Below are 49475 nucleotides of genomic sequence, written 5' to 3'. Positions count from 1 at the left end.
CGACAGGCCCGGCCGCGGGCGCAGGCCGCGGGCCAGCGCCATCCAGCATCGCAGGCGGCGCAAGGTCACCCCCATGCGGGCCGGCGGCGGCAGCGACCGGCTCGGCCGCCGCGGTCGGAAGTTGGGGCAGAACCAACAGGGGCAGCGCCGCCCCATTGGCCACTGCGGGCATGTCGCCGCCCGACTCGGCGCCTTCGACCTCGGCCGCGTTCTTCGCTGCGGATCCCGGCGTACCCCCGGGGTCTGCCAGATCCGGCGCGATGCGGCCCGTGCCGGCCTCGGCATCGACGACAAAGCCCGTCAGACTGCCCTTGCCGCCGTCGGGATCGCACGCTTGGCCTTCAAGCTGCGCAAGCACAGCCTGAAAGGCGGTGGCCGCCTCGGCCGGCGCCGCGCCCGCATCGGCACTGCGGGCCGCCCCCCGGGCAGAGGGGGCAGGCAAGGGCGGGGACGGGGCGATCTGAATGCTTTGCATGACCTGCGACTTCTGCCGTGGACCCCTTCTTTCTGCCCGCATCCGGTTACCGCTTTCTTTACCCCTGCGGGGGATAGTGCGGAAAATCCAACCGATCTGGACAGGAGGTGCCGGATGGATCTTCCCGCAATCGCGGGCGCGGCGGCGCCCGAAGACAGGCCGAACTCCGCAGCCCTTCTGCGCAAGGCGCAAGAGCTGGAGGCGGCGTTCCTGGCCGAGATGCTGGGTCATGCCGGGCTGGAGGGCGGGGCCGCGGACAGCGGCTTTTCCGGCGGGGTGGGCGAGGCGCAGTTCGCCTCGTTCCTGCGCGGCGAACAGGCGAAGCTGATCGTCGCCAAGGGCGGAATCGGCCTTGCCGAAACCCTGTTCCGGGCGCTGCAAGGGCCGGGCAATGACTGATCTGGAAGCGATTCTCGACGACAGCCGGGCCGCGCTTCTGGCCGGCGACATGGCGCGCCTTGCGGACCTGGCCGACGCGCTGGCGACGGCAGAGCCGCCATCAGATCCGGCGGCGCTGCACCGCCTGCGCCGGAAAGCCGAACGCAATGCGCAATTGCTGGCGGCGGCGCTGAAGGGCATTCGCGCGGCGCGCCGGCGGCTGCAGGACCTGACCGGACAGGGGCGGTCCTCGACCTATGACGCGCAGGGCAGGCGGGGCGAGATCGGGGCCGCGCCCCCGCCACCCGCCCGCCGTCTTTAGGCCCCGATGCGCGGGTTCGGTCAAATCCGCTGCAGTTCCCCGCCGCCGGACCGGCGGAAATTCAGGAATTGTTAGCCCTGCGCGGCGATCCTGCGCGCAGCATTCCAAGGCAGGAATGGCGCCCTCGGATTTCCGGGATTGGGCAAGGGACAGAAGGCCGCAACAGCCGCGCGAGGCGGCGTTTGATCCCTGCGCAAAGCGATGGGGAAAGAAAGGAAGCTATATATGTCGTCTATCCTGACGAATACGAGCGCAATGGTCGCCCTTCAGACGATGAAGGGCATCAACATGAGCATGAACAAGGTCCAGGCCGAAATCTCCACCGGCAAATCGGTGGGCTCGGCCAAGGACAATGCGGCGGTCTGGGCCATCTCGAAAGTGATGCAATCCGACGTCAAGGGCTTTCAGGGCATCTCCGACAGCCTCGCGCTCGGCTCCTCGACCATCTCCGTGGCCCGCAAGGCCGCGGAAACCGTCACCGATCTTCTGACCGAGATGAAGGGCAAGATCGTCGCGGCCCAGGAAGACAATGTCGACCGGGTCAAGATCCAGTCCGACATCGCCAAATATGTCGACCAGATCAACACCGTGGTCGGATCGGCCCAGTTCAACGGGCTGAATCTTGTCAACGGCACGCAATCGACGGTCGATATCCTGGCCTCGCTTGACCGCAGTTCGACCGGGGTCTCGGCCTCGTCGATCACGATCAATGCGCAGGATCTGTCGACGGGGGGCTATGTCGCCAATGACGTGTTCTCGGCCTCGACCGGGGGCACGATCTCGACCGATGCCGATACGTTCGTCCTGACCCTGGATCAGGGCGGCGGCACCGACGACATCACCTTCGCCGACGGGGCCAATGCCTGGTTGGCGGGGGACCGGATCTCGATTCGCATCGGGAATCAGGAGGCCTCCTATACGCTGACGCAGAACGATGTCGACGCGGGCAATGCCTCGCTGGCATCGACGGTCCCCGACATGATCGCGGTGGGTCTGAAGAACGCAATCGACGCCCTGGGCATCGATGGGCTGACGGTGAACTATGACAGCGCCAATCCCGGCCAGCTGGCCTTCGTGAATGACGGGACCGTCGACCTTTCGGTCTCGGGCCAGTATCGCAATGCCGGCTCCGGGGGGCTTGGGGCGCTGGACACGATCGACGTTTCGACCGCCTCGGCCGCCGCATTGGCGCTGGGGTCGATCGAATCCATGCTGCAGATCTCGATCGACGCCGCGGCCGAGTTCGGCTCGGCCCAGACCCGGATCGACATTCAGTCGGATTTCGTCGCACAGCTGTCGGATGCCCTGACGTCGGGCATCGGCACGCTGGTCGATGCCGATATGGAAGAGGCATCGGCGCGCCTGCAGGCGCTGCAGGTGCAGCAGCAGCTGGGCATCCAGGCGCTGTCGATCGCCAATCAGCAACCGCAGAACCTGCTGTCGCTGTTCCGCTAAGACGAGAGCGGCCGGGGCCCGCCAGGCCCCGGCACCTTTCCCTGAACGCCCTCACCAGCGGAGCCCCGGATCATGACCCAGATCGCACAGACAGGACTTTCCCCAATGGCCTATGCCCAGGCCGCGGCCACCCCGATGCGCACCGCGCGCGCCGCCGAATACGACGTGATCGCGCGCATCACCCGGCGGCTGAACCAGGCCAATGCCGGGCGCAAGCAGGATTATCCCGGCTTCATCGCCGCGCTCAGCGACAATGAACGCCTGTGGTCGCTGCTGGCCGCCGACGTGGCCGGCCCCGAAAATGGCCTGCCGGCGCAATTGCGCGCGCGGCTGTTCTACCTTTACCGCTTCACCGCCGATCACAGCCGCAAGATCCGCGCCGGCAGCGCCGGGGCCGAGATCCTGGTCGAGATCAACACCGCCGTTCTGCGCGGCCTTCGGGGCGAGGGGGCGGCGGCATGAGCGGGCTGGTCCTGAAACTCGGCCCGCATGAGCGGGTGTTGATCAATGGCGCGGTGATCGAAAACGGCGACCGGCGGTCGAAACTGGCGATCATGACGCCGAATGCCAATATCCTGCGCCTGCGCGATGCCATCCATCCCGAAGAGGCGAATACGCCGGTGCGCCGGGTCTGCTATGTCGCGCAGCTGGTCCTGTCCGGCGATGCCGATTCGGGCGATACGCGGCAGCAGCTGCTGCGCGGGATCGAACAGCTGAGCCAGGTGTTGACCGATCCTGACAGCCGCAGCCTTCTGGCCCAGGCCAGTCAGGCGGTACTGGCCGAGCAGCATTACCAGGTGCTGAAATGCCTGCGCAGCCTGCTTCCGCGCGAGGAGCGGCTTCTGGCCGCCGGCCGGGCATGAGTTTCCAGCCGGTCCTGCCGCTGTCCGGCTATGCCGGCTGGAGCTTTCTGAAACGCACGCAGGGCAAGCAGCAGGCCGCGCAGCAGGCCTCGCCCGTCGCGCAGCGCGAGGCAGAATATTTCCGCAAGACCATCGGCAAGATCCAGACGGCGAAGGATCTGGTCGCGGATCGCAGGCTGCTGTCGGTGGCGCTGACCGCCTTCGGGCTGGAGCAGGACATCAATTACAAGGCCTTCCTGCAGAAGGTGCTGCAGGATGGCAGCCTGTCCGACGATGCGCTGGCCAACAAGCTGTCGGACAAGCGCTATCTTGCCTTCTCGAAGGCCTTCGGCTTCGGCGATTTCGAGACGCCCCGCAGCCAGATGTCGGATTTCGCCGACAAGATCCTGGGCCTGTACAACCGGCAAAGCTTTGAATCGGCGGTGGGAGAGCAGAACAACACCTTTCGCCTGGCGCTGAATGCCGAACATGCGCTGACAGATCTGGCCAAAGGCGGGGGCAGCGAGAATGCGAAATGGTTTTCGATCCTGGGCAATGAGCCGCTGCGCCGGGTGATGCAGGGCGCGCTGGGCCTGCCCGACAGTTTCGCGCTGATCGACATCGACAAGCAGCTGGCAACGCTGAAAAGCCGTGCCCGAACGGTGCTGGGGGTCGAATCGGTCGGCCAGTTCGCCGAGCCCGCGGTGATGGAAAAGCTGGTGCGGACCTATATCGTCCGTGCCGAAATGGGCGGAAACGCCCGGCCCAGCAGCGCCGCCTCGATCGCACTGCAGATCCTGGGTCGCTGACCGGCGCGGGCGATTCCCGCGCCCCGGCTTGATCGGGGGGCTGCCTTTGGCCGGTCGCGGTCTTGCACAGGCCTGACATAGGCCTGACACGGGGCGGGCACGGCGGCGGGCAAGGCGGCGCCGGTCAGCGGCCGAACCGGGCCTTGCGGTCGGGCGGGCTTCTGTGGTCGAAAGGGGCTGCCGCACCGCAGCGATCCGCTCTGCCGGGCCCGCGGCAACCGGATCCGCCGCCCCATCCCGCCAGAAGCCGAGGCCCCGATGATCGACCCCACCGAGATGCGCCGCGTGCTGGGCCATTACGCCTCGGGCGTGGTCATCGTGACGGCCGCGGGCGCGGCGGGGCCGGTTGGAATGACGATGCAAAGCTTCCATGCCCTGTCGCTGGACCCCGCCCTGGTGGCATTGTTCCCGGCGAAATCCTCGACCACCTGGCCGCAGCTGGCGCCGGCCGGCCGGCTATGCGTCAATGTTCTGGCGATGGGGCAGGCCGGCCTGGCCCAGGCCTTCGCGCGGCGGGGCGAGAATCGCTTTGCCGGGCTGGACTGGCAGCCCGATGCCGGGGGCGCGCCGATGCTGGCCGGCGCCCTGGCGCATATTTCCTGCCGGATCACCCAGACCTATGACGGCGGCGATCACCACATCGTTGTCGCCGCGGTCGAGGCGCTGTCCGCCGACCCGACGGCCGAGCCTTTGGTCTTTTATCGCGGCACATTTCGCGCCCTGGCCGCCCCGATCTGAACGGCCGATCCGCCCGCCCGTTCCGCGTGTGATCGTTGCCGGATGCTAAACTATCCTGCGAATTACGTCTAACTTTCGCCATTTTCCTCGATCTAAATGAAGAAAATTTAGCGCAGGTCTCTGCTCTGTCCGGCTGCCTTCTGGGCGTCGGTCGGGTGGACCGGAAAGGCAAGAATGGCACCGATGCGGATTCTGGCGGTCGACGACGATCCCGTTTTCCTGATGCTTCTGGAACACGTGCTTGGCGCGATCGGTTATGCTGATCTGGTCAGCGTCAATTCGGGCAGCGAGGCCCTGGCGCGGCTGCGCGACCCGCGGCAGAAATTCGATTGCCTGCTCTTGGATATCGAAATGCCCGGCATGACCGGGATCGAGCTGTGCCGGCGCGTCCGCGCCATGCAAAACTATCATACGACGCCGATCGTCATGATCACCGCGATGAAATCGCTGGAACATGTCGAACATGCCTTCCGCGCCGGCGCCAATGACTATGTCCACAAGCCGATCGACGAGCTGGAGATGAAGACCCGGCTGCGCATGGTCGGCGATCTGATCGACGAACGCCGCCGCCGCGCCTCGGTCGAGACGCGCCTGTCGTCTGATTTCGGTCTGCCGGTGGTCAATGTCACCTTCGACGAGCCGGTGACGATCACCGAAGCCGGCAGCGTGATCAGCGCCCTGGCGCTTGAGAATTACGCTCTGACGCTGGGCCGGCTGCGGCTGATGGGGCAGGGCGTTCTGGCCTTCAAGGTTGCCAATGCCGAAAGCATCTACTGCGCCACCGACGGGGTCGGCTATATCGACACGATGGCCAATGTCGCCTCGGCGATCGACGGGGCGCTGAAGGCGCATAACCATCTGATCGCCTTTGCCGGCCAGGGCGAATTCGTCGCCATGGTGGCGCAGCGCGCCGATTTCGACACCGATCTTGTGCAGGATGAAATCGAACTTGCGCTGGATCGCTATGCGCAGCTGTACAAGGCGCTGGGCATTCCGCTGCCGGTCGTGCGCGTGGGCGAGATCCAGCATGCCGGGCTGTTCACACGCACCGCGGTGCCGCAGCTTTTCGCCGATGCCCGCCAAAGCGCGCGCAAACTGGCCTTCACGCATTGATCCGGCTCCGCGATGTACGTGCTTAATCCCGACATGAAGATCTCTTCGCCCGACCCGCGCGCCGAGCCGCCGAAAGACCCGTTCTTCGCGATCCGCCAGCGTTTTCTGGCCCTGGCGGAAACCTATGTGCTTGAAATCGCCATGCTGCGCCGGGCGGCCGAATCCCCCGCGCAGCTGCGCGAGTCGCTGACGGGCATCGGCCTGATCGCCCATCGCGTCTCGGGCGTGGCTGCGACGCTGGGCTATGACAGCCTGGGCGAGGCCGCCGCCAGCCTGGATCGGCAACTGACGCAGGCGCAGAAATCCGGCGCGCTGGACCTGCGAACCTTCGATCAACCGATTTCCATATTTCACGCCAGCCTCAGCAATGTGCTAGACGTCAGGCAATCTTGACAGAACTCTAGCTGCAAGCTGCACTTTACTGGCTGATCGGAAAGCGCCGCACCCGCGGTGCCCGACCATATTCACGGGGTCCAGAATGACAGAATGCTTCGAGGTCCAGCGCATCGACGCGCTCGGGGGTGTGACCTTGTTCTTCTGGCTCGGCATCTTCTACCTGCTGTATCGGTCGGGGCGCGAGTATTTCTTCGGCCGGCATTTCTTCGTCATCGCCCTGGCGGCGATGCTGTACTGGCTGATCGCCGTCTTCCTGGAACTCAGCTCGACCACCGAGGAGTGCAAGATCTTCTGGGCCAAGGCGGCCTGGCCGGCCATCGTGCTGCTGCCCACCGCCTGGGCCTTCTTCCTGACCGATTACGCCCTGGGCATGTCGCGCCGCCTGCCCACCTGGCGTTGCATGGCCCTGGTTCTGGGCCCGCTGGCCGCGGCGATCGTGGTGGCGACCAATGACTGGCACCATCTGTTCTACGGAACCGAGACCCGGATCACGATCATCGACGGGATTCCGGCGGTGGAATTCCAGCATGGCCCGCTGTTCCTGGCCTTCTCGGTCTATCTGTATCTCTACCTGGCCTGGGCGCTGATGGTGACGCTTCGCGGCTCGGTCCTGGCCAATGTCCAGCACCGGTCCTTCTTCATCGGCCTCTTGATGGTCACGCTGGTGCCGGTGCTGTGCAACATCTTCTATATCGGCTTCGGCTTCACGGTGCATGGCTTCGACCCCACGCCCTTCGGCTTCTCGATCAGCCTGTTTCTGCTGTCGCAGATGATCGCGCGCAATGTGCTGATGGATGTGGCGGTGATCGCCAAGGATCTGCTGTTCCACAATGCGCCCGATCCCATCGTCTTCCTGGACCGCGACGGCAACCAGGTGGGCCGCAACCCCGAAGCCCGGCGCATCTTCGGGCGCGAGCCGGGCAAATCCGACGGGATGGAGGCCGAAAACCAAGAGCTTCAGGGTTTCATCAGCGAGATCATCGACACCGCGGGCCATCCGACGCCCCGGGCGCTGACCATCCGCAACCGCTATTTCGACCCCGATGTCTTCCCGGTGCGCCAGCCCTTCGGCAGCGAGCATGTGGTGATCGGCTGGGTCCTGCGCCTGCATGATTCCACCGAACGGCGCTTCCTGTCAGGCGCCCTGCAGGCCGAGCGGGATTTCCTGTCGCGGCTGATGGAAACCAACCTGTCCGGGATCATCGCGCTCGATACGCGCGGCGGCATCCTGTTCATCAATGCCGAGGCCGAGCGGATCCTGGGCCTGCAGGCCGTGGCGGTGCGCGAGATCAATCTGGCCGATCCCCGCTGGGGCTTTGAATGGCCCGAAGGCACGCCGGCCTCGGGTCTGGCGCTGGCCTTCGCGCGGATGCTTCTGGACCACAAGCCGATCCGCAAGCGCCGGGTGTCGCTGTTGCGGCGCAGCGATGGCGAACGCCGGGTGATCTCGGTCAACGCGACGCTGCTGCAATCGACCGAGGCCGAGGCCAAGGTGGTGGTCTCGCTGGCCGATATCACCGACGAATACCGCACCGAGATCAGCCTGCGCGATGCCGCCGCCAAATCGGAATCGGAAAACCGCAGCAAGTCGCAGTTCATCGCCAATATGAGCCATGAGATCCGCACCCCGCTGAACGGGGTTCTGGGCATGGCCGAAGTGCTGGACCGGCTGGTGCAGGATGCCGAACAGAAGAAGATGCTGTCGACGATCCGCCATTCGGGAGAATTGCTGCTGACGATCTTGAACGACGTGCTGGATATGTCGAAGATCGAGGCGGGCAAACTGGAACTTGAGGCGGCGCTGTTCCGCCCCGAACAGATCGCCTCGCGCGTGCATGAGCTTTACGCGGTTGCGGCCGATGAAAAGCGGCTCGATCTGGAAATCTACACCAGCGGCCGGCCCGACATGCCGCGCATCGGCGACCCGCACCGGCTGATGCAGATCCTGCAGAACCTGGTCAGCAACGCGATCAAATTCACCCATGAGGGCGAGATCTCGGTCGTCTTCTCTTGCCCGCCGGGCAAGCCCATGGTCATCGAGGTGCGCGATACCGGCATCGGGATGAACAACGAACAGGCGCAGCGCATCTTCAACGCCTTCGAGCAGGCCGATGGCAGCGTGACAAGGCGCTTCGGCGGCACCGGGCTGGGCATGGCGATCGTGGCGAAGCTGGTCGAGCTGATGCAGGGCCGGATCGAAGTGGAAAGCCAGCTGGGCGAAGGCACGACCGTGCGGGTCATCCTGCCGCTGGAAGAGGCCTGATCCTTAGCCCCGCTGCGCCAGGCCCCGGATCGCGGTCAGAAAGGCCTCGGCCCGGATCGGCTTGGGCAGGACCAGATCGGCCAGCGCCGAGGCGGTATTGCCCGGAATCTGCCCCGAGGCATCGGCGGCGGCGCTGAACAGCACCATGGCCGAGGCTGCGTTCAGAGACTGGCTGGCGCGCAGATGGCGGATCAGCCGGTCGCCCTTGATCTCGGGCATGTTCAGATCGAAGATCAGCACATCGAAGCGCTGGGTCTGGGCCAGTTCCAGCGCCGCCCGGCCATCGGCCGCTTCGGTCAGCATGGCTTCGGGCAGGGTCGCGATCAGATGCCCGACGATGGCCCTGTTGATCTCGTCATCATCGGCGACAAGAATCCTGATCGGTCTGGCGGACGCTTCCATTCGTTTGGGCACTATCGCGTATTGCCCGGGGCTTGCGTCGTCATCTGGCACGAATGATCCTTTCAGACAAAAACAAATTGGCATTCGGAAAGCAGCGGGTCAGGCGAAGGTCGGGAATGCCAAGATCACGCATAAAACACTTGCCCCGGATAACGCTGGGACGCGTGCAGTCTGTCTTGGACGGGCGCCTTCGATCAAGACCCTTCCACAGGCGATCAGGATAAAGCCGCGCGGTGTTGCAGCCGCGCTGAATGACCGGGCACTCTGGCGAATGGCGCCGCGCAATTGCGCCGGGCCGCACAGCGCGAAATCGTTTCGCCGCCAAGGCAAGGCGCGGAAATCGGCCAATAATTCCGGCGCTGGGCAATTGGAATTGCCGGGCCCTGGACAATCGGTTTCCGGCGGTCATGGCAGGTCTTAGGCGCGCGGCAGCTCGCGCATTCCGGTCCGCAAGGTCAGGATCGCATGCATCAGATCCTTGCGCCGGAACGGCTTGGCCAGATGGGTGTCGAAGCCCGCCACCAGATAATCCGCCACCTGATTGACCAGTGCATTGGCCGTAACCGCAATGGCCGGCGTCGGTGTCAGCGCCTTTTCCTGTTCCGTGGCGCGGATTTCGCGGATCGCGGTGACCCCATCCATCACCGGCATCGAGATATCCAGCAGCAGCAGATCGAACTGGTCCGAACGCCAGCGGTCCAGCGCCTCTTTGCCATCGTTCACGCTGACAAGCTCGGCCTTGGTGTCGGCCAGCATCTCTTCCAGCACCAGCCGGTTGGTGGGGCTGTCATCGGCGATCAGAATCCGCGTTCCGGCCAGGCTGGCGCTTTCCTCCTGCGGGCGGACATCCTGTTCGACACAGTCCAGCTCGACCTCATCCAGCGGCAGGGTCAGGCGCACCGTCTGGCTGGACGGGCCCGACACCGCCGAAACCGACCCACCCATCGCCGCGACCGCGCGTTCAACCGCCTCATCCGCCGCCAGCCGGCTGGTCGAAGACACGATTTCCACCGTCACGGGCTTGTCGGCCTTGGCGCTCAGCTTCAGCCGCAAGCTGCTGTCGCCGTTCTGGAACGGCGCCGGGCCGATGATCTGGCGCAGCACCTGTTCCAGCGCATCCGCATCGCCCATCCGGCCCTTTTCGCAGCCCAGGCTGTTGAACGCCTCGAACCGTGCGCCGACCGTTTCGGCCATCGGACCGTAATCGGCTTCGAGCTTGCGAAGCACCTCGATCGGGCGGAAGGGGCTGACGTTCACTTTGGATCCGTTTCATTCAGGAGAAGGGCGGCACACCGGAGACGAATTGGCCTTAGAGCCGAAATCGCGCACCATCAACTACACATCGGGGTCGGGGGCAAACACCCCCGGTTTCACCGCCCATTTTCCCGACAACGCGCAAGTCGCGTTTCGGCTCCGTGTCGGTCAATGAAACTTGATCCCGCATAGTAAAACAATATCAGGTCCTCGAGGGCCAACACAACTCAAAGCTGTGATGATTGACTAACAAATCAACCTCTAACCCGTTCCCGTGCAAGGCGTGACCTAGCGTAAACATTTGGGGCGCCCGCACGCTCTGCCGAAGCAGAAACATATACTCGGAAGACATGATCACGCGGCCCGGATGGCTTGCGGCGGCGGCGCTATTTCAAGCTTCTGAAAAACAAGAAATTTCACCTTCCCATCACCGCGGCGCCAAACTGCGCCCTGATTTCCGGCGCCGCGCGGGGCACCGGCGGCTTTCCGCCAGCGCCAGATCCCGCGGCGCGCGCGCAGGGCACAATCTGCCTCGCCCAACCGCTCAGGCCGTCTTCAGCGCTTCGTCCTGCACCAGCGCGGCCTGCTGGCCGATGGCCGCAATCGCCTCGTTCAGCAGATCGGCCGCCGACACGTCCTTGCCCAGCGGCTTGCTGATCGCCGGCCCGACCTTGACCAGCGGCGCCGGCAGATCGTCGCGCTGGTAGATCTGGTCGAAATCGGCCATGCGGCTGCGGATCTGGTCTTCCAGCAGCAGGATGTCGGGTTCTTCGGCGGCATTGGTCACCGCAACGAAAACCCCATCCCCCGCGTAGGAAATCATCGCATTGAACCGCTTCAGCACGGTTTCGATCGTCACGCCCACATCATAAAGCGCGTTCATGAAATCGATCCGCCGCCCCGCATCGAAAAGACTGCGGGCATTGTGGATCGAAATCGCCAGAACATCGGTGTTCAGCGCGTTCTTTCCGCTCAGCGAAGTCAGGTAATTTTCCATCGCCGAATAGGCGATGATCCGGTCAAAGCCCTGCAGAACGACCGGCGCCTCCAGGGCGAATTCGATCTCTTCGACCTCGCCGATTTCCTCTTCGCCCTCGAAGGGCAGGGGCGAGCGCTGTTCCAGCAGAACATTGCGTGCCTGCTCGTCGATCAGCCGTTCCACCATCGTCATGCGCGCGCGCAATTCCAGCGGATCCAGTGGCTTGGTCAAATAGTCCGAGGCGCCGGCGGCAAAGGCCTCTTCGATGAATTCGCGATCGGTCATCGCGGTGACCATGACGATCGGGGTGCGCTTGTAGCCGGCGACCGCACGGATCTTGCGGCACAGTTCCACCCCGTTCATCCCGGGCATGCGGATGTCCAGCAGAACGCAGTCGAAAACCGCCTTGCCCGATTCCAGCTCGCGCAGCGCCTCTTTGGCGGAATAGATCGGCGTCACGTCCGTCAGATTCAGATCCTGAAGGGCGACCTCCAGAATTTCCAGGAACAGGGGTTCGTCATCGACGGCTAGGATCTTCATTGTTCTACCTTTCGCCGATTGGGTCAGGGCCTTGATCTGGCTGTATTACTCGACTTTGACTCAACTGGTAGGTGATATGTGGGGAAAAATATTGGTCAGATTGGGGTATTACTGTGGCCGTCCTGTGGCGGGATCGGCGGCGGTTTTCCGGGCAGGCTTTCAGATCAAGCACTTACTCGGCCGGCTCTGCCATTTTCAGCGGCAGCGACACATGGACCGTCGTTCCGACATCCGGCTCGCTTTCCAGGGTGATTTCACCCCCCATCAGCTCGACCAACTCGCGCACGATCGACAGGCCCAGCCCGGTGCCGCCGAAGCGGCGGGTCACGCTGCTGTCGGCCTGTTCAAAGCTTTTGAACACCCGGTCGCGCTGATCGGCGGTCATCCCGACGCCGGTATCGCTGATCGAGAAGGTCACCGGCCGGCCCGGGCGGCAGGAAACCGTCAGCGAGACCCCGCCCTCGGACGAGAACTTGATCGCATTGCTCAACAGGTTGCTCAGCACCTGCTGGATCCGGTGCGGGTCGCCGATCCGCGGAATTTCCGCCCCTGACGAGGTGATGACCTCGAAATCTAGGCCCTTCTCGGCCGCCTGGATCGAATAGACCGCCTCAAGCTGCTGCAGGATGTCCAGAAGCCGCAGCGGCACATATTCGATGTCGATCTTGCCGGCTTCGATCTTCGACATGTCCAGGATCGAATTCAGCACCGACAGCAGCGTCTCGCCCGAGCGGCGGATCGTGGCGATCATCCGGCTTTGCTCGGGATCCTTGATCTGCAGGCTCAGCACCTCGGCCAGGCCCAGAACGCCGTTCAGCGGCGTGCGGATCTCGTGGCTCATATTGGCCAGGAAGATCGACTTCGACTTGCTCATCGCTTCGGCATGGGCCAGCGCGTCTTCCAGCTGGGCGGTCACTTCCAGCTGCTGGGTGATGTCGCGGAACGAGATCGCGGTGTGGATGCGGCCATTGCCGGCGTCGAAGGGCGTTGCATTGCAGGTCAGCACCTGGCGCCGGCCATCGGGCCAGCGCACGGCGACGCGCAGGTCGCGCAGCAGTGCATTCTCGCGCCGCGCCCTTTCGCAGGGCCCCTCGCCCGCCGCCAGCGGGTGGCCGTCGACATGTTCCATCCGCCAGCGCAGCTCGCCATCCTGCCGGCCCATATACAGGCCCGGCTTCAGCTTCAGGATATGCTCGGCCTCGGCATTGCAATATTGCAGGATATTGTCGCCGTCATAGATCGCGAAGGCGGCGACATTGCTTTCCAGCGCCGATTTCAACAGGATATCGCTTTGCCGGATATCCAGTTCCAGCTGCTTCTGTTCGCTGATGTCGATGTCGACGCCTTCAAACTGCCGCGGGTGGCCTTCGGCATCGCGGCCGACGATCCGGCCGCGCGACAGCACCCAGACCCAGCGGCCGTCGCGGTGCAGCATGCGGAATTCATGCTCGAACACATCGGGCGACAGGGCGGCCGATTGCGGCGTGTCGGTTTCCAGCATCCCGCGGTCGTCGGGATGGACCAGATCCATGAACTCGGCATGCGGAATCGAGATGTCGGTATTGGTCTGCACCCCGATGATCCGCGCCCAGTGCTGGCAGCCGGTCATCATCGCGCGGCCCAGATCCAGCGACCAGGTTCCGACCCGCGTCGCCTCCATGATGTTGCTCAGCCGCTGCTCGGCCAGTTCCCGCTGTTCCAGCGCCCGCCACAGCCGTTCGTTGGCCGTATCCAGCTCGGCCATCTGCCGGTGGCGCACGGTGATGTCGATCATCGCCGAGATCAGCCCGCCATCCGAGGTGCGCTTGTTGACGCGCCGGAACCAGCGCCCGTCCTTGATCTGCAACTCGTCGCTGTAGCTGGCCTGCCGGAACGGCGCCAGCGTCTCTTCCTCGTAGCGCTGCCATTTCTTCGGGTCCGACGGCCCGTCGAAATAGCCCCGTTCAACCCCGACCCGCACCAGCTCGGACAGCGTCACCCCCGGCACCAGCGCATCGGCCATCCGCGCGAAGGCGCGGCGATGCGCAGGGTTGCAGATCACCAGCCGGTCCTGGGCATCGAAGATCATGATGCTGTCGGGCAGGGCGTTCAGCGCGTTTTCCAGCCGAAGCTGCGCGGCGGCGGCCTCGGTGGCCAGCTTGCCCAGCGCGATCTTCTGCTCTTCCAGTTCCGTCACCACCGTCTCGACCGAGACAAAGCCCTGCAGCACGCCCTCGGTGCTGAACAGCGGCAGGATGTTGAAATCCACATAGAAGTGGCGGCCGTGACGGTCCTTGTTGACCATCTGGCCGCTGAACGGCCGGGCCGCGGCAATCGCCTCGGCAACGCCGGCCGATATCGCCGGATCGCTTTCGTCGCAGCGCACCAGATCGGTGATCACCTGGCCGTGGATCTCGTCCAGGGTCCAGCCGGTATGGCGCTCGAAGGCAGGATTGACCCAGGTCACCCGCAGATCGGGATCGACGATGATGACAAGGTTGCTCATCGCCCGCATCACGCTGTCCATCCGGCTCAGCTCTTCCCGCATCAGGTGTTCGCGGGTGATGTCGCGGGCCAGGAAGATCGCCGTCGGCGGCTGGTCGGGCTCGTCCGAGGGCCTGCGCGCGCCGCGCAGCTCCAGCAGATGCGGGCCATCGGCGCGGGCGCTTTGATAGGTCACGCCAGAGATCTTGCCGTGGCGCATCACCGTCTGCAGGGCGTGATGCATGATCCGGGCGGCGGGCGGCGACAGAACCTCGTCCAGCGACAGGCCGGTCACGTTCAGATCGGGCTGCGGCAGCATCCGGCGCGGGCCGGTCATGAAACTGGTATAGCGCGCCGCGCTGTCCACCTCGAACATCAGGTCGGGCAGGGCTTCCACCGTGCGGATCAGCCGGGCCGTGGGTTCGCCGCGCGGGCTGCGGTTGCCCGCGCGGGTCTGCAGATCGCCCAGCAAGGCCGCGCATTCGCGCAGGAAGCCGGGGTCACGACTGGGATCACGGTCGTCGCCCGGCCCGGGCGGCGGCGCGTGGCACAGAAGCCCGGTCAGCCGGTCGCCCAGCAGCATCGGCGCCAGCACCACGGGGCCGGCCTTCTTCTGCAGCAGGAACCGGCGCAATCCGGGCGCTGCGGTCAGCTGCCCCGGATCGGCAACCGCCAGCGCCTCGGGCACGGCCTGCTGCAAGGCCGGCGCCGATCCGATCCGGTCCTCGGGGTCTGCCTCGCAGAACTCGGCCAGGCTGTTGCCGTCTTCGGGCAGGAACAGCCAGGCCCGCCCGCCGCCCGACAGCGCGATCAGCCGGGCATAGCACTGGCGCAGATCGGGGCCCGTGCCGGTGGCCGGCGCTGCCGTCATGTCGCGCAGAAACCGAATGATCTCGATCGGCCGTTCCATCCGAGCATTCCCTGCCGGGCCGATCTGCCCGCGCGACGCATAAGGCCCGACGCCCGGTCCGGTTGGGTCTGCCGATTGGCAGAGATCAGGCGCCTGCGACGATGGCATGGCAAACTCGCGAATTGCGGCCGGGGCGTCGTCCGGCAAAAGGTTAACCAATCAGACGATGAATCCCTCGCGCGCCGAAGTCTAGGCCAAACGTTGTGAAATGGCCCTTGCCCGTACGTCTTAGGGTTGAAAAGCCAATCGGGCTGCGGAATTGCGACAGGTTCCCGCGGCCCGGCCCTGCCCGACCGGCCAGGATCGGCCAAGACCGGCGGCCCGGGGAATCGCCCCCCGGGCCACCGGGTCGGGCCGCATCTTCGCGGCCTCGGCTCAGCCCGCGGCGCCTGCCGCCTGCAGAAGCCGCGCCACATGCGCCGGGCCGGTCGGGCGGATTCCGTTCGGGTTCAGCGCCTTGATCGAGTAATAGCCGCGGGTGATATGGTCCATGTTCACCGTGCTGGCCACGCCGGGCAGGCGCAGCACCCGCTCCAGATAGGCCAGCAGGCGCGGGTAATCGGCGATCTGGCGGCGATTGGCCTTGAACAGCCCGTGATAGGCGGCGTCAAAGCGGATCAGCGTCACGAAGGCGCGGATATCGGTTTCGGTCAGCCGGTCGCCGAACAGGAAATCGCCCTGCAGCCGGTCCTCCAATTCGTCCAGCATCGCAAAGACGCCCTCGACCGCCTCGTCATAGGCGCCCTGGGTGCTGGCAAAGCCCGCCTTGTAGACGCCATTGTTCAGCTTGTCATAAAGCCGGGCGTTCAGCGCGTCGATCTCGGCGCCCAGATCCGCGGGGTAAAGCCGCAGATCCGAAGGGGCCAGCGCCTCGAAGGCGGTGTCGAACATCCGCAGGATATCGGCGCTTTCATTGTTCACCATCACGCCCTGCTTCATGTCCCACAGGACCGGAACCGTGGCGCGGCCGGTATAGTCCGGGTCGGCGCGGGTGTAGATCTCGTGCAGATGGCGGGCGCCGAACAGCGGGTCTTCCTCGGCGCCGGGATAGCCGCCGAAGGCCCAGCCTTCCGCGCCAAGCGTCGGGTTCAGCACCGTCACCGGGATCAGCGCCTCAAGCCCCTTCAGCTTGCGCCCGATCAGCGCGCGCGAGGCCCAGGGGCAGATCAGCGCCACATACAGCCGATAGCGCCCCGCTTCGGCGGCGAAGCCGGCCTGTCCGGTCGGCCCCGCGCTGCCATCGGGGGTGATCCAGTTGCGGAAGCTGGACACCTGGCGCAGGAAGCGGCCCTTCTCGTCGGATTTCTGCACCGGCTGCCAATCGGTCGTCCATTTTCCGTTCACCAGCATTGCAGATCTCCTTCAGGCAGAATGAAACACGAAAGACCGCATCGAGACCGAGGCCAGGTCGATCGTATCGGTCATGAAGCGCAGCGAATCGCGCGCATCGGCGGCGCCGGCAATGGTCAGCGCGGGCAGGTAGTGATCCACCGACGGATGCGCCAGGCGGAACAGCGCCCCCAGCGCCTCGCGGTCGGCCAGGGCGGCCATATCACGCTTTTCCAGCGTCTCGGCAAAGACCGTGTCGAATTCCAGCGCGAAATCGTGCGGTTTGCCGCCCATCCGCATGGCGCGCAGATTATGCACCACATTGCCCGATCCCAGGATCAACACGCCGCGGTCGCGCAGCGCAGACAGGCTGCGCCCCACCTCAAGCTGATAGGCAAGCTCGCGGCTCATGTCGATCGAGACCTGAAACACCGGCACATCCGCCTTGGGGTAAAGATGCGCCAGCACGCTCCAGGCGCCATGGTCCAGACCCCAGCTGTCATCCTCGGCGCCGTGATGGCTGGCCAGAAGGCTGACGACATCGCGCGCCAGATCGGGGGCGCCGGGGGCCGGGTAGGTCTTGGCGTAAAGTTCGGGCGGGAAGCCGTAGAAATCATGGATCGTGCGCGGCAGGGCCGAGACATCGACCAGCGTCGTCCCCTGCGTCATCCAATGCGCCGAAACCACCAGAATCGCCTTGGGTCGCGGCAGGGTCCGGCCCAGATCGGCCCAGGCGCGGCTGGCGGCCGTGTCCTCGATGGCATTCATCGGGCTGCCATGGCCCAGAAAGACCAGCGGCATCCGGTCCGACGGCGACAGCCGGTCATGCAATGCGGTCAGGCTTTGCGGGGTGATCATGATCTTGCTCCTTCCGGGCGAAGACAGGGGGCCGCCAGACCGGCGGCCCGCCGCAGAGATGGCCTTAGGCCCAGGCGCCAAGCGCTTTTTGCAGCGCCGGGATGCGCAGGGCCAGCGCGCCGCTGCCCAGGATCAGGATCACGCCCTGCACCAGTGCCCAAAACAGCGGGAATTCCCAGCCGCCGCCCGGGTTCGAGAAGGTCCAGCCATTGCCCGAATGCACCCAGGTCGCGCCCAGCAGCACCGCGATCATCCCCAGCGAGACCAGCCGGGTGGCAACGCCCAGAATCAGCGCCACCCCGCCGCCCAGCTCGGCCAGAATGGTCAGATAGGCAAAGACGCCGGGCAGGCCCAGGCTTTCGAAATAGCCCACCGTGCCGGGAATGGTGAAGACGAAGATCTTCATCAGCCCATGGGCCAGGAACAGGACGCCGCTGCCCAGACGCAGCAGAAGGGCGGCCGTGTCGGCCGAAGAGGTGGCGGATGCCGAAGCGGAAGTGGACATGGTGCAATCCTTTGCAATCAGGGGTCAGGAGTCGCGCAAGCCGGCCATCGCGTGGCGCCGTTGCGATCTGGGCCCAAGCTAGGCCTTGCCATCCTTCAACGAAATGAAGACTTTGTTGAATGACTATCCCTGATTTGTTCCGAAAGGCCGGACCATGGACATTCTTGACCAGCTGCGGTCCTTCGTGGCCACCGCGCAGACCGGCTCTTTCACCGCCGCGGCCGAGCAATTGGGCCTGTCGAACCGGCTGACCTCGAAATACGTGGCCGAACTGGAATCGCGCCTGGGCGTGCGGCTGTTCCAGCGCACCACCCGCAAGGTCGGGTTGACCCCGGCGGGCGAGGATCTGCTGGCCCGCGCGCCGGCGCTGCTGGACGATTTCGACGCGCTGCTTTCCGATCTGGCCGAAGGCTCCACCGGCTTTTCCGGGGTGATCCGCATCTCGGCCCCGGTGACCTTCGGCGAGATCTATGTGGCGGGCATGCTGGGCCGCTTTGGCGCGAAGAACCCGGCGCTGACGCTGGATCTGCGGCTCAGCGACCGCTACGCCGACCTGGCGGGCGAGGGGATCGACCTGGCCTTCCGCATGGGCCGCAGCGAAACGCTGTCGCTGAAGACCCGCAAGCTTGGGCTGTTCCGCAGCATCCTGGTCGCAAGCCCCGGCTATGTCGCGCGCTTCGGTGCGCCCGATACGCCCGCGGCGCTGGCCGGGCGGGACTGCATCGTCGACACCAACCGCCGCCAGCCGCGGCGCTGGGTGTTTCACCGCGACGGGGCCGAGACGCTGGCCGAGGTGCAGGGCCGTTTTCAGGTGAATTCGGCCAGCGCGGCGGTGGCCTTGGCCGAAGACGGGCTGGGCATCGCCTATGTGCCGCGTTTTGCGCTGGGCGACCGGCTGGACCGCGGCGCGCTTGTGCCGCTGCTGCCGGGCTATGACACTGACAGCAATCCGCTGAGCGCAGTCTATCTGGAAGGCCGCGCTTTGCCGCGCAAGGTGCGGGCGCTGATCGATTTCGCGGCCGAGGATATCCGCTCGGCCGCGATCCTGTAGCGGCTACAGGCTGTCGCGCCGCAGCGGCGTGGTGCTGCAATGCAGCCCGCCGCCATTCTTGTGGACCGCCGCATAGGGCAGGCTCACCCAGCTGACGCCCGCCGCCGCCAGCCGGTCCAGCGTGCGGTTGCTGGCGCCTTCCGGCATCAGCAGCTTGCCCGGCGCGATGGCCAGGCTGTTGACGATCCACGGGTCGTCGGCCGGGTCGATCTCGACAGTGCGGATGCCGCGCCGGCCCAGCTCTTCCAGGAAGGAATAGGGCAGGCCCATCGGGTTCAGCAGCGCCAGATCGCGGTCGACCATCAGGAAGCTGACATCCAGATGAATGTCATAGCCCGACAGTTCCACCACCAGCAGCTCCACCCCCTGCCGGGCCAGCACCTCGCCCACCTGGGCGGCGCCCTCGGCATTCACCCGCACGCCCACGCCGATCGCGCAGGTCTTTTCGTTCAGCCAGGCGAAACTGCCGCCTTCCATGATGCCGGTGCCGTTGATGGTGCGCAGGATCGGAATGCCAAGGCCGGCCAGCGTGCGCGTCACCGCCAGTTCCTCGCCCCGCCGGATCCGCGCGCCCATCCGGCAGACGATCGCGCCGCCCTTCACCATGATGAACGGATCGCGGGTATAGACCTGCTTCAGCCGGTTGCCGGCCTCGCCCTGCATGAAATGCACCGTCACGCCCTCGGCCTGCAGCGCCGCGACAAAGCCGTCATGCTGGGCCTGCATCAGCGGCAGATCCGGCAGCGTGTCCGACTGGAAGTACCAGCCCACTGCCGGATCGCCATAGGATCCGATCTCGTCCAGCCGCTTTGCCGGATCGACCACCGCCATTTCGGGGCCCGGCCGGTGCATCAGGATATCGCGGATCTGCCCCACGTCATTGTCGATGCCCCAGACCCGGCCCCAACTGGCCGTCAGCTCGGCCTCGTCTTCAAAGGCGGGCTCGGCGCCGGCGGCGAAGGTCTTGATCGTCTGGGTATAGATCCAGTGCGGATTGGTCATCGCGGTCTCCAGCAAAGGCCAGCGGGCGCATGAAGGCATCCTGCCCCGCGGCCGCCGTGCTGGGCCAAGACTTGCGCTTTGCCCCTAGCCCTGCAAGGGGCCTTCGCGCCCGGCCGTGCCGGCCGCCTGGTCCAGCAGCGCCGCCATCACCGGCTCTGACAGGTTCAGCGCCCGCGCCGCCTCGGCGGGCGAGGTGACGACGCGGGCCCTGATCGGGCTGGCAAAATCAAGGATCTGCTCCAGCATCCGCGCCATGCCATATTGCATTCCGGTCTCGACCAGAAACACCGCCTGGCAATCCTGCGGCAGCCGCTGAAAAACGGCTGCCAGGGTTTGCACAGCACCGAAGATGCTTGAAAAATCGGCAATCACCTCGGCGGCGCGGATGTCCCACAGCAGGCGATGGCTGGGATCGAAGCTGGAATTCTCCACATGGTCAATAAAGGCGCGCCGGCCGACCGAGGCCGTCAGCTGCCCGTCGAAACGGCACAGCGCAAGGCCAAGATCGGCATGCACCTTCCACGCGTACACTACAACTCCTCGCCAGTGACCGGATAGCCCGGTCACCTGCCCCGCCTATCCTATCAGGCGAGTTCGGTCTCTACGTCAATATTGCCTCTGGTTGCATTCGAATAGGGGCAGATGAAATGACCGCGCTCAACGATCTTTTCGGCCACAGCCCGCTCCAGCCCCGGCAGCTTCACCACCAGCTTCACCTTCAGCCCGAACCCGCCATCCGACCGCGGGCCGATGCCGACATGGGCATTGACCGTGGCGTCATCGGGCACGCTGCCCAGCTTCTCGCTTTGGGCGGCAAAGCGCATCGCGCCCAGATAGCAGGCGGCATAGCCCATGGCGAACAGCTCTTCCGGGTTGTGGCCCAGGCCCGACCCGCCCAGTTCCTTGGGGCTGGCCATGTTGACGGTCAGCTTGCCATCGGCCAGCTTCGCCAGCCCGTTGCGCCCGCCGCCGGTGGCAAGGCCTTCGGTCCAGTATTTGGCATCGACTGTCATCGGAGTTTCCTATCGTTTGCGATTTGATCGTGCACGATTTATATTTTGCCGGATCGAGTCTGTCAACTGATTCATCGCTTGCGTTTCTATCGCGCGCGATCTAACTATCTGCGATGACCCTCGCACCCACCGACATGCTGTGCTTCGCGCTGCATTCCGCGGCCCATGCCATGCATGCAGCCTATGCCCCGCTGTTGGATCCGCTGGGCCTGACCTATCCGCAATATCTGGTGCTTTCTGCACTTGCAGCGCAGGACGGGCAAAGCGTTGGCGAAATCGGCGCGCAGCTGCGGCTGGAATCGAACACGCTGACGCCGCTTCTGAAGCGGATGGAATCGCAGGGCTGGGTGCAGCGCAAACGGGCCGAAGACGATGAGCGCCAGGTCCGCATCCGCCTGACCGATCAGGGCCGCAGCCTGGCCGAACAGGCCGCCGGCGTGCCCCGCGCCTTTGCCGAACGCACCGGGCTGGACCTGCCCGAGATCGTCGATCTGCGCGATATCCTGGTCACGCTGCGCGACCGGCTGAAGCCGGCGAGGTCCTGAGGCCCTTCCCGCAACCCCTTGATCTTGCGTCTGAAAGCGGATGCCCCGCCAGGGGCACCCGCCAGAATTCGCGCGCCGTCAGGCAAGACGGCCGCGGGCGATGCGCAGGAATTGCGTCAGACGGCTGCCCCCTTCGGCGCTTTCGCTGCGGTGCCAGGTTTCGCGCTTGGCGCGCGACAGGCGCAGGAAATGCTTCACCCGGGCCCCCGTCGTCGGTTTGCGTTTGTCAGCCAGGTGCTTGGTCATCGCAGGTCCTCCTCTTGAAAGGACAGCCTAGCACAACCGCGCCCCTGGCCCCAGCCCCCAGTCCTGCACCTGCATATCGTCCTGCAGCTGCATATCGCCCTGCAGCGGCACAGCGCCCTAGCCTTGCGAAAGCCGCCCCACCGCCCATCGGGCCGCATCGGCGACCGTCGGGTCCTCATCGCCGCTCAGCCGCTGCGCCAGTGGCAACAGCCGCGCCGCCCCGGAATTTCCGATCGCATACAGCACATTGCGCACGAACCGCCCCCGACCGATCCGCTTGATCGGCGACCCGGCGAACCGTGCCCGGAAGGCGGCATCATCCAGCCCCGCCAGTTCGGCCAGCTCGGGCAGCCCGACCCGCGGCTGATAGCCGATCTCTTGCGCGGCCACCGCGAACTTGTTCCAGGGGCAGGCCGCCAGACAATCGTCGCAGCCATAGATCCGGTTGCCCATCAGCCCGCGCAGATCCTCATCCACCGGCCCGGCATGTTCGATCGTCAGGTATGAGATGCAGCGCCGCGCATCCAGCTGATAGGGCGCGGGAAAGGCGCCGGTCGGGCAGGCCTGCAGACAGGCGCGGCAACTGCCGCAATGGCTGGTCTCGGCCGCATCCGCCGGCAATTCCAGCGTGGTGAAGATCGCGCCCAGGAAGAACCAGTTGCCCAGATCGCGGCTCAGCAGATTGGTATGCTTGCCTTGCCAGCCCAGCCCCGCCGCCTGGGCCAACGGCTTTTCCATCACCGGCGCCGTATCGACGAACACCTTGATCTCGGCCGCCACCCCCTGCCTTGCGGCATGGTCCATCAGCCAGCGCCCCACCCGCTTCAGCCGCCGCTTCACCAGATCGTGGTAATCCTTACCCTGGGCATAGCAGCTGATCACCCCGCGCTCGGGCTGCGCCAGCCCCGCCGTCGGGTCGCTTTCCGGCGTATAGGTCTCGGCCAGCATCACCACGGCCCGCGCCTCGGGCCACAGGGCCGCGGCCGAGCCGCGCCAGCCCTCGCGCGCCTCCATCCACTGCATCTGCCCGTGCCGCCCCTCGGCCAGAAAGGCCCGCAACCGCCCCGCCGCTTCGGGCACCGCATCCGGCCGGCAGATCCCCATGGCGGAAAACCCTTCCGCAAGGGCCTGCGCCCGCAAGGCCCCCTTCATCTGTCGATAAATATCCCGGGGGTCCGGGGGCTGGCCCCCGGGGTCTCCGCCCCGCGCCGCGTCAGAAATCCAGGTCGGCATAATGCGGCGGGGGCGGGAAGCCCGGCACCTGATCGGCCAGCAAGGTGCGGAACGAGGGCCGCGACTTGATCTTGGCGTACCAGTCCTTCACCACCGCGAAACTGTGCCAGTCCACATCGCGGATGTAATCCAGACAGGACAGATGCGCCGCCGCGGTGAAATCGGCCAGCGTCATCACATCGCCCGCCAGCCAGCGCCGCTGATCCAGGATCTGGGTCATATAGGCCAGGTGATACTTGATCTGGCTGGCCCCGAATTTCACGTTGCGCGAATCCGGATAGCCCTGGCCGGTGACCTTCTTGTTCACCCGCTCGTACAACAGCTTCGAAGTCACCTCGTTGTGGAACTTGTCGTCGAACCAGGCGCAGAGGCGGCGCACCTCATAGCGCGCCTCGGGGTCGCGCGGCATCAGCTGCGGCTGCGGCACCGTCTCTTCCAGATATTCGCAGATCGCCTGGCTTTCGCTCAGCACCCGCCCTTCCATCCGCAAGACCGGCACCTTGCCGGCCGGGTTGCGGCGCAGGAAATCGGGCGAGGGGTCCCAATAGCGTTCCTCGACCAGTTCGACCTCGATCTTCTTCTCGGCCAGCGTCAGGCGGACCTTGCGGCAGAAGGGGGAAAGCGGAACGTGATACAGTCGGTTCATGGCGAAAGGGACCTTCGGGATTTCCCCTTCCTATCCGCTTGCCCAAGCGGCTTGCAATCCCCGGGCCCGCTCAGCGCTCGAAACAGGCGGATCGGCCGTCAGCGGCAATGGTTTCGGCCCCCGACAGGATCTGCCGCGTCCGCTTGCGCACGAAATCCGACGGTTTCGAGGCGCTGCGGTTCTTCGGATCGGGCAGCACCGCCGCCAGCCGCGCGGCCTGGGTGGGCGTCAGGTCCTTGGCATCGACGCCGAAGTAATGCCGCGCCGCCGCCTGCACGCCGAAGACGCCTTCGTCGAATTCGGCGACGTTCAGATAGACCTCAAGGATGCGCCGTTTCGACCAGATCAGCTCCACCGCCGGGGTCAGCGCCGCTTCCATCGCCTTGCGCGGCCAGCTGCGCCCCTGCCAGAGGAAGACATTTTTCACCACCTGCTGGCTGATGGTCGAGGCGCCGCGATTGCTGCCCGCCTCGATCGCCTGGCGGATCGCCGTCATGTCAAAGCCCCAATGGCTGCAGAAATTCGCATCCTCGGCCGCCACAGCGGCGCGGCCCATCACGGGCGCGATCTCGTCCCAGCTGACCCAGTCCTTCTCGATTCCGCCCAGCCGCCAGGATTCCTGCAGCTGATACAGGTTGATCGGCGGCGGCACGATGGCGAACAGCAGGATCAGCAGCGCGAAGACCCCGATCCCGCCCGCCAGACCCCGCAACAGCCAGCGCCGCAGCCGCTTCAGCGTCAGCCTTGGCCGGGGCGCGGGCGCCGCAGGTTTCGCCTTGCGGGCGCGGGGCTTTTTCTCGGCGGTCTCGGACATGCCCCCATAGGCCCGAAGCCCGGGCGCGGGTCAAGGGTATCGCACACGCAGCCGTGACCGCGCCACAGCGCCGGAACGCGGCCGGCCGCCCGTATCACCCGCATGACCCCGATGAGAGGAGCAGAAATCATGGCGAAACCGATGATCCTTCCCGCCGCGTTGCTGGCCGTCCTGGCGCTGGGCAGCCTGCCGCTGATGGCGCAAGACAGTACCACCGCCCCGCGCCCCGCCCCGGCCGCCGATGCGGGCTTCCGGCTGGATCTTGGCGCCGGGCGCAGCCTGCGCATCGATTGCGGCGCCACCGCGATCGACGCCTGCCTGGCCGCGGCCGGCCCGGTGATCGACAAGCTGGCTGCGACCCCGCCGGTGATGTCGCCGATGGGCGGCAAGGGCGACATGGGCAAGCATGGCAAGAAGGGCCATGGCAAGGGTCATGGCAAAGACCATCGCGGTCCCGAAGGGAAGGGCGGGCCTGGCGACATGGGCCAGGGTGCCAGTGCTGGCCCCGGTGCCGGTCCCGGCAAGGGGCCCGGCGCGGGTCCCGGCGACTGCCCGGAAGGCCAGGCCGAGTGTCCGGCCCCGGGCCAGGGCGCGGGCCAACCCTGAGGCTTGCAAAAGCAAAGGGCCCCCGCGGGGGCCCTTTTTCTATTCCGCCGGCAGTTTCACCGGCTCGTCCGACAGCGGATAGGCCAGATGCGGCAGCATTTCCTTCGGGCAGACCTGCAGGAAATTCGCCCGCTCCACCGCCCAGTCGGCCAGGATGCGCTGCGCCAGCTTCGATCCAGTCTCGGCCGCATGCCGCTCGATCAGCGCTTTCAGCTGCGCCTCCCAATGCGGATGCGATACGGCGCAGGTCACCAGGCTTTCCAGGTTCATGAAATCCTCGGCCGTGCCCGCCGGATCGTACAGATAGGCCATGCCCCCGGTCATCCCGGCGCCGAAATTCGCGCCGATCCGGCCCAGAATCACCGCCACCCCGCCGGTCATGTATTCGCAACCGTTCGAGCCGCAGCCCTCGACCACCACCTTGGCGCCCGAGTTCCGCACCGCGAACCGCTCGCCGGCCCGGCCGCTGGCGAACAGGAACCCGTCCGTCGCGCCATACAGCACGGTATTGCCGATGATCGTGTTCTCGGCCGCCGTCAGCGGCGAGGACATGGACGGCCGCACCGTGATCGTGCCGCCCGACAGGCCCTTGCCGACATAGTCATTGGCATCGCCCATCACCTCGATCTTCAGCCCGTTCACCGCGAAAGCGCCCAAAGACTGCCCGCAGGATCCGGTCAGCTTCACCGTCAGATGGTCGGGCTGCAGGCTGTTGCGCATGCCGAACTTCTTGACGATGTGGCTGGCCGCCCTTGTGCCGATGGTGCGGTGGGTGTTCCGCACGGCATAGGAAAGCTGCATCTTCTCGCCGTCTTCGAAGAAGCGGTGGCCGTCCTTGATGATCTCGGCATCCAGCGTGTCGGGCACCGCATTCCTGGGCTTCGACCGGTCATAGGTGATCCGGTGCGTGCCATCGACGCTGATCAACAGCGGGTTCAGGTCCAGATCGTCCAGATCGGCATGGCCGCGGCTGACCTGGGTCAAGAGATCGGCCCGCCCGATGATCTCATCAATCGACCGCGCCCCGATCTGCGCCAGAATCTCGCGCACTTCCTGGGCGTAGAAGGTGATCAGATTCACCACCTTGTCGGCGCTGCCAGTGAACTTGTCGCGCAGCTTCTGATCCTGGGTGCAGACGCCCACCGGGCAGGTGTTCGACTGGCATTGCCGCACCATGATGCAGCCCATGGCAATCAGCGCCGCGGTGCCGATGCCGTATTCCTCGGCCCCCATCATCGCCGCCATCACGATGTCGCGGCCCGTGCGCAAGCCCCCGTCGGTGCGCAGCGTCACCCGCTCGCGCAGGTTGTTCATCGCCAGAACCTGATGCGCCTCGGTCAGGCCCATCTCCCAGGGCAGACCCGCATATTTGATCGAGGTCGCCGGCGAGGCCCCGGTGCCGCCATTGTGGCCCGAAATCAGGATCACATCGGCCTTGGCCTTGGCCACGCCCGCCGCAATCGTGCCCACGCCCGAAGACGACACCAGCTTGACCGTCACCTTGGCGCGCGGGTTGATCTGCTTCAGGTCATAGATCAGCTGCGCCAGATCCTCGATCGAGTAGATGTCGTGATGCGGCGGGGGCGAGATCAGCGTCACGCCCTTGGTCGAATGCCGCAGCCGCGCGATCAGCTCGGTCACCTTCATGCCCGGCAGCTGGCCGCCCTCGCCGGGCTTGGCGCCTTGGGCCACCTTGATTTCCAGCTCTTCGCAGGCGTTCAGATATTCCGCCGTCACGCCGAACCGGCCCGAGGCGACCTGCTTGATCTTCGCCGAAGGATTGTCGCCATTCGGTTCCGGCAGGAAATGCGCCGGATCCTCGCCGCCCTCGCCCGAGTCGGACTTGGCGCCGATCCGGTTCATCGCGACGTTCAGCGTCTTGTGCGCCTCGGGCGACAGCGCGCCCAGGGACATGCCCGGGGTCACGAAGCGCTTACGAATGCTGGTGATCGATTCGACTTCCTCGATCGGCACCGGCTTGCCCAGCGGCTTGATGTCCAGAAGGTCGCGCAGATGGATCGGCGGGTTGGCCCGCATCGCCGCGCTAAACTGCTTCCAGATGTCAAAGCTGGCCCGGTTGCAGGCTTCCTGCAGCATATGCATGGTCTGGGCTTCCCAGGCATGCTTTTCGCCGCTGCGCCGCGCCTTGTAGAACCCGCCGATCGGCATCACGTCGCTGCCGCCGCGCCAGCCCTTGGCGTGGATCTCCTCGACCTTGTGTTCCACCCCATGCAGACCGATGCCCGAGATGCGCGACTGCATGCCGGGGAAGTATTCGGCCACCATGGCGCGGCTCAGCCCCACGGCTTCGAAGTTCAGCCCGCCGCGATAGGACGAGATCACCGAGATGCCCATCTTCGACATGATCTTCAGCAGGCCCGCGTCGATCGCATCGCGATAGCGGCGCATCGCATCGGTCAGGCTGCCTTCCAGCAAGCCGCGCTGAATGCGGTCGGCGATGCTGTCCTGCGCCAGATAGGGGTTCACCGTGGTCGCGCCGCAGCCGATCAGCACCGCGAAATAATGCGGGTCGATGCATTCGGCCGACCGCACGTTGATCGAGCAGAAGGTCCGCAGCCCCTTGCGCGTCAGCCAGCTGTGCACCGCGCTGGTGGCCAGGATCATCGGCATGCCCACCTTTTCCGGCCCCTGATGCTCATCCGTCAGCACCAATTGCCCCGCGCCACTGCGCACGGCATCCTCGGCTTCCGAGCGGATCCGCTCCAGCCCCAGCCGCAGGTCGTCCAGGGACGGGCCGACCGGGAAGGTGCAGTCGATATGCGCGACCTGGTCGCCGAAGCGGTCCACCAGCACCTTGAATTCCGCGTTCGCCATGAACGGGCTTTCCAAGAGCAGGATCTCGGTCTGGGTCGAGCTTTCGTCCAGCACGTTCTTCAGATTGCCGAAGCGCGTCTTCAGGCTCATCACCCGGCCTTCGCGCAGGCTGTCAATCGGCGGGTTGGTGACCTGGCTGAAGTTCTGGCGGAAGTAATGCGACAGCGGCCGATAGACCTTCGACAGAACCGCAGGCGGCGTGTCATCGCCCATCGAGGCGATCATTTCCTTGCCGTCCTCGGCCATCGGCGCCAGGACCTGCTCCAGTTCCTCGACCGTATAGCCCGCCGCGATCTGCCGCTTGCGCAGCTCGGCCCCGGCAAACAGCGGCGCTTCGGGCACGTCGCGCAGCAGCGCGTTCAGATCGACGATCTTGCCGACCCATTCGCCATAGGGCTGGCTGTTGGCCAGCCGGTCCTTGATCGCCGTGTCGTGGTACAGCTTGCCCTCTTTCATATCGACGGCAATCATCTGCCCCGGCCCCAAGGCGCCCTTTTCGCGCACCGTGGTTTCCTCGACCGGCACCATGCCGGCTTCCGACCCCGCGATCAGCAGCCCGTCGCCGGTGACGACATAGCGCATCGGCCGCAACCCGTTGCGGTCAAGCCCGCCGCAGACCCAGCGTCCGTCGGTCATGGCCAGCGCCGCCGGCCCGTCCCAGGGTTCCATCACCGAGTTGCAGTAGGAATACATGTCGGCCCAGGCCTTGGGCATGTTCACCGTCTGCTTCGACCAGGCTTCCGGCACCAGCATGGTCTTCGCCATCGGCGCCGAGCGGCCCGAGCGCACCATCACCTCGAACACCGCATCCAGCGCGCCGCTGTCGGACGTGCCCGAGGGGATGATCGGCTTGATGTCTTCCGCCGCCTCGCCAAAGGTGTTCGAGGCCATGCGGATCTCATGGCTCTTCATCCAGTTGACGTTGCCCTTCAGCGTGTTGATCTCGCCGTTATGGGCCAGCATGCGGAAGGGCTGCGCCAGCCACCATTGCGGGAAGGTGTTGGTGCTGTACCGCTGGTGATAGATCGCAAACGCGCTTTCGAACCGTTCGTCCTGCAGGTCGGGATAGAAAACCGCCACCTGCTCGGCCAGCATCATGCCCTTGTAGATGATCGACCGGCACGACAGGCTGCACAGATACAGGCCCTGGATCGCCGCGGCGACGGCGGCCTTCTCGATCCGGCGGCGGATGATGTACAGTTCGCGCTCGAACTGCTCCTGATCGATGTCCTTCTCGCAGCGGATCAGGATCTGCTCGATTTCCGGCCGCGTCGCATTGGCCTTCTCGCCCAGCACGCTGATATCCACCGGCACATGCCGCCAGCCATAGATGTAATGGCCCATCCGCAGCACTTCGGCTTCCACGATGGTCCGGCAGCGTTCCTGCGCGCCGAAATCGGTGCGCGGCAGGAAGACCTGGCCCACGGCGATCAGCTTGTGGCTGTCCGGCTCGTGCCCGGTGCGGCGCACCACATCGTAGAAGAACTTGACCGGGATCTGCACATGGATGCCCGCGCCGTCGCCGGTCTTGCCATCGGCATCCACCGCACCGCGGTGCCAGATCGCCTTCAAGGCCGAAATGCCGCTTTCCACCACCTTGCGCGACGGCTTGCCCGAGATCGACACCACCAGCCCCACGCCGCAGGACGAATGCTCGTCCTCTTCGCGGTACAGCGAATGCTCGTTCATAAAGGCGCGCTTGGCTTCTTCCTCGCGGACCCAGGCGTCATCAAAGCTGGTCATGGTCTGCCTCCATCAGGTCAGGGGAAGAGACTGCGGGCGCCATCGACAGGATCGCATCGCAGTCATAGATCGGTTGGGTGCTGCCAAAGCCCTTGTCGCCGGGAAAGGCGAAATCCATCGGGCTGCCGTCGATCGGCCGCCACTGGCCATCGCCCAGATCGGTTTCGCCCGGGCCGGCAAAGAAGTTGCGCCGCTCGCGGCTGATATATTCGTTGCCGCGCGCCCGGCGCAGCACCGTCCCGCCGTCGTCGGTCTCGGTATAGTCGAATTCGGTCTCTTCCAGCACCACCCCGTCGATGGTGAAGCTGCGCCCGGTCAGCCGGTCGAAGCCGGATACGTTCGAATGCGTCCCGTCATCGCGCGACAGGCTGAAAGCGTAGGTGTCGATGCCGGCCGACAGCAATTCGCTGAACGAGGCCGGGTCCTCGGCGCCCGGATCCAGCGACTGGCGCACGGTCGGGTTCACGTCGAAGCTTTCGATCCACTCCGCCTCGCGGTTGATGCGCGAGTAGAAATAGATGCCCTCCTGATCGAAATCCGCCCGCCATTGATCGCCCGGCGGATCGGCCTTGCAGACATAATGGTTGGAGACCCGGCAGCCCTTGGACTGCACGGTCATGGTGATCTCGCAGCCCTCGGGCGGGGTCCAGCTGCCGGCCAGCGCCGGGGCGGGCAGCAGGGCAAAGATCAAGGCAAGGCGTTTCATGCGCGGACCTCCGGCGGGAAAGATTCGTTCAGGCTCAGGGATTGGCAGCCATACTTCGGCTTGGTCGATCCAAAGCCTTTCCTGCCCTCCAGCGCCAGGGTTTTCAGCTTGATGCGGCGACCGGGTCCGCCCTGTCCGTCCGAAACCTCTGTCTCATTGATCAGCAGGTCCAGCTGCTCATTGAACAGTACCGTTCCCGACGTATGAAGCTTGCTACCCGACTGCGGATAATCCAGATCGGCCTCATAGCTGAGGCGCTTGAACCTCTTGCCGGCAAGCTCTCGGGTCTCACCGTCATAAATATATTCCACAACGATACTCGACGATTGGCTCGCGCCATCTCTGGTCAGCGTGGCGCGCTCGGTCACACGAGACTTTCCCGTCTTCACGGCCTCTGCAGGCGAGCCACCACTGCTTTTGGATCTGATGTGAAAGCCGCCGGGCATCACAATCTCTATGGCACCATGCTTGGCGTCGTCCGCATGTATCTCGACCGCGCCATTCCCGTGCGTGATTTCCTGCCAGAAGGCGATCGGGCCCGCACCATCGCAGCGGAAGTGGTTTGTCACTGCACAATGATCGTCCTGTGATGTGGCGACGAGTACGCAGGATTCAGGCCGTTGGCGCAAAGTCTCTGCCGCCAGCGGCGATGCTGCAACAGTCAGACAGGCAAGGATGACAAACTTCCGCATCGCCGATTACCTTTGATCAGGTCACAGATCCTGACGTTTAACTTTCCCTGCATGGTCCGTGCGTAGAGACGAAAGGAAGACGCGGGGAAGACGGGAAGAAGACGCTATTCCGCGGCCACCGTGGCAGGTTGCGCCAGGTAGGACAGGATCGCATCGGCGGCCTCGCGGCCGTCGCGGATCGCCCAGACCACCAGGCTTGCGCCGCGCACGATGTCGCCTGCCGCATAGACGCCCGGCAGGCTGGTCGCATGGCTGCGGAAATCGGCCTTGATCGTGCCCCAGCGGGTCACGGCCAGCTCTTTCACGCCCCAAAGCGTGGGCAGATCCTCGGGTTCGAACCCCAGCGCCTGCACCACCAGATCGGCCGGCTCGACGTAATCGGCGCCCTCGATCACTTCGGGGCTTTGCCGGCCGGTCGCATCGGGCGCGCCCAGGCGCATCTTCTGCACCATCACGCCGTCCACTTCCGTGCCGCCGGTGAAGCCTTTCGGCGCCGAGAGCCAGACGAATTCCACGCCCTCTTCCTCGGCATTCTGCACTTCGCGCTGGCTGCCCGGCATGTTGGCCTTGTCGCGGCGGTACAGGCATTTCACCGATTGCGCGCCCTGGCGGATCGCCGTGCGCACGCAATCCATCGCCGTATCGCCGCCGCCGATCACCACGACGCGCTTGCCCTTGGCATCCAGCATGCCCGAGTCAAACTCGGCAACCTCGTCGCCGAAGGATTTCTTGTTCGAGGCGGTCAGGTAATCCAGCGCCTTGACGATGCCGCTGGCGCCGACGCCCGGCGCCTCGATCTCGCGGATCTTGTAGACGCCGGTGGCGATCAACACCGCATCGTGTTTGCCGCGGATCGCGTCGAAGGACAGGTCCTTGCCGACATCGCAGTTCAGCACAAAGTTCACGCCGCCCAGCCGCAGCTGTTCATTGCGGCGCATCACCACGTCCTTCTCCAGCTTGAAGCCGGGGATGCCATAGGTCAGCAAGCCGCCCGCGCGGTCATAGCGGTCATAAACCGTCACCTGCACGCCGGCGCGGCGCAGCACATCGGCCGCCGCCAGCCCGCCCGGGCCCGCGCCGATGATGCCCACCGATTCCGCGCGTTCGACCGCGGGCTTGATCGGCTTGACCCAGCCTTCTTCCCAGGCGGTGTCGGTGATGTATTTCTCGACCGAGCCGATGGTGACCGTGCCATGGCCCGACTGTTCGATCACGCAATTGCCTTCGCACAGCCGGTCCTGCGGGCAGATCCGGCCGCAGATTTCCGGGAAGGTGTTGGTGGCCTGGCTCAGCTCATAGGCTTCCTGCAGGCGCCCCTCGGCGGTCAGGCGCAGCCAGTCGGGGATGTTGTTGTGCAGGGGGCAATGGGTCTGGCAGTAGGGCACGCCGCATTGGCTGCAGCGGCTGGCCTGTTCGGCGGCCTTCTCGGCGGCGAACTCGGCGTAGATTTCGTGGAAATCCTTCGCGCGCGAAGATGCGTCGCGTTTCACCGGCATCTGCCGGCCCAGCGTGACGAACTTCAGCATCTTCTGCGTGGCCATGGCTGCGCGTCCCTGTGCAAATCCCCGGGTGCGCTTTTCCTACAATCGCTCTGGCGCAAAGAAAAGTCAATTATGCTGACCTAATCCACGCTTTTTTGGTCGCGATGCTGCGCCAGCGAAAGATTTTTGCGTCAATTAGGTCAGCATGGTTTCCAAACCGCCTTAAAAGCCCGCCATCAGCGCCGCCAAAGCGACCGAGCCGATGATGATTCGCCACCAGCCAAAGACCGAATAGCCGTGCTTTCCGATGAAGTTCAGCAGCCAGCGCACCACCAGAATGGCGGTCAGGAAGGCCATGCCAAAGCCGATGGCGATCTGCCCCATCGCGCTGAAATCCAGCAGGTCGCGGGTCTTGTACAGGTCATAGGCCACGGCGGCCCCCATGGTCGGCAGCGACAGCAGGAAGGAAAACTCCGCCGCGGCCCGCTTCTCGACCCCCATTAGCAGCGCGCCCACGATCGTGGCGCCCGACCGCGACACGCCCGGCACCATCGCCAGACACTGGCAGAAGCCGATCGCCAGCGATTTGCCGAAGGGCAGGCCCAGCGCGTCGAAATTCACCGGCTTCGGCGCGATCCGGTCGATCACCAGCAGCACGAAACCGCCCAGAATCAGCATGATGGCGATCAGCTTCGGGGTCTCGAACAGCACGGTCTTGATGAAGTCATGCAGCAAAAGCCCCACGACCACCGCCGGCAGAAAGGCCAGCAGGATCGACACCACCGACCGCCGCGCCGCCGGATCGTGCCGCGCGGCCAGCGCCAGCCCGCCCAGCTTGACCGCATAGACCGAGAACAGCGCCAGGATCGCGCCCAGCTGGATCACCACCTCAAAGGTCTTGCCGGCCGATTCGAAGCCCAGGAAATGCCCCGCCAGCAGCAGGTGGCCCGTGGACGAAACCGGCAGAAACTCTGTCAGCCCCTCCAGCAGCCCCAGCAGGGCTGCGATCAGCATGTCGCCCACGTCAGGCCTTCTTCAGATTCTTGGCCGAGGCCTTGATCGCCGCATATTGGCCCGAGGGCCGGTAGCGCCACAGATATTCCGGCAGAACCGCTTCGGGCGCGACCGGGTGGATGCCCAGATCGGCAAAGCCCTTGGCGCCCGGCGACACCACATTGTCGCGGCCCAGGCTGGCCAGTTGATCGCGGGTCAGGATGCGGTTGGAAATCAGCCGCCCCGTCAGCAGCGAGCCCAGATCCAGCGCTCCGGCCAGGATGCGCATCGCAAAGACCGGCAGGCCCAGCACCAGGCGGCGGCGCTGGATCACCGCCAGCATGTCCGCCATCCAGTCGCGGAAGCTTTTGGCCTCGGGCCCGCCCAGTTCGTAAATCCCGGGCGCCGCCTCGCCCATCGCCGCCTTGGCCGCAGCCTGCGCCACGTCATCGACGAAAACCGGCTGGAACCTGGTCGCGCCATGCACGATCGGCAGCACCGGCCCCATCCGCGACATGCCGGCGAATCGGTTGAAGAACCCGTCCTCGGTGCCGAAAATCACCGAAGGCCGCAGAATCACCGCCGAGGGATAGGCGGCCAGAACCGCCGCCTCGCCCTCGGCCTTGGACTGGCCGTAAAGCGAAGGCGAATCGCTTGCCGCCCCCAGCGCCGAGATGTGAACCAGCGAGGCCACGCCCTCCTCGGCGGCGATCCGCGCGATCCGGCCCGCGCCGTCCACATGCACGGCCTGAAAATTGTTCCGGCCGCCGCGGTCGAAGGTGCCGACGCAGTTCACCACCGCATCGGCGCCCCGCATCACCGCGCGCACCGAATCGTCGTCGCGGATGTTGCAGAACACCGGCTCGACCTGGCCCGGCACGCCATAGGGTTTGACGAACAGGGCCTCGTTCGGCCGACGCACCGCCACGCGGACGCGCCAGCCCGCCCGCGCCATCCGCCGCGCGACATAGCGGCCGACAAAGCCTGCACCGCCGTAAATCGTGACCAGCTTGCTCATGTCTCGCCTCCCGTCCGGGCCCGAAAATCCTGCCGATGAATAGCCCCGCCCCCCGGGGCCCCGCAAGCCCTAAGGGTTTCGGCAGGGATGTGACAAATTTCTTTCGCTTATCGCTTGGCCGTGTTGACACTCCCTCTGCACGCGGATACATCGCCGCCAGTGCCCAGATGGCGGAATTGGTAGACGCACTGGTTTCAGGTACCAGCGCCGCAAGGCGTGGAGGTTCGAGTCCTCTTCTGGGCACCACTTTACCAAAAAGCCGCGCAATCCCCAAGGGTTGCGCGGCTTTTGTCTGTTCGGGCCCCGGGACGCGCGCGGAAGGACGGGCGCAGCAGGCCGGCCGGGCCCGCCTTCGCCCGGCCTATTCCAGCACGCCGCGCGCCACCCGGATCTCCTGCTCCGCCATCAGGCCGAAAGCCGCCTCCATGTGCTGGCGCATCACCGCCCGCGCCGTTTCGGGCGTGCCATGTTCCAGCGCATCCAGCAGCCTTGCATGGTGATCATGGCCCTGCTGCCACAGCGCCCGGCTGTGCGGTTCGTACAGGCGCCGGATCACCGTCAGATCGCTTAGGATCTTGGCGATGAAGCCCACGACGAAGGCCAGAAGCGGGTTCGGGCACAGCGCCGCCAGATCGCGGTGGAACTGCAGCGAGGCGACATGCTGGGCGCGTTCCTCTTCGGCATCGCGCGGCGGATGGTCGAATCGCGTGGTTTCCGCGCGAAACCGCGCCATGGCCTCGGCCGGAACGCGGCCGGCCATCATCGCCGCGACTTCGGGTTCCAGCTGGATGCGCAGCTGATACAGGTCGGCCACCGACAGATCGCGGAAATAGAAGAAATTCGCCAGCATCGCCATAGCGTGATCGGCGGTGATGTCATCGACGAAGGCCCCGCCGCCGGGCCCCGTCCGGGTGCGGATCAGCCCCTGCGCGGCCAGCATCCGCGTCGCCTCGCGCACCGTGCCCTTTGACATGCCCAGGGCGGCGATCAGCGCGGCCTCCGAGGGCAGACGGTCGCCCGGCCGCAGCCCCTGCGCCACGATATAGGCCTTCAGATGCTCGGCCACCTGTTCGGTGCGGGCGCCGTTACGCCTGGTCGCCAAGGCCGTCCGGGTGGTGACAGGCGGCAAGCTGGGTCTCTCCGGTTGCGCGCAGCGCGGGGGCCGACTGGCGGCAGATCTGGGTTACCTTTGGACAACGGGCCGCAAAAGCGCAACCCAGCGGCGGATGCAGCGGGTCGGGCAATTCCGCCGGCGCCGGATCGCGACGCAACAGCGGCCGGCCCGGCGCCGGGGCCGATTGCGCCAGCAGCCGCGTATAGGGATGGGTCGGGCGGGCAAAGATCGCCTCGGCCGGGCCCAGTTCCACCACGGCGCCGAAATACAGCACCGCCACCCGGTCGGATACCGCCTCGACCACCGCCAGATCGTGGCTGATGAACAGATAGGTCAGCCCGTATTCCGCCTTCAGATCGGCCAGCAGGTTCAGGACCTGCGCCTGGACCGAGACATCCAGCGCCGAGACGGGTTCGTCCAGCACGATGATCTTCGGCCGTGCCAGCAGCGCGCGCGCAATGCCGATCCGCTGGGCCTGGCCGCCGGAAAATTCATGCGGGTAGCGGTCCAGGAATTCGGGGCGCAGGTTCACCGCCTCGAACACCTCATCAATGCGGGCGCGGCGCGCGGCCTGATCCATGCCGAACAGCACCCGCAACGGGGTTTCCATGGTCTGGCGAATGGTCTTGCGCGGGTTCAGCGACGAGATCGGATCCTGGAACACATATTGGATCTGCTGGCTTGAGATGCGGCGGTCACGGGTGTCGAAGGGCTTCCCCTCGATCAGGATCGTGCCGGTCGAGGGTTTCAAAAGCCCGACCAGCATCCGCGCCAGCGTGGTCTTGCCGCAGCCGGATTCGCCGACGATGCCCAGCGTCTCGCCCGGTTGCACCGAAAGCGAGATCGGATGCAGCGCCTGAACCTGCGCGCGCGCGGCGCGGAACAGGCCCCGGCCGGCGGGAAAGGCCTTTGACAGGCCGTCGATCTGCAGGGCGGGGGTCATGCCGTGGCCTCGGGGTGCAGGCAGCGCAGGGCGCGCTTGCCCTGGTGGGTCAGGGCGATGTCGCCGGCGCTGCAATCTTGCTGCGCCCGGTGGCAGCGCGGGGCGAAGGCGCAGCCGGGTGGCAGGCGGTCCACGGCCGGGGGCAGGCCGGGGATCGACACCAGCCGCCGTTTGCCGGCGCCGGGCGCGGGCAGGCTGGCGATCAGGCGGCTGGTATAGGGATGCGCGGGCGCGGCCAGAACCTGGGCGGTCGGGCCTTCTTCCACGATCCGGCCCGCATACATCACCGCCACCCGGTCGCAGATCTGCCCCACGACGCCGAAATCATGGGTGATGAACAGGATCGACAGGCCGCGGTCGCGCCGGAGTTCATCCAGAAGCGCCAGAACCTGCGCCTGCACGGTCACGTCCAGCGCCGTCGTCGGCTCATCGGCGATGATCACCTCGGGGTCATTGACCAGCGCCATGGCAATCCCGATCCGCTGGCGCATCCCGCCCGACATTTCATGCGGATAGGCATCGAACCGGCTTTCGGGATTCGGGATCCGCACGGTGCGCAGCAGCGCGATGCACTGCGCCCGCGCCTCGGCCAGGGGCATCTTTCGATGCACCCGGATCGCCTCGACCATCTGTTCGCCCACACGATACAGCGGATGCAGTGTCGACAGCGGATCCTGGAAGATATAGGCGATGCGCCGTCCGCGCAGGTCGCGCAGATCGCGATAGGGAAGCGACAGAAGATCGGTGCCCGACAGCCGCACCGCGCCCTTGGTGATCACCCCGGGGGGCGAGGCGACCAGCCCGGTCACCGACAGCGCGGTCACCGATTTGCCGCTGCCCGATTCGCCGATCAGCCCCAGACATTCGCCGCGGCCCAGCGTCAGCGACACGTCACTGACCGCCTTGTAGACCCGCGCGCCCACCTCGAACCGCGTGGACAGCGCCTGAATCTCCAGCGCGGCCTCGGGGTGTTCAGCCACAGGCGCGGGGCCGTCGCGACGGATCAGCGTCACCGGCGCGGGCCGGGCCAGGGCGCCTGACCGCAGGCGCGGGTCCAGCGCATCGCGCAAGCCGTCGCCCAGCAGGTTGATCGACATCACGATCAGAAAGATCGTCAGGCCGGGCACCACCATCACATGCGGCGCGGTCAGAAAGGCCGCCCGCGCCTCGCCCAGCATGGATCCCAGATCGGCCTGCGGCGGCTGGCTGCCCAGACCCAGGAAGGACAGACCGGCGGTTTCCAGGACCATCCAGCCAATCGTGGTGGAAACGGCAACGGTGATCACCGGCAGGACATTGGGCAGAAGCTCGGTAAGGATGATGCGCGTATGGCCCTGGCCCGACAGGCGGGCCGCGTCGATGAATTCGCGCGCGGCCAGCCCAGCCGACAGGCCGCGGATGTTGCGGGCAAAGAAGGGCACGTTCACCGCGGCCACCGCGATCAGCGCGTTCAGCATACCGGGGCCCAGCGCGGCCACGATGGCCAGCGCCAGAAGGATGTAAGGAAAGGCCATGATCATGTCGATCAGCCGCATCAGCACATTGTCGGTGCGGCCGCCGAAATAGCCCGCCGTCACCCCGATCAACGTGCCGAACCCGGCCGCCACCAGCGCCGCGGCAAAGCCCACCGCCAGCGACAGGCGCGTGCCCCACAGCAGCCGCGACAGGATATCGCGGCCCAGATGGTCGGTGCCCAGCAGATGGCCTTCCGACAGCGGGCGCAGGAACTTGTTCGGCGTATCGGTGACATTGGGCGGCAGCAGCGGCAGCAGCGGCGTGATCAGGCACAGGATCACGATCACCGCCAGCACCACCGCGCCAAACCCCGCCAGCCGGTTGCGGAAGACCAGCGCCAGAAAGGGGCCCGCGCGCCTCATGCCTTGATCCTCGGGTCGATCAGCGACTGCGCCACATCCACCAGGATGTTGAACAGCACATAGCAGGCGGCCACGAAGGTCACGCCGCCCTGAACCAGCAGCAGGTCGCGCTTCAGGATCGCCTCGACCAGCATCCGGCCGACGCCCGGCCATTGGAACACGACCTCGACATAGACGGCGCCCGACAGCACGAAGCCGGCCTGAATCCCCAGAACCGGGATGATCGAGACCATGGCCGCGCGCAGCGCATGGCGCCAGATCACCCCGCGCTCGGCCACGCCCTTGGCCCGCGCCGTGCGGATGAAATCCTGCCGCAGAACCTCAAGCATCGCGCTGCGCGACAGGCGGGCGACGACGCCGGTTGCCACGGCCGCCAGCGCGGTTGCGGGCAGAACCAGATGGCGGGCCAGATCCCACAGCGTGCGCCCGCCGTAGATTTCATACATGCCCGACACCGGCAGCCAGCGCAGGTTCACCGCGAATGTCAGGATCAACAGCATGCCCAGGAAGAACGAGGGCACCGAGATGCCGATCAGCACGGCGAAGGTGATCGCCTTGTCCTGCCAGCCGAATTGCCGCGCGGCGGAAACCACGCCGGCCGCGATGCCGATCACCGCGCACAGCACCAGCGACACGCCCGCCAGAACCAGCGTGGCCGAAAACCTCTCGGTGATCTCGTCCAGCACCGGGCGGTTCAAGGAAAACGACCGGCCGAAATCGCCGGTCAGCAGATTGCCCAGCCAGATGAAGTAGCGCGCCACCATGGGCCGGTCTAGGCCAAGGTCGCGGTTCAGCTTCGCCACATTCTCGGGCGAGGCATAGGCGCCCAGAATCGCCGTCGCCGGATCGCCTGGGATCAGCGACATGATGAAGAAGACGATCACGGTGATGCCCAGAACCACGGGCACGGCCGAGATCAGCCGGTACAGGATATAGCGCCCCATCAGGCCCCCTTCTGCCGGACGGGCGGCGCCTGCGCCCCCCGTCCCATGTTGCGGCGATTGCTCAGGCCTTGGCCACATCCTTCAGCGTCAAAAGGAACGAGGGCTGCAGTGCCAGCCCCGATACCGCGGCGGTCGAGACGGCATTCTGCTTCCAGTTCGCCACGAACAGCCAGGGCGCATCGTCATGCACCAGAACCTGCATCTGCTTGTACAGATCGGCGCGCTCGTCCTGGCTGGTCGAAATCCGGGCGCGGTTCAGCAGATCGTCCACCTGCGGATTGGCGTAATAGCCCGAGTTGAAGCCGCCCTTCTCGGGCCAGGCCTCGCTGCGCAGCGCCAGATAGGGCAGGGTGTCGGGGTCATTGGTCATCCAGGCCATTTCCGCCATGTCGGCCTTGCCCGACAGGCCGGGGTTCACCTGATCCAGGAAGGTGTTCCATTCATAGGTCTGGATCGTGACGTCAAAGCCCACCGCCGCCAGATCGGCCTGAATGGCCGTGCCCATCGCCACCGGGTCCAGCATGCCCGATCCGCCTTCGGTGACGAAGAAGGTCACTTTCGGGTTGGGCTGCCCGGCTTCGGCCAGCAGCGCCTTGGCCTTTTCGGGATCGTAGGGATAGGGCGCCACATCGGGGTTCACCGCCCAGTTGAAGGCCGCGGGCGTCGGCCCGGCGGCGACGGTGGCCGTGCCTTCCAGCACGTCATTCACCAGGGCCTCCTTGTTCACCGCGTAATTCGCGGCCTGGCGCACACGCTTGTCGGCAAAGGCGCCATCCTTGCAGTTCAGGATCAGGAACCACAGATGCGCGCCGGCGGCCTCGACGATGCGGAAAGCGTCGGTCCTGAATTGCGACAGGGTCACCGGCGGCACTTCGACCATGATGTCGAGGCCCCCCGCCAGCATCTCGGCGGTGCGGGTGTTTGCATCGGTCAGCGGGCGGAACACGATCGCCTCGGCCGCCGCCGGCCCATCCCAGTAATCGGGGTTCTTCTCGATCGCGACCATCTCATTCGCGCGCCATTCGGCGAATTTGAACGGCCCCGTGCCCGAAGGCGCGCGGCCGAAATCGGCGCCATGCTGGGCCACGGCGGCGGGCGAGACGATATAGCCCGTCGGCGTGGCCAGATTGGCCAGGAAGGGCGCGTAGGGTTCGGACAGGGTGAAGACCGCCGTGGTCGCATCGGGCGCTTCGATCGCGGTGACCGACGAGAAGAAGAAGGCCAGCGGGAAGGGGCCGGTCTTCGCATAGGGGTGATCTTCCTTCAGCATCCGCTCGAAGGTGAATTTCACCGCCTCGGCATCGCAGGCGCTGCCATCGTGGAAGGTCAGCCCCGGCCGCAGATGGAACGTATAGGTCTTGCCATCGTCGGAGATTTCCCAGCGTTCGGCCAGCGCCGGCTCCACCTCCAGCGTGCCGTCGCGAAACCGCACCAGCCCGTCGAACAGATTGGCCGAGATGCGGAAATCATTGGCCGCGGTGGCGGCCTGCGGGTCCAGCGTCTTGGGTTCGGCCACCTGACCCAGGATCAGCACGCCCGGAGGCGTCTGGGCCAGCGCGGCGCTGCGCAGGCCAAGGCTGACAAGGGCAAGGCCGGCGGCACTGGCCGACAGAAGCGCGCGGCGCGACAGACGGGCGGAAAGCATGGGGATCTCCTGTTGGCATGGTGTTTTCGGTAAATTTATCATGATAAATTGAAAGCGATAGGGTTTTTGCGTAATCTGGGCCGGCAAAATGCGCCGCATCCCGGGGGTGTCGGCCCAAGCCTTGGGAAAGACATGACTTTTTCGCTACTGATCCGCGATGAGGAAACAGGCATTCTGGCCGGAGCGGCCGCCACCGGCTCGCTTTGCGTGGGCGGATGGGTGTTGCGCGGGCGCTGGGGGGCTGGTCTGTCGGCCAGCCAGGGTGCGGCGCCCAGCACCTTCTGGGGGGAATCGGTTCTGGACCTGATGGGAAGGGGCGAGGCGGCCGAGGCGGCGGTGCAGCAGGTGGTCGGCCCCGATCCCAACCGCGCCTGGCGGCAATTGTCGGCGCTGGACATGCGGGGCGGCACGGCCGGCCATAGCGGGGCCGAGAACCTGCCGCTTTGCGCCCATCTTGCCCGGCCGGGGCGGGTGGCGGCCGGCAATATCCTGGCCCGTCCGGCGGTGCTGCAGGCGCTGTTCGACGGCTATGACAGCCTGCCCGATGCCGCAGCCGACCCCGGCGCCCGGCTGATCGCGGCGCTGAAGGCGGCACAGGCCATGGGGGGCGATGTGCGGGGGCTGAAATCGGCGGCGATCCTGGTCCTGTCGGAAAGCCGCCCGCCGTTAAGCCTGCGCATCGACCTGTCCGAAGATCCGCTGGCCGATCTGCAGGCGCTGCACCGCGCCGCGACCTCGGGCAGCTATGCCGCCTGGACCCATGCCGTGCCCGTCGCTGCCGACCCCTGCCGTGCCGACCGGGCGATCCTGGCCGCCGATCCGGTCGTGGCCCCGCGCCAGCCTGACTGAGCCTGCAAATGAGACGGGGGCCTGCCAGCGCAGACCCCCGTTCCTTCAGGCGCGGCCAAAGACCTTAGGCGCGCACGAGCTTTTCGTAAGCGGTGGCGACGCGCTTGGTCAGCTCGCCCACTTCGAAATTATAGTCGCCGATCTGGCCGACCGGGGTCACCTCGGCCGCCGTGCCGGTCAGCCAGCACTGTTCGAAGCCTTCCAGCTCTTCCGGCATTATGTGCCGCTCATGCACCTTGATCTGCATGTCCTTCATCATCTGGATGACGGTCTGCCGGGTGATCCCGTTCAGGAAGCAATCGGCCAGCGGCGTATGCACTTCGCCATCCTTGACGAAGAAGATGTTCGCCCCGGTCGCCTCGGCCACATAGCCGCGATAGTCGAACATCATCGCATCCGAGCAGCCCTTGGCCATGGCCGCGTGCTTGGACATGGTGCAGATCATGTACAGGCCGGCGGCCTTGGCTTCGGACGGAATGGTTTCCGGCGAGGGCCGCTTCCATTTCGAGATGTCCAGCTTCGCGCCCTTGAACTTGGCGTCGCCGTAATAGGCGCCCCAGGTCCAGCAGGCGATGCCCAGACGCACCGGGTTGCCGTGGCTGGCGACCCCCATTTCCTCGCCCGCGCCGCGGAAGGCGATGGCGCGGATATAGGCGTCGGTCAGGCCATTGGCCTTCAGCGTGGCTTCCTTGGCCGCGTCGATTTCGTCGGCGGTCCAGGGAATGTCCATGTCCAGCAGCTTGCCCGAGCGGATCAGCCGTTCGGAATGCTCATGCCCCTTGAAGATCTTGCCGCTGTAGCAGCGCTCGCCCTCGAATACGGCCGAGGCATAATGCAGAGCGTGGGTCAGAAGGTGGACCTTCGCGTCCCGCCATTCCACCAGTTTGCCATCCATCCAGATGAACCCGTCACGATCGTCATATGCCGCCATCTCGGCCTCCTGATTTTCGAATCTTGCGCAGATTGGGTCCGGATCGGACACGAAGTTGCGTCAAGGCGCCGACTCGCTACGCTTTATGACTTGGAAAGTCAACAAGGCTGACGTAAATTCCTTTCGAAAAGGAGACAGGCATGGCCGAAGTGGCAGGAGGCGAAAGCCTTCTCTTTCTGACCGACGAACAGTTGCGCAAGGGCATCGAGGCGATGTTCTTCGCCTATCGCGGCTTTACCGCCGACCCGGACCGGATTCTGGAAGGCCTGGATTACGGACGCGCGCATCACCGCGCGGTGCATTTCATCCATCGCTCGCCCGGGACCACCGTGTCAAACCTGCTGGCGATCCTGGGGGTCACCAAACAGTCGCTGAACCGGGTGCTGCGCACGCTGATCGACGACGGGCATGTGAAAAGCGAAAAGGGCAAGGCCGATGCGCGCGAGCGGCACCTGTTCCTGACCGAGAAGGGCGAGGCGCTGGAACGCGCCCTGTCGGATGCGCAGCGGGCGCGGATGCGCGCGGCCTATCGCGCGGCGGGGCCGGCGGCGGTGGCCGGCTTCCGGCAGGTTCTGGAAGCGATGATGGACCCCGAGATGCGCAGCCAATACAACCGGCTCAGGGATGGCGGCTAGGAAGGGGGCGGAGATGTCGGGACAGGCAGGGGCAGAGCCCCACCTTCTGGTCGTCGATGATGATGAACGTATCCGGGGCCTGCTGCAGAAGTTCCTGATCCGAAACGGGTTTCTGGTCACGGTCGCCAAGGATGCGGCGCAGGCGCGGCGGCTGCTGGCCGGGCTGGACTTCGATCTGATCGTGCTGGATGTGATGATGCCGGGCGAGGATGGCATCAGCCTGACCCGCGATCTGCGCAAGGTCATGGCGGTGCCGATTCTGCTGCTGACCGCCAAGGGCGAGACCTCGAACCGGATCGAGGGGTTCGAGGCCGGGGCGGATGACTATCTGGTCAAGCCCTTCGAGCCGAAGGAACTGCTGCTGCGGATCAATGCGATCCTGCGCCGGGTGCCGCAGGCGCGTGCCGCCGAACCGGCGCCCAAGGTGCTGCATCTGGGCGCGGTGCGCTATGACATGGACCGTGGCGAATTGTGGCGCGGCGAGGCGCCGATCCGGCTGACCGCGACCGAGGCCGCGCTGATGCGGCTGTTCGCGGCGGCGCCAGGTGCTGCGATGAGCCGCGAACGGCTGGTTGCCGATCTGGGCCGCGAGGATGCGGCGCAGGAACGCGCGGTCGATGTGCAGATCACCCGCCTGCGGCGCAAGATCGAGGACGACCCCAAGGCGCCGCGCTATCTGCAGACCGTGCGGGGCGAAGGCTATATGCTCGCCCCGGATTGAGGGGCGGCAGGCGCCCGGGGCTCTGCCCCGGACCCCGGGATATTTGGACAGAGAGGAAGGCGGCACGTGCTGGTTTTTTCCCATGCCGATTGTCTGGGCCATGTGACGCCGCCGGGGCACCCCGAGCGGGTGGAGCGGCTGGCGGCGGTCGAGGCCGGGCTGGCCGGGATCGTGCTGGCGCGGTGCGACTGTCCGCTGGCGGACGAGGCCGAGGTGCTGCGCTGCCATCCCGCCGCCTATCTGGCGCGGGTGAAGGGCGCGGTGCCGGATCAGGGCTGGGCGCAGCTGGATGGCGACACCTTTCTTGCGCCGGGGTCTTTCGCGGCGGCCCTGCGTGCGGTGGGCGGGGTTTGCGCGGCGGTGGATGCGGTGGTCGCGGGCGAGGCCGGCGCGGCCTTCGTGGCCGCACGGCCACCGGGCCATCATGCCGAGACCGCGCGTGCGATGGGGTTCTGCCTGTTCGGCTCGGTCGCGGTGGGGGTGAAGCGGGCGCTGGATCACCACGGCCTGTCGCGCGTCGCCGTGGTCGATTTCGACGTGCATCATGGCAATGGCACCCAGGATCTGCTGTGGCAGGAAGAGCGCTGCCTGTTCGCCTCGTCGCATCAGATGCCGCTTTATCCGGGCACCGGCGGGGCGGAGGACCGCGGCGCCTTTGGCCAGATGCTGAACCTGCCGCTGCGCCCCGGCACAGGCGGCGCCCAGATGCGCGCCGCCTATGAGCGCGCGATCCTGCCGGCGCTGGCCGACTGGCGGCCCGAGCTGCTGATCGTCTCGGCCGGGTTCGATGCGCATCGCGACGATCCTTTGGCGCAGCTGGACTGGGAGGCGGAGGATTTCCGCTGGCTGGCCGCGCGGTTGTGGGAAGTGTCCGGCGGGCGGGTGGTCTCGGCCCTGGAAGGCGGTTATGATCTGGCGGCGCTGGCCGAAAGTGCCGGCGCCTATGTGGGCGAGATGGCGAGGCGTGAGGCATGAGCGAGAAATCCGTGGCGGAGATGAGCTTCGAAGAGGCGCTCGCCGCGCTGGAAACCGTGGTCGGGCAGCTGGAACGCGGCGATGTGCCGCTGGACCAGTCGATCGCGCTGTATGAGCGCGGCGCGGCGCTGAAGGCGCATTGCGCGGCACGGCTGAAGGATGCCGAAGAGAAGGTGGAGAAGATCCGCCTGGCCGAGGGCCGTGCCGTGGGCACGGATCCGGTGGAGGGGCTGTGAGCTTTCCCGAACGGCTGGCCGGCGACGCCCAGCGGATCGCCCTGCGGCTGGATGAGGCTTTGGCGGATTTCCCGGATCAGCCGGTCGTCCATGCCATGCGCTATGCGCTGCGCGGCGGCAAAAGGCTGCGCGGCTTTCTGGTGCTGGAATCGGCCCGGATGCTGGGCGTCTCGGCCGAGCGGGCGGTTTCGGCGGCGGCGGCGGTGGAAGCCCTGCATGCCTATTCGCTGGTGCATGACGATCTGCCCGCGATGGATGATGACGATCTGCGCCGTGGCCAGCCCACGCTGCATGTGAAATGGGACGAGGCCACGGCGATTCTGGCCGGCGACGCGCTGCAGACCCTGGCTTTCGAATTGCTGGCAGATCCGGCGCTGGGCGGGGCCGAGCAGCGGATCGCCTTGGTCGCCGGGCTGGCGCGGGCCAGTGGCGCCCAGGGCATGGTGCTGGGCCAGGCCCTGGACATTGCCGCCGAAACCGCCGGCCGCGCGCTGTCCTTGGACGAGATCACGGAATTGCAGGCCGGCAAGACCGGCGCCTTGATCCGCTTTTCCGCCGAGGCCGGCGCCATCCTGGCCGGGGCCGATCCGGCGCCCTTGCGCGCCTATGCCGAGGCGCTGGGCCTGGCCTTCCAGATCGCCGATGACATTCTGGATGTGACCGGCTCGGAACAGGCGGCCGGCAAGCGTCTGGGCAAGGATGCGGCGGCGGGCAAGGCCACCTTCGTCTCGCTTCTGGGGTTGGACGGCGCGCGCGTGCAGGCGGAGGCGCTGGTCGAACAGGCGGAAAGCCTGCTGGAACCCTACGGAGAAGCGGCAGCTTACTTGATCGCGGCGGCGCGTTTCTCTATCTCGCGCGACAGCTGAACTGGAGGCTCCATGGCCGACCGCCCCGCCACCCCGCTGCCCGCCACACCGCTGCTTGACCGGGTGCATTTCCCCGGCGACCTGAAGGCGCTGTCCGACCGCGAGCTGCGGCAGCTGGCCGATGAATTGCGGGCCGAGACGGTTTCGGCCGTTTCCGTCACGGGCGGCCATCTGGGCGCGGGGCTGGGTGTGGTCGAATTGACCGTGGCGCTGCATGCCGTGTTTGACGCGCCGCGCGACAAGATCATCTGGGATGTCGGCCACCAGTGCTATCCGCACAAGATCCTGACCGGGCGGCGCGACCGCATCCGCACCCTGCGGATGGAAGGGGGCCTGTCGGGTTTCACCAAGCGCAGCGAAAGCCCCTATGACCCGTTCGGGGCGGCGCATTCCTCGACCTCGATCTCGGCGGCGCTGGGCTTCAAGGTGGCGGCCGATCTGGGCGGCGATCCGGGCGATGCCGTGGCGGTGATCGGCGATGGCGCCATGAGCGCGGGCATGGCGTTTGAGGCGATGAACAATGCCGGCCATCTGGGCAAGCGGCTGTTCGTCATCCTGAACGACAATGAAATGTCGATCGCCCCGCCGGTTGGGGCGCTGTCGTCTTACCTGAGCAAGCTTTACGCCGAAGCGCCGATGCAGGACCTGAAACAGGTCGCCAAGGGCTTTGTCGGACTTCTGCCCGGGCCGTTGCAGGATGGCGCGCGGCGGGCGAAAGAGATGCTGAAGGGCATGGCCGTTGGCGGCACCCTGTTCGAGGCGCTGGGCTTTTCCTATGTCGGGCCGATCGACGGCCATGATCTGGACCAGTTGCTGCCGGTTCTGCGCACCGTGCATGCACGCGCCACCGGGCCGATGCTGATCCATGTGCTGACCAAGAAGGGCAAGGGCTATGCGCCCGCCGAACTGTCGGCCGACAAGGGCCATGCGCGGGCGAAGTTCGATCTGGTCACCGGCGAGCAGAAGAAGACGCCCTCGAACGCGCCCTCCTACACCAAGGTCTTCGCCGAAAGCCTGCTGCAAGAGGCCGAGCGCGACGAGAAGATCGTGGGCGTCACGGCGGCAATGCCGGACGGGACGGGGCTGGACCTGTTCGCAACCCGCTTCCCGCGCCGGATGTTCGATGTGGGCATTGCCGAACAGCATGCGGTGACCTTTGCCGCCGGCATGGCGGCGGGCGGGCTGAAGCCGTTCTGCGCGCTTTATTCCACCTTCCTGCAGCGCGGTTACGATCAGGTCGTGCATGACGTGGCGATCCAGCGCCTGCCGGTGCGCTTTGCCATTGACCGGGCCGGGCTGGTGGGCGCCGATGGCGCAACCCATGCCGGGGCGTTTGACACGGCCTTCCTGGCCAATCTGCCGGGCATCGTGGTGATGGCCGCGGCCGATGAGGCCGAATTGCGCCATATGGTGGCAACGGCCGCGGCCTGGGATGAGGGGCCGATCGCCTTCCGCTATCCGCGCGGCGAAGGGTGCGGGGTCGAGATGCCGGCGCGCGGCGTGCCGCTGGAAATCGGCCGTGGCCGGGTGATGCGCGAAGGCGCGCGGGTGGCGGTGCTGTCCTTCGGCACGCGCCTGGCCGAAGTGCTGAAGGCCGCGGAATCGCTGGCGGCGCGCGGTCTGGCGCCCACCGTGGCCGATGCGCGCTTTGCCAAGCCGCTGGACCGCGATCTGATCCTGCGGCTGGTGGCCGAACATGAGGCGCTGATCTGCATCGAGGAAGGCGCGGTGGGCGGCTTCGGCAGCCAGGTCGCGCAGCTTCTGGCCGAGGCGGGCATCTTCGACCGCGGGCTGAAATTCCGCAGCATGGTTCTGCCCGATATCTTCATCGATCAGGCCAGCCCCGAGGCGATGTATCGCGTGGCCGGGATGGAGGCGCCGCAGATCGAGGCCAAGGTGCTGGAGGTGCTGGGCATCGCCACGCTGGAACGGCGCGCCTGACCGAGGGGGGCGGGCGCAAATTCCTTTGAAGGAATTTGTCCGTTCTCTTCGAAGAGAACGGACCGGAGTTTTCGAAAACTCCGATGCGCTACAGCCCCAGCCGGTCCAGCATCGCCTCCAACGGCGCCCAGTCGTCGATCTGCAACCGCACCACCAGCGCCAGAACCTTGGGCCGGAAGGCCGCGGGCAGGCGGGCCGCGTCCTTCTCGGTTGTCACCAGCTGCGCCCCTGCCTGGGCCGCGTCATGCTCCAGCCGGCGCAGCAGGGCTTCGGAAAACGGCTGGTGATCGTCCAGCGCCACTTTGCGCACCAGAACGGCCCCCTCGCCGCGCAGGGTGGCGAAGAATTTCTCGGGATGGCCGATGCCGGCAAAGGCCACGACCCGCTCGCCCTGCCAGTCCATTCCCATCTGCAAGGGCCGCAAGGCGCCGGTCAGATGCGGCAGGGCGATCGCCTTGCCCCAGCGTGCGGCGAAGGCCGTCTGCGCCTCGGCCCCGCCGATCGACAGCAGCGCATCGGCGCGCGCCAGCCCCGTTGCCACCGGCTCGCGCAGCGGGCCCGCGGGCAGGCAGCGCCCATTGCCGAAGCCGCGCTCGGCATCGACGACGATCAAAGACAGATCCTTCTCGACGGCCGGATTCTGGAACCCGTCATCCAGCAGGATCACGCTGGCCCCCGCCGCTTCGGCCGCGCGCACCCCGGCCGCCCGGTCGCGGGCGATGAAAGTGGGCGCGAAGGCCGACAGCAACAGCGGTTCATCCCCCACATCGGCGGCGGAATGGCGGGCCGGGTCGACCTGCAGCGGGCCTTCCAGCCTGCCGCCATAGCCGCGCGAGACCAGCATCGGCCGCTGGCCCCGGGCCAGAAGCCGCTCGGTCAGCGCGATGGCGCTGGGCGTCTTGCCCGTGCCGCCCGCGTTCAGATTGCCGATGCAGATCACCGGCACCGCGGCGCGGTAGGGCGTGCCGCGCGCCAGCCGCCGCGCCGTGGCGCGGGCGTAAAGCGCGCCCAGCGGCGCCAGCAGACGCGCGGTCAGGCCGGGAGTTTCGGGCGGGGCGTCCCAGAAAGCGGGCGGGCGCATCAGCCGGCCCCGTCGGTCAGGGCGCGGATCCGCCCCCTTCGCCCCCGTTCCTGCCGCGCAGG

47 protein-coding genes, 1 tRNA gene and 1 pseudogene are annotated in these 49475 nt (G+C 66.2%); 21 read left to right on the top strand and 28 right to left on the bottom strand.

Features of this window, described 5'->3' with window-relative positions:
• Window positions 1–475 (bottom strand): annotated as a pseudogene (locus K1Y73_RS09135) (hypothetical protein); the annotation flags it as partial.
• A 114-nt stretch (window positions 476–589) separates the two neighbouring features.
• On the opposite strand from K1Y73_RS09135, the gene K1Y73_RS09130 reads away from it, so the two are divergent.
• The 10 genes from K1Y73_RS09130 (at window position 590) to K1Y73_RS09085 (ending at window position 8791) form a co-directional block, all read left to right on the top strand.
• The gene (locus tag K1Y73_RS09130) at window positions 590–874 is read left to right on the top strand and encodes a rod-binding protein (protein ID WP_225027980.1); all 285 of its coding nucleotides are present in this window, start codon (window positions 590–592) and stop codon (window positions 872–874) included.
• Window positions 867–1175: a hypothetical protein gene (locus tag K1Y73_RS09125; protein WP_225027979.1), complete on the top strand. Its 309-nt coding sequence runs from the start codon at window positions 867–869 to the stop codon at window positions 1173–1175. Before K1Y73_RS09130 ends, K1Y73_RS09125 begins: the two co-directional genes overlap by 8 nt.
• 201 nt (window positions 1176–1376) lie before the next feature.
• Window positions 1377–2630, top strand: coding sequence for a flagellin (locus tag K1Y73_RS09120; RefSeq protein ID WP_318248231.1), 1254 nt, complete (start codon window positions 1377–1379; stop codon window positions 2628–2630).
• A gap of 72 nt (window positions 2631–2702) precedes the next feature.
• Window positions 2703–3092: a flagellar biosynthesis regulator FlaF gene (gene flaF, locus K1Y73_RS09115; RefSeq protein WP_225027977.1), complete on the top strand. Its 390-nt coding sequence runs from the start codon at window positions 2703–2705 to the stop codon at window positions 3090–3092.
• Window positions 3089–3493 carry a flagellar biosynthesis repressor FlbT gene (flbT, locus tag K1Y73_RS09110; RefSeq protein WP_225027976.1) on the top strand — a complete coding sequence of 135 codons (405 nt, stop codon included), beginning with the start codon at window positions 3089–3091 and terminating at the stop codon, window positions 3491–3493. The genes flaF and flbT overlap by 4 nt, the downstream gene beginning before the upstream one ends.
• Window positions 3490–4281 carry a DUF1217 domain-containing protein gene (locus K1Y73_RS09105; RefSeq protein ID WP_225027975.1) on the top strand — a complete coding sequence of 264 codons (792 nt, stop codon included), beginning with the start codon at window positions 3490–3492 and terminating at the stop codon, window positions 4279–4281. The genes flbT and K1Y73_RS09105 overlap by 4 nt, the downstream gene beginning before the upstream one ends.
• A 258-nt stretch (window positions 4282–4539) precedes the next feature.
• Complete coding sequence (locus K1Y73_RS09100) at window positions 4540–5019, top strand: flavin reductase family protein (RefSeq protein ID WP_225027974.1); 480 nt, start codon at window positions 4540–4542, stop codon at window positions 5017–5019.
• Between the two features lie 183 nt (window positions 5020–5202).
• Entirely contained in the window at window positions 5203–6132 is a 930-nt protein-coding gene (locus tag K1Y73_RS09095) for a response regulator (RefSeq protein ID WP_225027973.1), read from the top strand.
• A 33-nt stretch (window positions 6133–6165) separates the two neighbouring features.
• A complete protein-coding gene (locus K1Y73_RS09090) occupies window positions 6166–6525 on the top strand; it encodes an Hpt domain-containing protein (RefSeq protein WP_225027972.1) in 360 nt (119 codons plus the stop codon).
• A gap of 85 nt (window positions 6526–6610) precedes the next feature.
• Window positions 6611–8791 (top strand): sensor histidine kinase, encoded by a 2181-nt coding sequence (locus tag K1Y73_RS09085; RefSeq protein WP_225027971.1) that lies wholly within the window; start codon window positions 6611–6613, stop codon window positions 8789–8791.
• A gap of 3 nt (window positions 8792–8794) precedes the next feature.
• Here the strand turns inward: K1Y73_RS09085 and K1Y73_RS09080 are convergent, their stop codons facing one another.
• From K1Y73_RS09080 to K1Y73_RS09050, 7 genes are all read right to left on the bottom strand, one after another.
• A complete protein-coding gene (locus K1Y73_RS09080) occupies window positions 8795–9193 on the bottom strand; it encodes a response regulator (protein WP_225027970.1) in 399 nt (132 codons plus the stop codon).
• A 417-nt stretch (window positions 9194–9610) separates the two neighbouring features.
• Entirely contained in the window at window positions 9611–10450 is an 840-nt protein-coding gene (locus K1Y73_RS22120) for a response regulator (RefSeq protein ID WP_225027969.1), read from the bottom strand.
• 541 nt (window positions 10451–10991) lie between these two features.
• A complete protein-coding gene (locus tag K1Y73_RS09070) occupies window positions 10992–11966 on the bottom strand; it encodes a response regulator (RefSeq protein WP_225027968.1) in 975 nt (324 codons plus the stop codon).
• Between the two features lie 172 nt (window positions 11967–12138).
• Complete coding sequence (locus K1Y73_RS09065; protein WP_225027967.1) at window positions 12139–15339, bottom strand: PAS domain-containing sensor histidine kinase; 3201 nt, start codon at window positions 15337–15339, stop codon at window positions 12139–12141.
• A 375-nt stretch (window positions 15340–15714) separates the two neighbouring features.
• Window positions 15715–16689 (bottom strand): glutathione S-transferase family protein, encoded by a 975-nt coding sequence (locus K1Y73_RS09060; protein WP_225027966.1) that lies wholly within the window; start codon window positions 16687–16689, stop codon window positions 15715–15717.
• A gap of 12 nt (window positions 16690–16701) precedes the next feature.
• The gene (ygiD, locus tag K1Y73_RS09055) at window positions 16702–17526 is read right to left on the bottom strand and encodes a 4,5-DOPA-extradiol-dioxygenase (RefSeq protein ID WP_225027965.1); all 825 of its coding nucleotides are present in this window, start codon (window positions 17524–17526) and stop codon (window positions 16702–16704) included.
• A 64-nt stretch (window positions 17527–17590) separates the two neighbouring features.
• A complete protein-coding gene (locus K1Y73_RS09050) occupies window positions 17591–18031 on the bottom strand; it encodes a DoxX family protein (RefSeq protein WP_225027964.1) in 441 nt (146 codons plus the stop codon).
• A 154-nt stretch (window positions 18032–18185) separates the two neighbouring features.
• Between K1Y73_RS09050 and K1Y73_RS09045 the strand changes: the two genes are divergently transcribed.
• Entirely contained in the window at window positions 18186–19082 is an 897-nt protein-coding gene (locus K1Y73_RS09045; protein WP_225027963.1) for a LysR family transcriptional regulator, read from the top strand.
• Between the two features lie 3 nt (window positions 19083–19085).
• Here the strand turns inward: K1Y73_RS09045 and K1Y73_RS09040 are convergent, their stop codons facing one another.
• From K1Y73_RS09040 to K1Y73_RS09030, 3 genes are all read right to left on the bottom strand, one after another.
• Entirely contained in the window at window positions 19086–20084 is a 999-nt protein-coding gene (locus K1Y73_RS09040) for a dimethylarginine dimethylaminohydrolase family protein (protein WP_225027962.1), read from the bottom strand.
• Between the two features lie 84 nt (window positions 20085–20168).
• The gene (locus K1Y73_RS09035) at window positions 20169–20615 is read right to left on the bottom strand and encodes a hypothetical protein (RefSeq protein WP_225027961.1); all 447 of its coding nucleotides are present in this window, start codon (window positions 20613–20615) and stop codon (window positions 20169–20171) included.
• 53 nt (window positions 20616–20668) lie between these two features.
• Window positions 20669–21097, bottom strand: coding sequence for an organic hydroperoxide resistance protein (locus tag K1Y73_RS09030; protein ID WP_225027960.1), 429 nt, complete (start codon window positions 21095–21097; stop codon window positions 20669–20671).
• Between the two features lie 113 nt (window positions 21098–21210).
• Here K1Y73_RS09030 and K1Y73_RS09025 point away from each other — a divergent pair, with 113 nt between their 5' ends.
• Window positions 21211–21642 (top strand): MarR family winged helix-turn-helix transcriptional regulator, encoded by a 432-nt coding sequence (locus tag K1Y73_RS09025; protein WP_225027959.1) that lies wholly within the window; start codon window positions 21211–21213, stop codon window positions 21640–21642.
• Between the two features lie 78 nt (window positions 21643–21720).
• On the opposite strand, the gene K1Y73_RS09020 is transcribed toward K1Y73_RS09025, so the two are convergent.
• The 4 genes from K1Y73_RS09020 to mtgA all read right to left on the bottom strand — a co-directional run bounded on the left by K1Y73_RS09020 (window position 21721) and on the right by mtgA (window position 24581).
• Window positions 21721–21888 (bottom strand): hypothetical protein, encoded by a 168-nt coding sequence (locus tag K1Y73_RS09020; protein ID WP_225027958.1) that lies wholly within the window; start codon window positions 21886–21888, stop codon window positions 21721–21723.
• A 117-nt stretch (window positions 21889–22005) separates the two neighbouring features.
• The gene (gene queG / locus K1Y73_RS09015) at window positions 22006–23040 is read right to left on the bottom strand and encodes a tRNA epoxyqueuosine(34) reductase QueG (RefSeq protein ID WP_225027957.1); all 1035 of its coding nucleotides are present in this window, start codon (window positions 23038–23040) and stop codon (window positions 22006–22008) included.
• A 61-nt stretch (window positions 23041–23101) separates the two neighbouring features.
• Window positions 23102–23767, bottom strand: a complete 666-nt coding sequence (gene fzlA / locus K1Y73_RS09010) for an FtsZ-binding protein FzlA (protein ID WP_225027956.1) — start codon at window positions 23765–23767, stop codon at window positions 23102–23104.
• Between the two features lie 70 nt (window positions 23768–23837).
• Window positions 23838–24581 carry a monofunctional biosynthetic peptidoglycan transglycosylase gene (gene mtgA, locus K1Y73_RS09005; protein WP_225027955.1) on the bottom strand — a complete coding sequence of 248 codons (744 nt, stop codon included), beginning with the start codon at window positions 24579–24581 and terminating at the stop codon, window positions 23838–23840.
• A gap of 129 nt (window positions 24582–24710) precedes the next feature.
• Here mtgA and K1Y73_RS09000 point away from each other — a divergent pair, with 129 nt between their 5' ends.
• Complete coding sequence (locus K1Y73_RS09000; protein WP_225027954.1) at window positions 24711–25187, top strand: hypothetical protein; 477 nt, start codon at window positions 24711–24713, stop codon at window positions 25185–25187.
• 39 nt (window positions 25188–25226) lie between these two features.
• Here K1Y73_RS09000 and gltB read toward each other — a convergent pair whose 3' ends face one another.
• The 6 genes from gltB to K1Y73_RS08970 form a co-directional block, all read right to left on the bottom strand.
• Window positions 25227–29765, bottom strand: a complete 4539-nt coding sequence (gene gltB / locus K1Y73_RS08995; RefSeq protein ID WP_225027953.1) for a glutamate synthase large subunit — start codon at window positions 29763–29765, stop codon at window positions 25227–25229.
• Window positions 29752–30471 (bottom strand): hypothetical protein, encoded by a 720-nt coding sequence (locus K1Y73_RS08990; RefSeq protein WP_225027952.1) that lies wholly within the window; start codon window positions 30469–30471, stop codon window positions 29752–29754. Before K1Y73_RS08990 ends, gltB begins: the two co-directional genes overlap by 14 nt.
• The gene (locus K1Y73_RS08985) at window positions 30468–31163 is read right to left on the bottom strand and encodes a hypothetical protein (protein ID WP_225027951.1); all 696 of its coding nucleotides are present in this window, start codon (window positions 31161–31163) and stop codon (window positions 30468–30470) included. The genes K1Y73_RS08990 and K1Y73_RS08985 overlap by 4 nt, the downstream gene beginning before the upstream one ends.
• A 104-nt stretch (window positions 31164–31267) precedes the next feature.
• Window positions 31268–32704, bottom strand: a complete 1437-nt coding sequence (locus tag K1Y73_RS08980) for an NAD(P)-dependent oxidoreductase (protein ID WP_225027950.1) — start codon at window positions 32702–32704, stop codon at window positions 31268–31270.
• A 162-nt stretch (window positions 32705–32866) separates the two neighbouring features.
• A complete protein-coding gene (locus tag K1Y73_RS08975; protein ID WP_225027981.1) occupies window positions 32867–33658 on the bottom strand; it encodes an undecaprenyl-diphosphate phosphatase in 792 nt (263 codons plus the stop codon).
• Between the two features lie 10 nt (window positions 33659–33668).
• Complete coding sequence (locus tag K1Y73_RS08970) at window positions 33669–34655, bottom strand: complex I NDUFA9 subunit family protein (RefSeq protein WP_225027949.1); 987 nt, start codon at window positions 34653–34655, stop codon at window positions 33669–33671.
• A 161-nt stretch (window positions 34656–34816) separates the two neighbouring features.
• Here K1Y73_RS08970 and K1Y73_RS08965 point away from each other — a divergent pair.
• A tRNA-Leu gene (locus K1Y73_RS08965) sits at window positions 34817–34901 on the top strand.
• A gap of 115 nt (window positions 34902–35016) precedes the next feature.
• Here the strand turns inward: K1Y73_RS08965 and K1Y73_RS08960 are convergent.
• From K1Y73_RS08960 to K1Y73_RS08940, 5 genes are all read right to left on the bottom strand, one after another.
• Window positions 35017–35757 (bottom strand): FadR/GntR family transcriptional regulator, encoded by a 741-nt coding sequence (locus K1Y73_RS08960; RefSeq protein WP_225027948.1) that lies wholly within the window; start codon window positions 35755–35757, stop codon window positions 35017–35019.
• Window positions 35741–36712, bottom strand: a complete 972-nt coding sequence (locus K1Y73_RS08955) for an ABC transporter ATP-binding protein (protein WP_225027947.1) — start codon at window positions 36710–36712, stop codon at window positions 35741–35743. The genes K1Y73_RS08960 and K1Y73_RS08955 overlap by 17 nt, the downstream gene beginning before the upstream one ends.
• The gene (locus tag K1Y73_RS08950; protein ID WP_225027946.1) at window positions 36709–38589 is read right to left on the bottom strand and encodes a dipeptide/oligopeptide/nickel ABC transporter permease/ATP-binding protein; all 1881 of its coding nucleotides are present in this window, start codon (window positions 38587–38589) and stop codon (window positions 36709–36711) included. Before K1Y73_RS08950 ends, K1Y73_RS08955 begins: the two co-directional genes overlap by 4 nt.
• Window positions 38586–39533, bottom strand: coding sequence for an ABC transporter permease (locus K1Y73_RS08945; protein WP_225027945.1), 948 nt, complete (start codon window positions 39531–39533; stop codon window positions 38586–38588). The genes K1Y73_RS08950 and K1Y73_RS08945 overlap by 4 nt, the downstream gene beginning before the upstream one ends.
• Before the next feature lie 61 nt (window positions 39534–39594).
• Window positions 39595–41178: an ABC transporter substrate-binding protein gene (locus tag K1Y73_RS08940; protein ID WP_225027944.1), complete on the bottom strand. Its 1584-nt coding sequence runs from the start codon at window positions 41176–41178 to the stop codon at window positions 39595–39597.
• Between the two features lie 132 nt (window positions 41179–41310).
• Here K1Y73_RS08940 and K1Y73_RS08935 point away from each other — a divergent pair, with 132 nt between their 5' ends.
• A complete protein-coding gene (locus tag K1Y73_RS08935; protein ID WP_225027943.1) occupies window positions 41311–42027 on the top strand; it encodes a DUF1028 domain-containing protein in 717 nt (238 codons plus the stop codon).
• Between the two features lie 64 nt (window positions 42028–42091).
• Here the strand turns inward: K1Y73_RS08935 and K1Y73_RS08930 are convergent, their stop codons facing one another.
• Window positions 42092–42958 (bottom strand): branched-chain amino acid aminotransferase, encoded by an 867-nt coding sequence (locus tag K1Y73_RS08930; RefSeq protein WP_225027942.1) that lies wholly within the window; start codon window positions 42956–42958, stop codon window positions 42092–42094.
• Window positions 42959–43098: 140 nt separating this feature from the next.
• Here K1Y73_RS08930 and K1Y73_RS08925 point away from each other — a divergent pair, with 140 nt between their 5' ends.
• The 6 genes from K1Y73_RS08925 (at window position 43099) to dxs (ending at window position 48332) form a co-directional block, all read left to right on the top strand.
• Window positions 43099–43593, top strand: coding sequence for a MarR family winged helix-turn-helix transcriptional regulator (locus tag K1Y73_RS08925; RefSeq protein ID WP_225027941.1), 495 nt, complete (start codon window positions 43099–43101; stop codon window positions 43591–43593).
• 13 nt (window positions 43594–43606) lie between these two features.
• Window positions 43607–44314 carry a response regulator gene (locus K1Y73_RS08920; protein WP_225027940.1) on the top strand — a complete coding sequence of 236 codons (708 nt, stop codon included), beginning with the start codon at window positions 43607–43609 and terminating at the stop codon, window positions 44312–44314.
• A gap of 66 nt (window positions 44315–44380) precedes the next feature.
• Window positions 44381–45289, top strand: coding sequence for a histone deacetylase family protein (locus tag K1Y73_RS08915; RefSeq protein ID WP_225027939.1), 909 nt, complete (start codon window positions 44381–44383; stop codon window positions 45287–45289).
• On the top strand, window positions 45286–45525 hold the full coding sequence (locus tag K1Y73_RS08910) for an exodeoxyribonuclease VII small subunit (RefSeq protein ID WP_225027938.1): 240 nt from the start codon (window positions 45286–45288) through the stop codon (window positions 45523–45525). Before K1Y73_RS08915 ends, K1Y73_RS08910 begins: the two co-directional genes overlap by 4 nt.
• Window positions 45522–46391, top strand: a complete 870-nt coding sequence (locus K1Y73_RS08905; protein ID WP_225027937.1) for a polyprenyl synthetase family protein — start codon at window positions 45522–45524, stop codon at window positions 46389–46391. Before K1Y73_RS08910 ends, K1Y73_RS08905 begins: the two co-directional genes overlap by 4 nt.
• Window positions 46392–46403: 12 nt before the next feature.
• Window positions 46404–48332, top strand: a complete 1929-nt coding sequence (gene dxs, locus K1Y73_RS08900; protein WP_225027936.1) for a 1-deoxy-D-xylulose-5-phosphate synthase — start codon at window positions 46404–46406, stop codon at window positions 48330–48332.
• A gap of 88 nt (window positions 48333–48420) precedes the next feature.
• Here dxs and lpxK read toward each other — a convergent pair whose 3' ends face one another.
• Complete coding sequence (lpxK, locus tag K1Y73_RS08895) at window positions 48421–49413, bottom strand: tetraacyldisaccharide 4'-kinase (RefSeq protein WP_225027935.1); 993 nt, start codon at window positions 49411–49413, stop codon at window positions 48421–48423.
• Window positions 49414–49475 lie beyond the last annotated feature (62 nt).

Origin of the sequence: Xinfangfangia pollutisoli (assembly GCF_020179405.1) — a bacterium.
Lineage (GTDB): Bacteria > Pseudomonadota > Alphaproteobacteria > Rhodobacterales > Rhodobacteraceae > Pseudogemmobacter > Pseudogemmobacter pollutisoli.
Note: the sequence above shows the minus strand (reverse complement) of the source record. Positions and strands in the feature narration are given on the sequence as shown.

Bases quoted from the DNA above. Each gene is read 5' to 3' on its own strand.
- K1Y73_RS09130 (WP_225027980.1), top strand. From the start codon at position 590: ATGGATCTTCCCGCAATCGCGGGCGCGGCGGCGCCCGAAGACAGGCCG.
- K1Y73_RS09125 (WP_225027979.1), top strand. From the start codon at position 867: ATGACTGATCTGGAAGCGATTCTCGACGACAGCCGGGCCGCGCTTCTG.
- K1Y73_RS09120 (WP_318248231.1), top strand. From the start codon at position 1,377: ATGGGGAAAGAAAGGAAGCTATATATGTCGTCTATCCTGACGAATACG.
- flaF (WP_225027977.1), top strand. From the start codon at position 2,703: ATGACCCAGATCGCACAGACAGGACTTTCCCCAATGGCCTATGCCCAG.
- flbT (WP_225027976.1), top strand. From the start codon at position 3,089: ATGAGCGGGCTGGTCCTGAAACTCGGCCCGCATGAGCGGGTGTTGATC.
- K1Y73_RS09105 (WP_225027975.1), top strand. From the start codon at position 3,490: ATGAGTTTCCAGCCGGTCCTGCCGCTGTCCGGCTATGCCGGCTGGAGC.
- K1Y73_RS09100 (WP_225027974.1), top strand. From the start codon at position 4,540: ATGATCGACCCCACCGAGATGCGCCGCGTGCTGGGCCATTACGCCTCG.
- K1Y73_RS09095 (WP_225027973.1), top strand. From the start codon at position 5,203: ATGCGGATTCTGGCGGTCGACGACGATCCCGTTTTCCTGATGCTTCTG.
- K1Y73_RS09090 (WP_225027972.1), top strand. From the start codon at position 6,166: ATGAAGATCTCTTCGCCCGACCCGCGCGCCGAGCCGCCGAAAGACCCG.
- K1Y73_RS09085 (WP_225027971.1), top strand. From the start codon at position 6,611: ATGACAGAATGCTTCGAGGTCCAGCGCATCGACGCGCTCGGGGGTGTG.
- K1Y73_RS09080 (WP_225027970.1), bottom strand. From the start codon at position 9,193: ATGGAAGCGTCCGCCAGACCGATCAGGATTCTTGTCGCCGATGATGAC.
- K1Y73_RS09070 (WP_225027968.1), bottom strand. From the start codon at position 11,966: ATGAAGATCCTAGCCGTCGATGACGAACCCCTGTTCCTGGAAATTCTG.
- K1Y73_RS09065 (WP_225027967.1), bottom strand. From the start codon at position 15,339: ATGGAACGGCCGATCGAGATCATTCGGTTTCTGCGCGACATGACGGCA.
- K1Y73_RS09060 (WP_225027966.1), bottom strand. From the start codon at position 16,689: ATGCTGGTGAACGGAAAATGGACGACCGATTGGCAGCCGGTGCAGAAA.
- ygiD (WP_225027965.1), bottom strand. From the start codon at position 17,526: ATGATCACCCCGCAAAGCCTGACCGCATTGCATGACCGGCTGTCGCCG.
- K1Y73_RS09050 (WP_225027964.1), bottom strand. From the start codon at position 18,031: ATGTCCACTTCCGCTTCGGCATCCGCCACCTCTTCGGCCGACACGGCC.
- K1Y73_RS09045 (WP_225027963.1), top strand. From the start codon at position 18,186: ATGGACATTCTTGACCAGCTGCGGTCCTTCGTGGCCACCGCGCAGACC.
- K1Y73_RS09040 (WP_225027962.1), bottom strand. From the start codon at position 20,084: ATGACCAATCCGCACTGGATCTATACCCAGACGATCAAGACCTTCGCC.
- K1Y73_RS09030 (WP_225027960.1), bottom strand. From the start codon at position 21,097: ATGACAGTCGATGCCAAATACTGGACCGAAGGCCTTGCCACCGGCGGC.
- K1Y73_RS09025 (WP_225027959.1), top strand. From the start codon at position 21,211: ATGACCCTCGCACCCACCGACATGCTGTGCTTCGCGCTGCATTCCGCG.
- K1Y73_RS09020 (WP_225027958.1), bottom strand. From the start codon at position 21,888: ATGACCAAGCACCTGGCTGACAAACGCAAACCGACGACGGGGGCCCGG.
- queG (WP_225027957.1), bottom strand. From the start codon at position 23,040: ATGAAGGGGGCCTTGCGGGCGCAGGCCCTTGCGGAAGGGTTTTCCGCC.
- fzlA (WP_225027956.1), bottom strand. From the start codon at position 23,767: ATGAACCGACTGTATCACGTTCCGCTTTCCCCCTTCTGCCGCAAGGTC.
- mtgA (WP_225027955.1), bottom strand. From the start codon at position 24,581: ATGTCCGAGACCGCCGAGAAAAAGCCCCGCGCCCGCAAGGCGAAACCT.
- K1Y73_RS09000 (WP_225027954.1), top strand. From the start codon at position 24,711: ATGGCGAAACCGATGATCCTTCCCGCCGCGTTGCTGGCCGTCCTGGCG.
- gltB (WP_225027953.1), bottom strand. From the start codon at position 29,765: ATGACCAGCTTTGATGACGCCTGGGTCCGCGAGGAAGAAGCCAAGCGC.
- K1Y73_RS08990 (WP_225027952.1), bottom strand. From the start codon at position 30,471: ATGAAACGCCTTGCCTTGATCTTTGCCCTGCTGCCCGCCCCGGCGCTG.
- K1Y73_RS08985 (WP_225027951.1), bottom strand. From the start codon at position 31,163: ATGCGGAAGTTTGTCATCCTTGCCTGTCTGACTGTTGCAGCATCGCCG.
- K1Y73_RS08980 (WP_225027950.1), bottom strand. From the start codon at position 32,704: ATGGCCACGCAGAAGATGCTGAAGTTCGTCACGCTGGGCCGGCAGATG.
- K1Y73_RS08975 (WP_225027981.1), bottom strand. From the start codon at position 33,658: ATGCTGATCGCAGCCCTGCTGGGGCTGCTGGAGGGGCTGACAGAGTTT.
- K1Y73_RS08970 (WP_225027949.1), bottom strand. From the start codon at position 34,655: ATGAGCAAGCTGGTCACGATTTACGGCGGTGCAGGCTTTGTCGGCCGC.
- K1Y73_RS08955 (WP_225027947.1), bottom strand. From the start codon at position 36,712: ATGACCCCCGCCCTGCAGATCGACGGCCTGTCAAAGGCCTTTCCCGCC.
- K1Y73_RS08950 (WP_225027946.1), bottom strand. From the start codon at position 38,589: ATGAGGCGCGCGGGCCCCTTTCTGGCGCTGGTCTTCCGCAACCGGCTG.
- K1Y73_RS08945 (WP_225027945.1), bottom strand. From the start codon at position 39,533: ATGGGGCGCTATATCCTGTACCGGCTGATCTCGGCCGTGCCCGTGGTT.
- K1Y73_RS08940 (WP_225027944.1), bottom strand. From the start codon at position 41,178: ATGCTTTCCGCCCGTCTGTCGCGCCGCGCGCTTCTGTCGGCCAGTGCC.
- K1Y73_RS08935 (WP_225027943.1), top strand. From the start codon at position 41,311: ATGACTTTTTCGCTACTGATCCGCGATGAGGAAACAGGCATTCTGGCC.
- K1Y73_RS08930 (WP_225027942.1), bottom strand. From the start codon at position 42,958: ATGGCGGCATATGACGATCGTGACGGGTTCATCTGGATGGATGGCAAA.
- K1Y73_RS08925 (WP_225027941.1), top strand. From the start codon at position 43,099: ATGGCCGAAGTGGCAGGAGGCGAAAGCCTTCTCTTTCTGACCGACGAA.
- K1Y73_RS08920 (WP_225027940.1), top strand. From the start codon at position 43,607: ATGTCGGGACAGGCAGGGGCAGAGCCCCACCTTCTGGTCGTCGATGAT.
- K1Y73_RS08910 (WP_225027938.1), top strand. From the start codon at position 45,286: ATGAGCGAGAAATCCGTGGCGGAGATGAGCTTCGAAGAGGCGCTCGCC.
- dxs (WP_225027936.1), top strand. From the start codon at position 46,404: ATGGCCGACCGCCCCGCCACCCCGCTGCCCGCCACACCGCTGCTTGAC.
- lpxK (WP_225027935.1), bottom strand. From the start codon at position 49,413: ATGCGCCCGCCCGCTTTCTGGGACGCCCCGCCCGAAACTCCCGGCCTG.